Origin of the sequence: Streptomyces sp. SID12488 (genome assembly GCF_010548275.1) — a bacterium.
Taxonomy (GTDB): Bacteria; Actinomycetota; Actinomycetes; order Streptomycetales; family Streptomycetaceae; genus Streptomyces.
The window spans coordinates 115344-173014 of record NZ_JAAGLT010000011.1 but is presented as its reverse complement, the minus strand read 5'-3'; the positions used below and the strand labels follow the sequence as shown (position 1 = coordinate 173014).

The window sequence follows — 57671 nt, the reverse complement described above, 5'->3', positions numbered from 1 at the left end:
CCCGACTTCGGCCGGGCCGCCGTGTCGGAGGTGTTCCCGGCCGAGATGCCCCCGCATTTCCTGGTCCACTTCGCCGTCGAGGACATGGCGACGGCCCTCGGGACGGTGAACCGGCTCGGCGGTCGCGTCCAGGTGCCCCCCTTCGACACTTCGTACGGGAATGTGGCGGTCGTCACGGACAATCAGGGAGCGTCGTTCGCACTCCTCCGAAAATGAGCCGCCAGTAGCCGTCATCAGGCGTCTTCAGGCGTCATGAGCTGCCTCGGAACGGGTGCGAGCCGGTGCGGGAGCACCCGCCGGAAGGGCTTTTGTCCCGACTTGTGTGGAGACATCCCGTTTCGTATCCGAGTTCGCAACCTGTGCCGCGGCCAGGAAGAATCGGGGTGCGTGCCGCCAACGCGGTGGCGGTGGTGAGACGCTGCACGAGGTCGCGTACATATGTAGGTGACGCGGCTCGTACGGGGAGGTGGCAGGCAAGTGGTGGATCCGCTGACGCAGCACGATCCGCGGCGCATCGGGCCGTTCGAGGTGCTGGGGCGGCTGGGTGCCGGCGGCATGGGGCTGGTCTACCTCGCGCGCTCGGCCTCCGGGCGGCGCGTGGCGATCAAGACGGTGCGGACCGAGCTCGCCGAGGACCAGCTGTTCCGGGTCCGCTTCACCCGTGAGGTGGAGGCGGCGCGGGCCGTCTCCGGCTTCTACACGGCCGCCGTCGTCGACGCCGATCCGCGTGCCGCCGTACCGTGGCTGGCCACCGCGTATGTTCCCGCGCCCTCTCTCGAAGAAATAGTGAACGAGTGCGGGCCGATGCCGGCCCAGGCGGTGCGCTGGCTCGCGGCGGGGGTCGCGGAGGCGCTGCAGTCCATCCACGGCGCGGGGCTCGTCCACCGTGACCTCAAGCCGTCGAACGTGCTGGTGGTCGAGGACGGCCCCCGGGTCATCGACTTCGGTATCGCGTCGGGTGTATCGAACACACGTTTGACGATGACGAACGTCGCTGTCGGTACGCCCGCCTACATGTCCCCCGAGCAGGCGAAGGACTCGCGCAGCGTGACCGGCGCCAGCGACGTGTTCTCGCTCGGCTCGATGCTCGTCTTCGCGGCCACCGGCCACGCCCCCTTCCACGGCGCGAACCCCGTGGAGACGGTCTTCATGCTGCTGCGCGAGGGCCCGGACCTCGAAGGCCTGCCGGACGAACTCCGCCCTCTCATCGAGTCCTTGATGCAGATGGAGGCGACCGGCCGCCCCAACCCCGCCGACCTCCAGGCCCAGCTGGCCCCCCACCTCTACGGCTCCGGCTCCGACGACAGCGGTACGGCGTCCGCGTGGCTGCCCGAACACGCGGTGACCCTCATAGAGGCGCGGCGCGGCGGACGTCCGGCACCGAAGGCACCGGCGTCCGGCGGCAGGAGCCGCGGCAGGCTGGCGATCCCGCCCCCGCCGTCCCACGACCCGGCGCCGGCCTTCGGACGCGGCCCGGGACCAGGTCTCGTACCCGCCCCCATGCCGTCCGCCCTGCCGCCCGGAGCGCCCGACACCGGCCCCGTACGGCTGGCCGGCGCGCCCGTGCCCATCGGCCCCGGTCCGCGCGTCGCCGACGCCCGCGCCGCCGCCGTACAGGCGCCCCCTCCCGAGGCCGGGCTCGTGGCCTCCTGGTCGCGTCCGCGTCCCGGTGTCAACGGCGCCGACCCCAACCCCGTGCCCGTCGCGCCGCAGCTGCCCCCGGAGTCCCCGGCGGGCTGGCGCCCCTGGCGTTTCCGTATGTCGAACGACGTCTGGGGCAAACCGGCCGTCGCCGGAGACCTGGTCTACGTCACCTCCTTCGAGGTGCACGCCCTCGACGTGATGACGGGCCGCCGGCGCTTCAAGACGAGGGACGTCGCCTGGTCGATGGCGGTCGCGGACGGCCGTATCCACGCCTCCGACGGCCCGACCCTCTTCGCCCTCGACGCCCGCGAGGGCATGGACCTGTGGCGGCTGTCCACGGACGCCTGGGTGTACTCCCTGAAGGCCGACCGGGGCACGGTCGTCACCGGTACGCGCGGCGGCGGCGTCCAGGGCTGGGACGCGGCGACCGGCCAGAAGCTGTGGGAGCACGCCGGAGCCCAGACGGACTTCGAGTCCCCGGAGGCCGGCCCGCACGTCCACGAGGGCACGGTGTTCGTGTGGCAGGACGCGCGGCTGCGCGCCCTGGAGGCCCGTACGGGTGACGAGCGCTGGTCCTACCCGATCGGCGACGCCGCCTCCTGCGGCGGAGTCCCGGTACGGCTGACCCCGGGCCCCGACGGCCAGGTGTACGTCTCCGCGGGCACCCGCGTCCTGGCGATCGACGTCGCCGGCGGCCACGTCCGCTGGCACTTCGAGGCCCCGGCGGTCTTCCTCTCGCCGCCCACCTTCGCGCCCGGCCCGGCGGTCACGGGCGGCGGCATCTACCTGGCCGACTACCTCGGCACGGTCTACGCCCTCGACGCTGCCGACGGCCGGGACAGATGGCGGATCGCGACGGAGTCCCGTGCGTCGATCGAACCGGTGCTGGTGGCGGCGGGTCACGTACACGTCGGCAGCGGCAAGGGCCTCTACACGCTCGACGCGGTCACCGGCACCCCCAAGTGGCGCTTCCAGGCGGGCGGCGACATCGTCGGCGCCCCGGCGGTGGCCGAGGGCCGTATCCACTTCGGCTCGACGGACCACCTCCTCTACACCCTGAAGGCCGACGACGGCCGCCTCAGATGGAAGCTGGCGACCGGCGGCGAGATCACCGGCGCCCCCGTGGTCAAGGACGGCGTGGTGTACGCGTGCAGCAAGGACCGGTGCGTGTACGCGCTGGACGCGGAGAAGGGGACGGGGACGGCTCGGACCGGGTGAGCGGGGCGGCGATGTTGGCATCGCCGCCCCGCTCACCCGGTCCGCCGAGGGGCTTTCGGCGGGTTGTCTGGCTGCGGGTCCGTTGTGGCTGGTCGCGCAGTTCCCCGCGCCCCTATGGGGGCGCGCCCCATAGGGGCGCGGTCCCGTGCCCTCGGTTCCAGGGGGCTGAAACCGTGGTGAAACCGCGCTGAATGCGGCCTGCCGCAATCTCCTCGGCATGACCACAACGACATCGCACTCACTCGCCATCGCGGCCAAGGGGCTGCGGAAGGCCTACGGGGACAAGACGGTCCTCGACGGCATCGACCTGGCGGTGCCGGCCGGCACGGTCTTCGCCCTGCTCGGCCCGAACGGCGCGGGCAAGACCACCGCCGTCAAGATCCTCTCCACCCTCGTCACCGCCGACGCCGGTGAACTGAGCGTCGGCGGCCACGACCTGGCGACCGCCCCGCAGGCCGTGCGCGCCGCGATCGGCGTCACCGGGCAGTTCTCCGCCGTCGACGGTCTGATCACCGGCGAGGAGAACATGCTCCTCATGGCCGACCTGCACCACCTGTCCAGGCAGGAGGGACGGCGCGCCGCCGCCGAACTCCTCGAACGCTTCGACCTCACCGAGGCCGCGAAGAAGCCCGCCTCCACCTACTCCGGCGGTATGAAGCGCCGCCTCGACCTCGCCATGACGCTGGTCGGCGACCCGCGGATCATCTTCCTCGACGAGCCGACCACCGGCCTCGACCCCCGCAGCCGCCACAACATGTGGGGCATCATCCGCGGGCTCGTCGCCGACGGGGTGACCGTCTTCCTGACCACCCAGTATCTGGAGGAGGCCGACGAACTCGCCGACCGCATCGCCGTGTTGAACGACGGCAGGATCGCGGCCGAGGGAAGCGCCGAGGAGCTCAAGCGGCTCGTCCCCGGCGGCCACGTCCGGCTCCGCTTCACCGACCCGGTCGCCTACCAGTCGGCCGCCACCGCCCTGCGCGAGGTCGCCCGGGACGACGAGGCGCTCGCCCTCCAGATCCCCAGCGACGGCAGCCAGCGCGAGCTGCGCTCCATCCTCGACTGGCTGGACTCGGCCGGCGTCGAGGCGGACGAACTGACCGTCCACACCCCCGACCTCGACGACGTGTTCTTCGCCCTGACCGGCCCTGCCACCGGCCTCACCACGGGCACCTCCACCGTCCCCAGCCAGTCCAAGGAGTCTGTCCGATGAGCAGTGCCCTCTCCCTCGCCGTGCGCGACTCGTCCACGATGCTGCGCCGCAACCTGCTGCACGTGCGCCGCTACCCGTCCATGACGCTGAACCTGCTGCTCACGCCGATCATGCTGCTGCTGCTCTTCGTCTACGTCTTCGGCGACGTGATGAGCGCGGGCATCGGCGGCGGTGGCGCCGACCGCTCCGACTACATCGCCTACATCGTCCCGGGCCTGCTGATGATGACGGTCGGCAGCACCGTGATCGGGGCGGCGGTGTCCGTCTCCATGGACATGACCGAGGGCCTCATCGCCCGCTTCCGTACGCTGGCGATCTACCGTGGCTCGCTGCTGATCGGGCACGTCGTGGGCAGCGTGCTGCAGGTGCTCGCCAGCCTGGTCCTGGTCGGTGTCGTCGCCGTGGCGATCGGGTTCCGGTCCACGGACGCGACAGCCCTGGAGTGGCTGGCGGCGTTCGGTCTGCTCACGCTGTTCTCCCTGGCGCTCACCTGGATCGCGGTCGGGATGGGCATGGCCAGCCCGAGTCCCGAGGCGGCCAGCAATATGGCGACGCCGCTGATCCTTCTCCCGCTCATCTCCAGCGCCTTCATCCCGGCCGACACGATGCCGGGCTGGTTCCAGCCGATCGCCGAGTACCAGCCCTTCACCCCGGCCATCGAAACCCTGCGCGGACTGCTCCTCGGCACCGAGATCGGCAACAACGGTTGGATCGCGATCGCCTGGTGCGTCGGCCTGACCGTGCTCGGCTACCGCTGGTCGACGGCCGCGTTCAACCGCGACCCGAAGTAACCGCGATGACGACGCGGGCCGCGTCCCGCAACTCGTCCCGCCCCAGGGCGGCGTACTCCGACACCGCGTCGGCGTACGCCGCCCCGTCGGCTTTCTCGGCCGCCCGGCGGGCCCGGTCCGCCGACATCGTCGGCTGGTAGTCGCGCAGCACCCGCAGCCGCTCGGCCAGCGCCAGCATCCGTACGGCGGTCGAGGTGTCGTCGCCCGCGGCGAGCCCCGCCAGGCCGAGGGCGTGCAACACCGTCCCGAACACCGGGAGTTCCATGGGCGAGCGGGCCGGACCGGAGAGCAGGGTCCGCAGCGCCTGCCGCAGCCGGTGCACCGGCCCCGCGACCAGTTCGACGCGGCCGGCGTGTGCGTGCGCCGTCACCGCCGTCGACTGGAGCTGCAGCACCCACCGGTCGAGGAAGGGGTCGTCACCGTACGCCGAGCCCGCCTTGGTCACCCCCTCCACGGCGCCGCGCCACAGGCCGAGCCCGACCTCCGTCAGTCCGCGGGCGAGCGCGATCTCGGCGCGGGCGCCGAGGTCGGCGCTGTCGTGGTCGTCCTGCTGCGCGGCGTTGACTTCCTCCGCCTGCCGCAGCCAGTACTCGGCCTCGTCGGGCTCGCCACGCTGCAGACAGGCGAGGGCGAGGCCCCCGCGAACGCCGATGGAGTCGCGCTCGTCGCCCAGCCGCGGCAGCGCCTCCAGCGCCGCCCTGAGGTGCTCGTACGCGGCCTCGCCCTGCTCCATGTGCAGGCACAGCTCGCTCAGCCGGGCGTGGCCCAGGACCTGCAGGAACGGGTTGTCGACCGGAGCCAGTGCGGTGATGATCCGGCGGGCCGAGGTCAGCGCGCGGTCGATGTCGTGCTCCGCCTCCCAGACGTACGTGGCGACGCACTCGGCGACGCCGGCGAGCAGCGGCTCCTCGCTGTCGCAGAGCCCCCGCAGCACGTCGTGATCGGGAGGCAGCATTTCGGGGATCGCGCTCAGCACCACCGCGATGGCCCGCAGCAGTGTGTCCGGCGGGGCCTGGGGCAGCCGCCGGAGGGTGACGAGCTGGCGTACGGCGACCGGGCCGTAGCCCATGAACAGGGTCGCCGTGCACAACACCGCGGCGGCGCGGGCGACTTCGACGTACTCGGGCTCGGGGTGGTAGTGCGACAACGGCGGGCCGGTGTCCGCGGCGCGGGCGGCGAGGCGGGCGTAGTTGGAGCCGGTGGACCACAGGGCGGTGAGGACGGCGGTCAGGGCGGCGATGGTGGGGCCGTCCGCACGGGCCAGGGCGTGACGCAGGGCCAGCACGAGGTTGTCCTGCTCGGCCCTGATCCGTGCCCCGGCGGCCAACGGCGCCGAGCCGAAGTACCAGTCGTGGTTCGCGACCCCGAAGTCCCGTGCCCAGGAGAGGAATTGGGTGACGGCCTCCTCGTCCTCGCCCGCCTCCGCCCGCCGGGCCGCACTGAACTCCCGTACGGTCTCCAGCATCCGGAACCGCACACCGGCCGGGGTCTCGGCGACGGTGAGCAGTGACTGGTCGGCCAGCTGCTCCAGCAGGAACAGGGCGTCCTCGCCGAGGACGTGCTCCGCCGTCTCGCCGGCGAAGCCGCCGGGGAAGACGGACAGCAGGCGCAGCGCGGCCCTGGCTTCCTCGGCGAGCAGGTTCCAGCTCCAGTCGACGACCGCGTGCAGTGTGCGGTGGCGCTCCGGTGCGTCCCGGGCTCCGCCTCGCAGCAGCGCGAACCGGTTGCCGAGGCGGCGGGCGATCTCCGGCACCGACAGCACCCGTACGCGCGCCGCCGCCAGTTCCACGGCGAGCGGCAGCCCGTCGAGGTGGCGGCACAGCTCGGCCACCGCGTCCGGCGGCAGCTCCACACCGGGCCGGGCGGCCCTGGCCCGCTGGGTGAACAGCTCGACGGAGGTGGCGAGTTCGAGCTCCGGCAGCGCGTACACGGCCTCCGACGTGAGGCCCAGCGGCGCCCGGCTGGTGGCGAGCACCCGCAGGTCCTTCGAGGACGAGACCAGGGCCCGTACGAGGTCCGCGGTGCCCCGGACGACCTGCTCGCAGTTGTCCAGGACCAGCAGCGCGGGCCCGGCGCCGAGCACACCGAGGATGCCGGGCACCGGGTCGTGGCCGCTCGCGGCGCCGGGCCGCTTCTCGCCCGCGCCGAGCGCGGAGGCCACCTCGGCGGCGACATCCGCGTCCGCCGTGACACCGGCGAGCGGCACGAAATACACCACGCGCTGCTCGGCCCGGCGGCTCGCGGCGTGCGCGAGCCGGGTCTTGCCGAGGCCCCCGGGCCCGATGACGGTGACGGCACGGGAGGCACGCAACAGCCGTTCCACCGCAGCGATGTCATCGTCCCGCCCGAGCAGCGGATTCGGCTCGTGCGGCACACCGTGCCTGACCACAGGTGCCTCTCCGGACAGCAACTCCTGCTGTACGGCTTTCAGTTGCGCCCCGGGGTCGGTGCCGAGCCCGTCGCGCAGCTCCCTCCGGTACGCCTCGTACCGGGCCAGCGCGGCGGACGGGCCCGCCGACGCAGCCTCGGCGCGCAGCAGCTCGGCGAGCACCTCCTCGTCGCGCGGGTGCTCGGCGACTGCCACGGCCAGGGGCCCGGCGGCTTCCGCGTGGCGCCCGAGGCGGGCGAGCGCGAGGGCCCGCGCGCGGACGAGGGTGCGGTGGACGGGGGCCCGCTCGGCGCGGAGCGCGGCAACGGGGTCGTGGATGTCACCGGCACCGGCACCGATTCCGTTCCCGTTCCCGTCCGAGGTCCCCTCCCACAGGGCGAGCCCGGCCTCGGCGGCGGCCAGCGATCCCGCGTGGTCCCCGGCCCTGGCCCGGTCCGCACTCGCGGCGGCGCGCAGCAACAGGGCGGAGCTGTCCACCTGTTCCTCGGCGAGGGCGAGCCGGTATCCGGTGGGCGTGCTCGCGAGGACGTCGGCGCCGAGCTGGGCCCGCGCCCGGGACACGAGGACCTGGAGTGCCTTGCCGGGCCGCTCGGGCAGCTCCTCCGGCCACAGCCCCGCCACCAGCCGCTCGGTGCCGCACCCGGTGCGCAGGTCGCCCGCGAGCAGCGCGAGGAGGGCGCGCAGACGGGGCGCGGTGACTTCCTGCCCGCGATACGCGACACGCGGGAGGAGGGTCAGGTCGGTGGGCATGCGTGCAGCGTAGCCAAGGGGTCGGCCGCCAGGACTCCCGCCGTGGGCCGAACTCCCGCTGCGCGGACGGCTGTCGCGCTCACTGGTGTCCGTGGAACATGTCGACCAGACTGTGGGGCGCTTTGTCGCCGTAGAGCACCTCGTGGATCCGGGCGCCTTCGGCGGCGGCTGCGGCGCTACGGGGGAACAGGGCCCGCTCGTACTCGGTGAGCGCGGTCTCGGTGTCGCCGGGGTGGGCGGCGATGGCCCCGGCGAGTTCGGCGCCGTCGTACATGGCCAGGTTGGCGCCTTCACCGTTCGGGATGGTGACGTGGGCGGCGTCGCCGAGCAGGGTCACCCCCGGCACCCGGTCCCAACGGTGGCCGCTGGGCTGGGCGTTGATGGTGCGCACGACCGGTGTGGTCTCGCTGTCGGTGATCAGCGCGATGAGTTCCGGCGCCCAACCGTCGAACTCCTGCGAGATCCGTGCCTTGGCTGCGGCGGAGTCGGTGAGATCGATGCCCGCGAACCAGTCCTGGGGCTCGGTGAGCATCACGTAGGTGTGCAGGGTGCCGCCGCGCTCCCGGTGGGCCATGAGGCCCTTCCCCGGCGCAAGCGAGAACAGGGCCCCGCTGCCGACCGTTTTCGCGTGGGCCGGATGCCGGGTGTCGCTGTCGAAGAGGTAGGCCTCGACGAACGACATGCCGGTGTACGCGGGTACCGCGTCGGAGAGCAGGGGCCGGACGCGGGACCAGGCGCCGTCAGCGCCGACGAGCAGGCCTGTGGTGAGGGCGGTGCCGTCGGCGAAGGTCACCTCGTGGCGGCCGTCGGCGAGGGTACGGGTGGAGCTGACCTTGTGGCCCCATCGGACCGTGCCGGGCGGGAGCGAGCCGAGCAGCAGTTGCCGCAGCTCGCCGCGCGGTACCTCGGGGCGGCCACGCGTACCGTCGTCGGCCTCCTCGAACAGGACGGTGCCGTCCCGGTCGAGGACCCGCGTCGCCTCGCCGCCCTCCAGGACGAGGACGCGGAACTCGTCGAACAGGCCGGCCGCCTTGAGGGCGAGTTGGCCGTCGTGCTCGTGGATGTCGAGCAGCCCGCCCTGGGCGCGGGAGGTCGCCGAGGGCTCGGCCTCGTACACCGTCGCCGGGATGCCGTTGACGTGCAGGACGCGGGCGAGGGTCAGTCCGCCGAGTCCGGCGCCGATGATCGTGACGTTTTCGTGAGTGGTCATGGTGGCTCCCTGAGAACGTGTGAGTCGCAAGCTTCTGGAACGGTGTTCCAGTGCGTTCGGCATCAGCCTGGAACCTCGTTCCATAGATGTCAAGCTGGAACGACGTTCCAGGCGTGTGTCAGGATGGGTGCATGGCTACAACCAGGACGCGTCGTCCGGAGCGACGAGAGGAACCGCTCTCCCGGGAGCGCATCGTCGAGGCGGCGATCGGGCTTCTCGACGCGGAGGGCGAGGGCGGACTCACGTTCCGCGCGCTGGCCAGGCGTCTCGCCACGGGGCCGGGAGCGATCTACTGGCACGTTACGGGCAAGGACGAGCTGCTCGGCGCCGCCACGGAATCCGTGGTCGCCGACGCCATGCCCCCCGCCGCCACCGCCGGCGCGACACCTCAGGAAGCGGTCCGTGCCCTCGCGGTCGGCGTGTTCGACGCGATCGACGCCCACCCGTGGATCGGCACGCAACTCGCCCGCGCTCCGGCGCAGTCACCGCTGCTGCGGATCTTCGAGCACCTCGGGCGCCAGGTCCAGGCGCTCGGGGTGCCCCACGCCGCCCAGTTCACGGCCGCGTCCGCGCTGCTGAACTACATCCTCGGCGTGGGTGGCCAGAACGCGGCCAACGCCCGCGACCACCAGCCGGGCGCGACCCGGGCCGAGTTCCTGGGCGCGGTCTCGGACGCCTGGGCGAATCTCGACCCCGACGAGTACGCGTTCACCCGAAGCGTCGCGGACCAGCTACGGGATCACGACGACCGGGAGGAGTTCCTGGCGGGGATCGACCTCATCGTCGCCGGGATCACCGGGATCACTGTGCGGCGGTGAACTTCCGCCAGGCGGTGGGGGAGAGGCGAAGTATGGGGGCGTCGGGGGGTGTCTTGGAGTCGCGGACGGCGATGACTTCTGGGTTGTTGCGGGCGACCTCGACGCACTCGCCTCCGGCGTTGCTGTAGGTGGACTTGGCGAAGTCGAACTCGGGCATGGATTCAGATCTCCTGGCGGATGGTGTCGATCAGTTGGACCGAGTCGCGCGGAGCGAGGCTCAGCCGCGCTGTGCGTTCGAAGAACCCGCTGTACGCGGTGCTCTCGGTCTCGTTTTCCACCCACACAGTAGAGGCGATCGCGTCGGCGTGGACCACGTCCACCGCCTCGGTCTCTGCGAACGAGATGATGGTGAACGGGCCTGAAATGCAAGGGTGACCGCCCGCACGGAAAGGCAGTACCTGCACGCGTACGTTGGGCAGTTCGGCCACTTCCAGGAGACGTGCCAACTGAGCGCGCATGGTGCCGGGCCCGCCGATCAGCTGCCGCAGCGCCGCCTCCCAGATCACGGCGTACATCTGAAGTGGGCGTTCATCGTGCAGGCGTGCCTGACGGCGCATCCGGATGTCGACCAGGCGCTCGATCTCGTCCGGGTCCTCCCATACCCCCACACCTTCGGTGACGGTCACCGAGCGCGCGTACTCGGCGGTCTGGAACAGGCCGGGAATCAACGAGAGTTGCCAGGTCCGTACGCGGCTTGCGGCGTCCTCCAGCGCGATGTACTCGGAGAGCGCGCCCGGGTGGGGCGACTCCTGCCACCAGCCCTTGGCCTTGCGGCGCTCACGGTCCAGCCGAGCCAGGTTGAGGAGCCGAACCAGGGTTTTCGGGTCGCTCAATCCGTAGGACTCGCACAGCGCCCGGATGTCGGGGTCCCGCATCGGAACCCAGCCGCGCTCCATCTTCACGATCTTCGAATTGGTCGCGTTGATGACCTCGGCGGCCTGTTGCTGGGTCTTCCCTGAAGCATCGCGCAGGCGCAGTAGTTCGGCGCCGAGCTTGCGGCCCAGGACAGTTGAGGTGCGATTGCCCAGTTCTGAGGTACGAGTCACGGATCAAGTGTGGCGTGTGGAAGCCCCCTCGTCACTCGATGGAGACAATTTTCTCCGAGTAGCTTGCATCCGAGACTTCTTAATCCCTACCTTCGGTACTCAGCCGCATGCACAGCGGAGTCAATGGAGGTCCCCATGTCCGACCCGCAAATCCCCGGCACCCGTCTCCACGAAGACCACCTCGACTACACCCCCGTCCCCCGCAGCGTCCCCCTCGCCCGCACACGCACAGCCCGGCTGGTCGTCGAGTGGGGGCATCCGGGGCTGGCCGGTGATGTCGCCCTCGTCGTCAGCGAGTTGCTGACCAACGCCCTGCTGCACGGGAGCATCCGGGGGCGCCTCATCCGCGTACGGCTCACCGTCACGGCCACTGCGCTGCGCGTCGAGGTCAGTGACCCGCGTGCCGAACGCATGCCCTGTCCGCGTGAGGTGACCGACGACGACCAGTTCGGGCGGGGGCTGCTGCTGGTCGGGGCGCTGGCCGAGCAGTGGGGTGTGGGGCCGCGAGAGGGGGTGGGGAAAACGGTCTGGGCGGAGTGGGGGTTGGCTGCCGTCCCATGTGGTGCCGTTCCGCTCATCGGCGTTCAGAAGTGACGAGACCGCGTACCGGTTATGGGAGGCTCAGGTCCTGGCCTGTGTAGCGTTCGAGAGTGACTGGACTTCTGTGTGAACAGTGATCACCGCATTCCCACCAGGGCTGGACGGCCCTTCCGTCTGATGGTTACGGGCGGTGGAACCGGAGGGCACACGTATCCGGCGCTGACCGCGGTACGTGCTCTCCAAGCCCGGCTTGCGGGGCAGGGTGGCGGGCTGGATGTGCTCTGGGTGGGCAAAGCCGACAGCCTGGAGTCCAGAGTCGCGGCTGCTGAGGGGATCGCGTTCACGGCGGTGGCGACGGGCAAGATCCGACGGTCGAGCAACCCTCTCAAGTTGGTCTCGCCTTCGAATGTGGCGGACATGGGTCGTGTTCCGCTCGGGGTGCTCCAGGCCCGGAAGGCGATCAACGGCTTCCGCCCCGACGTGGTGTTGGCGACCGGCGGGTACGTGGCGGTGCCGGTCGGTGTGGCGGCGACCAGGCTGTGCCGCGTTCCTCTGGTCGTGCACGAGCAGACCGTGAGGCTGGGCCTGGCCAACCGCACGCTCGCCGGAGCGGCGACGCGCGTCGCGGTGTCGTCGGAGTCGACGCTGCCGTTGCTGCCGGAGAGCGTGCGTGCCTCGGCGGTTGTCACCGGTAATCCGGTGCGGCCCGAGGTGTTCACCGGGCAGGCCGACAAGGCGATCGAGGCGTTGGGCCTGCGTGGCTTCGACCGACGTCTGCCGACTGTCTATGTGACCGGTGGTGCGCAGGGCTCGCAGCAGATCAACCACCTGGTCCGCGACGTGCTGCCGTGGCTGGCGGAGAACGCCAACGTGATCCATCAGTGCGGTCCCGACAACGTTACGGAGCTACGGCGGGACACCGCGCGCCTGTCGGCGTCGAGCGCGGCGCGGTACCACCTCACCGGGTATGTGGGGGCCGAACTGCCCGATGTGCTCGCGCTGGCCGACCTGGTGGTCTCCCGCAGCGGTGCCGGGACGATCGCCGAGCTGACCGCCCTGGGCAAGCCGGGGGTGTTCGTCCCGCTCGCCACGTCGGCCGGCAACGAGCAGGTGCACAACGCCCGGCACCTGGCGGACAACGGGGCCGCGCTCGCACTGGTCGACGACGTTTCCCCCGAGGGGCTGCGAGATGTGGTGGCGCCGCTGCTGACCGACCCCGGGCTGCGCTCGGCGATGGCGGAGCGGGCCCGTGCGTACGGCCGCCCCGACGCCGCCGAGCGACTGGTCGACGTCGTGCTCTCCGCGGCCGGAGCATAAAGGAGAGGGCCCGGCCGCGCAGCGGGGTCAGGGAAGGTGCTGGGGGTGCGGCCTCCTCTATGATTCGATTTTACCGACCACAGAGGCTCGGACACCTGCTCTGAACTGCGACGATTCACCGACTGCATGTCGGTGACGGCGAATTGAGATCGTTGCGTTAGCTCGTCTAGGTGGTCTCGTGGGACGGCCCGTGGGGTCTTGGCCTCGGGGAGGTCGGAACAGCCGCTGGCACTGGCTGGAGGGGGTCAGGATGTCGAGGTTGATGGCGGCATCGAGGCCGTCGGCGCGGTCGGCGACCCGGTAGTGGTCGCGGTGCTCTTCGAGGGCGTCGAGGCGGGCGAGGTTGAAGCTTTCCTCGACGCCCCTCGACCAGCGGGGAAAGGAGGATGCCTGGTGGGGGCAAGAAGCCCCAGGTGGCCTCCTCACAGTCGATCCGGCGATCGGGCCGGCCTTCGACATGGCGTGGACCTGCGAACCGATCCGGTTGGCGAAGTCCTCACGAACCGCCGACACCGCGGCCGTCGAGTGGTGCCAAGCGGGGCCGGTCACGTCAAGGATGGACAGCCGCGATCTCGGCGGCCTTCTCCTCCGTCGGGCCGATACCCCTGTCGCTGCTCATGACTCGTATCAGCCGTCCTCCGGAATCCGTGTTCACGCCGCTCACGATCATGTCGACGACCTGCTCGCCCTGCTGCCCGCCGACCTGCTCGACTCCGTTGAGGCGTATCTCGGTTCTGCCCGACCGGGTGTCGGCCACCGTGACGTCATACGCCAGCGATGTCGAGTCGTATCCCATGATGAGGCGGGGGCAGGCTTCTGCGGCGTTCTTCAGGTGCGACGAGAGATTGCCCGGGTCCAGGACATCGGGTTGGTCGATGGCCAAGAGGTAGGAGCCGCTTGCGGAATTACGGAATCCGAATGCGCGTGCATCGGCGCCGTTGGCCCCATCCAGCAGCTGGAACAGGTCCTGGCATGCGGCCGGGCGGATATCCCGGGTCTGGGATTCCATACCTGCGAGCACTGGTTCTTCGACCCACCCCGTTGCCGTCAATTCCTGAGCCATTGACCGCTCGACGGATCCGGCCGGTTCGACGGAGCAGCCCGAAACCGAAACTGCGCAGAGCGACAGGACGAGGCAGGTCAGTAACCCTTTATTGCCCGCCATACAGGCCCCAGATACTCGGAGAGTTCGGATTCTTCGCGCCGAGCCAGTTCGACCAAGTCAGAATTCCGAAGGTCACCCTCCCCGGACATCATGATCTCCTGCACTTCGTCGGCCATAGGCAGCATCTCCGGTGAGAGCGACACAGCCGCCGAGCCCTCCACTTCCTCCGCCGAGCGGAGGAAGTGGAGGATCAGCGCGGCCAACGCGACATCTCTGACTTCGAGTTGCTCTGCATCCCGAAGCCGGGCGACCTCCTGAGCCGTGACCATGAGGTCGCGCGCATCAGCCGTCATGTGTCTCATTTGCGCCCCTAGTGCACTCGTGTCAGCGTGCGTACCGGCGAATAGTAGGTCGGCAGCGACCATACGTTGCCATGCTGTCCGAAGTGGGTGCCCTGGGTGCGATACTTCCAGGTGCCCGGCCGCTTCAGTGTGTCGTCATTCACGTGGATGAGCGGGCCGGTGTTGTGGCTGACGATCGGGTCGCCACGATCCTGCCACGAGCCGTCGTAAATCTGAATGTGCGCCTGCGTGTTGGCCTCGTCCAGCTTGTCCGTGCAGTCGACCTGGACGAAACCCTTCACCGTCACGCTGTTCGGTGCGAACGGTGTTCCGACGTTCTTCACCCACGAGCAGGTGATCACATGTAGCGGCCCGACCTCGTCAGCCGTCGCCACCGGTACTGGTCCGATAAGGACGGCACCGAGAGTGAGCGGCGAAAGAAAAGCGGCAGCTCTGGTCCATGTACGCATGAATAGGTTCCCCGTTTCCCCGTTTTGATACGAGGGGAGTAGTCCCGAGTAGTCCCCCTGGCCGGGCTGCCCCTCGTAGATACTCGGGAGGTTATGACCAATTCCCAACGGTCACAAGTGATTACTGAGGTCTTCTCGGCAACGTGAGGGTTGCGGCGCGTGATGATTCCGGGTGCCGGGATGATGACTCGGCGTCAGACATGAGTGAAGCCCCTGGTAGGAACGGGTCTGCGAAGAAACGTTCCGTACGACCAGAGGCTCCACGTGGGCGTCCGGTATCACCTACACCGCCGTGCTCGATGTCCGTAGGACAACCGCCGAGCATCTCGCGAAGCTGCTGCGCGGGCACCGCGAGCAGCTCAGGACCCGCAAGGGCACTCGCGCGCTCGGCGTCTTCAAACAGGCGGTGCTCGTGCTGCGCTGGTTCGTCGACGGCACCAGGCTGGTCCAACTCGCCCGGGACAACGGCATCTCGGTACCGACATTCGTTCAGGCGGCTCACCGTGAAGTCGCCGGTGGCTGACTGGCACTGGGAGCTGTTCCAGGACGACCTCCCGGAGGCAGGGAACGGCCAGGCGCAAATTGCCACCGCGAGCCGATCAGTTCTTGCCCTCCTGGGCAGCGGCAGCGGCAGCACCTTCCGCGCCGTGCCGTGTCGGGTCAGCTGTCGGGGGATCGAGTTCGTCGCCAGTACGGGCCCTCCGGGTGGGAGAAAACGCCAGCACGAGTGCCTGGGCGACTGCTCCGGACAGTCCGATCCACAGGGCGAAGCGATAGCTGACCTGGTCGGCGAGTACTCCGCCCAGTGGTGCACCCACCGCTACCATCCCCCAGTTCATCGAGCGGATCGTCGCGTTCATCCGCCCGCGCAGCCGATCGGGCGTCACCGCCTGGCGGTAGCTCATCTCCACCGGGCTTTCGACGCCGATGGCCAGGGACACGAGGAAGAAGCCGAGCGACACGGAGGCAAGCGCCCACGGTCCACGCTCGGCCAGGACCAAAGGCAGCCAGCCGACGGCGGCGAGCAGGCGGAAAGCGATCAGGGTGGCACCGACGTCCAGTCTTGCGGCCACGCGCCCGGAGAGCGCACCGCCGAGTATCACGCCGACACTCGCGCAGGCGTAGGTGACCCCCAGACCGAACTCTCCGATCTTGAGACTGTGCAGGGCGAAGACCACGAAGACCGTGGTCACCATGCTGTTGAAGAGGAGCATCGCGTGCGAGGTCAGGGCGATGGACGCCAGCGTGCGATGCTGGTAGACCCATGCCACGCCCTCGCGCAGCTCGCTGCCCAGGCTGCGCCGTGCGCTTCGATCGGGGACGGGGTCGGGTGCCTTCACCGAGGCGAGGAGCAGGCCGGATATCAGATAGGTGAGGGCGTCCACGAGCACGGCAAGAGGCGCTCCCATGATTTTGATCAGTGCCCCGGCGATCAGAGGGCCGGTCGAGCCGGCCACCGCGTCGGCCTGTTGCACACGGGCGTACCCGGCGTTGAGCAGCTCTTTTGGTACCAGCTGTGGCACATACGACTGGTTGGCCGCCTCGAACAGCAACGACAGCACCCCGAACACGAAGACGAACGCGCACAGTGTGGGGATGCTGAGCCGATCCAGCGCATACAGTACGGGTATCGCACCGAGCAGGACTGCCCTTCCGAGGTCCGTGGCGACCATCATCGGTTTGCGCCGCCAGCGGTCCACCATGACGCCGGCCATGAGTCCGAAGAGTAGATACGGAACCCAGCGGGCGGCATTGACGATGCCGACCTCCGTGGCGGATGCGCCCAGCACCACGGCGGTAAGAACCTGCAACGCCAGCCCCGTGACCTGAGAACCGAACGCAGACACGGCCGAGGCGGTCAGGAAACGTATATACCCGGGGACTTCCACCAGGCGCGGCATGATCGGACCGTATCAGCGGAGATCACCGACGGACGACGTCGGAACAGGTCACCTGATGACGGCAGCCCTACGCCAGTGTGGCCAGCTCTCCCTTGTGCTCCGGCCCGTGGTCAGCATCGGGCGACACAGAATAGGCCTATCTATAGTAACTGCACCTATACAACGCCAGGGGATGCGTGGGCGTGCGGGTCTCAGCCGGGTTCGATGGCTCGATCCCTGCCGGAGTCGGTTCTGTCGTAGCCGCGGGCTATGAGGGGCGCCACCTGCCCGCCATGCTGTCGACCTGGGAGCAGCCCGGAGCTCGCGCCGGCGACCGTCGTCCCCCTGTCGGTCACCGGCGCGAGCGGCTTCATGGTGCGGGCGCTGTCATGGTGCGGGGAGCGTCACGGTGCAGGAGGGTTGTCCCTGCAGTCGGGTACGCCCTCCAGCCAGGCCGGGCCCTGGATGTAGATGTTGGTGACCCAGGCCCTGTAGTCGGGCAGGTAGGACCAGACGTCGTTCTCGTAGCCCTCCGCGGAGACCATCTCCGCGTGCTTCTGGCAGTGGACGCGGATGGTGGTGGAGTACGGGAAGGCGTAGACCCGGTCGGCCGCGATGCGGGGCTCGGCCTTGGTCCAGACGTCCTCGCCCCACGTCTGGTGGATGTTGCCGGTGACCTGGCCGGTGTTGACGCGGACCGCGCCGAAGTAGGTGTTGCCGAGGCGGACGTCGCTCACCATGAGCTTGGTGCCGGACTGCCGAGCCTCGACCATCTTGCCCGCGCCGAGATAGATGGCGATGTGCTCGAGGTCCTGCTTGCTGCCGTAGGCCAGGAGATCGCCCGGCAGGAGCGGCGCGAGGCCCTGGGCGGCGGTGAAGCGGGCGGCGGCGCGGTGCGTGTAGTACTGCTGGCTGGCTACACCGTCGAGGATGTCCGAGCCGGCGGCCTGGGCGTACGCGTACCGGACCAGGCCGGAGCAGTCGAAGCCGCGCCGTTCGGGGTCGTGTTGACTGGCGTCGTCGGTGGGGTCCACCTGCCCGTACGTGGGGCCGGGCTGAGCCCCGTGGCCGCCGCCCCAGGTGTACCAGGTGTCGGCCGCGACCTGGGCGCAGGCGGCGGCGATGGCCCGCTCGGCAGCCGCGGAGGCGCCGGGCGCGAGGGCGCGGCAGTCGGCGGCGGCAGCAGCGGCCGGTGCCGCCTGCGCGGTGGCCGTCATTGACACCGGCGCCCAGAAGAGGACGGTCAGGAGTGTGATCAGTGTGCGGATTAAAGCGGTCCGGCTCACCATGCCGGGACCCCCGTTTCCTGTTCGGGTATGGATCAGGCGTGAGTGTGTCGTTCGGTGGCGTGGTCGCGCCGTGGTGTGTGGTTGCGCAGCAGCCTGCTGGCGGTACTGCCCGCTCGTCGAGGTCTGCGTGTCGCCCCACCCGATCGGGCAACGGGGAAACACCTGGGAAACCCCCTCCGAGCAGGGCAGTCGGCCATCGGCTGAGCAGCGCCCTCAGGTGCGACCGCAGGCCGGTTCCGCCGACACCGGGACCCCCGGCAGGAGCCTGGCGCGTTCGGCGGGGTCCATTCCGGCGCTGAGCCGGCAGATCTCCGCCAGCCTGGCCCCGGGGTCGAGGTCCCACAGCCGTACCGTGCCGTCGGTGCTGCTGCTGGCCACCGTCCGGCCGTCCGGGGCGAAGTCCAGGCCCCACACGGCGTTGGTGTGGCCGGTCAGGGTCGCCCACGGCCGCCGGGTGGCGACGTCCCACAGCCGGACCGTACGGTCGTTGCCGCTGCTGGCGAGCATCCGGCCGTCCGGGGAGAAGGCGATGCCCCGGGCGGAGCCGGTGTGTCCGGTCAGGGCGGCCTCGAAACGGCGCTCGCGGACGTCCCACAGGCGTACGGTGCCGTCGTTGCCGCTGCTGGCGAGGGTGCGGCCGTCGGGGCTGAAGGCGACAGCCCGTACCGCCCCCGTGTGGCCGGTCAGTTCGGCCAGTTCACGGTGCGAGCGGACGTCCCACAGCCGTACGGTCAGGTCGTCGCCGGCACTCGCCAGGGTGCGGCCGTCGGGGCTGAACGCGACGGCGTTGGCGTAGTCCTCGTGTCCCTCCAAGGTGGCGATGCCGTCCCGTGAGGCCACGTCCCACAGCCGGACCGTACGGTCGGCGCCGGCCGAGGCGAGGGTCTTGCCGTCGGGCGCGAAGGCCACCGAGAAGACCTCCCCGGTGTGGCCGGTGAGGGTCGCCAGGTGCTTGCGCGCGGCCACGTCCCACAGCCGGATCGTGCCGTCGGAACCCGCCGAGGCGAGGGTCTTGCCGTCGGGTGCGAAGGCCACCGAGAAGACCGTCTCGGTGTGGCCCGTGAGCCGCTTGAGGAGCCGGTGGCTGCGGGCGTCCCAGAGCCGTACGGTGTGGTCGGTGTCGGCGGTGGCCAGCAGTGACCCGTCGGGGCTGTACACCGCCTGCCAGACCTCTGTGAACGGACGCGCCGTCAGCACCGGTCCGCCCAGCTCCCAGAGGACGACGGACTGGTCGAAGCCGGCCGTGGCGAGCATGGCGCCGTCGGAGGTGACGGCGACCCCCATGACGTAGTCGGTGTGTCCGGCGAGCACCGCGGTCTGCCGGCCGCTGCGCACGTCCCACAGTCGGGTGGTGCCGTCGCCGACCGCGCCGACCACCGCCGTGCCGTCGGGGGTGTAGGCGACGGCGTTGATGTCGTCGCTGCTCCCGGTGAACGTCTCGGTCGGACGGCCGTCCCGCGGGTCCCGCACGTCCCAGAGCCGCACGGTCCGGTCGATGCCGCCTGAGACCACCTGCCGCCCGTCCGGGGAGAACGCCGCGCCCAGCACCTCGTCGGTGTGGCCCCTGAGCACGTCGAGCCGCCGGGCGCGGTCGGTGTCCCACAGACGTACGGTCCGGTCGGCGCCGGCGGAGACGAGGGTCTTGCCGTCGGGGGCGTACGACAGCGCGTGGAGCGTGCCTACGTGGCCGGTGAGCGAGGCGGTGCGCCGGGGTGTGCGCCGGGTGTCCCAGAGCTCGGCCGTTCCGTCGACGGTCGCGACGGCGAGCGCTCCGCCGCGCGGGTCGAAGGCCACCGCGCGGGCGCCCTTCGTGCTCGCGGAGAGAAAGACCGTGCGGCGGCGGCCGGCGATGTCCCAGAGGGTCACGGGCCCGTCCGTCGACGTGGCCGCGAGGACGCGGCCGTCGGGGCTGAACGCGACCGAGCGGACACGCCCGGCGACGGTGAAGGTGGCGAGTTTCCGATGGTCGCCGCCCGCGTCGCGGAGGGTGACGGTGCCGTCGGAGCTGCCCGTCGCCAGTGTGCGGTCGTCCGGCGCGAAGGCCACCGCGTTGACCGGTCCGCGGTGTCCGCGGAGCCGGGCGGAGAAGGGCTGGGCCTGGGTGCTGAGCAGGGCGCCGCGTGCCTCGGCGGTGGTGTCGGCCCGGTAGGCCTCCTCCGCGAGCAGCATCGACGCCTCCGGCTGGCCCCCGGCGAGGGACGCGGAGCGCACGGCGAGGGCCTGCGAGCGGGCGGCCCGCTCCTGGTCGAGGGCGGCCTCCCGCTGCTGGTAGGCGAGTCCGCCGGCGGCTAAGGCGAGCCCCAGCAGGACGACGAGCGTGGCGACCATGAACTGCCGCAGCCTGACCTGCCGTCCGGCCTGTCTGCGGCGGCCGTCCTCCTCGGCCTGGCTCGCCCTCAGGAAGGCCTCCTCGCCGGGCCCCAGCCGGCTCCAGCCGTCCGACTCGTCGGCCCAGGACCGTACGGTGTCCAGCCGCGAGCCCCGGTAGAGGGCGGACGGGTCGCGCTCCTCGCGCCCCCATTCGGAGGCCGCGTGGGCCAGTTGCTGGTGGAGGAGGAGTCCGGCCCGGTCGGCGTCGATCCAGTCGCGCAGCCGGGGCCAGGCGTGCAGCAGGGCCTCGTGGGTGATCTGGACCGTGTCGCTGTCCAGGGTGATGAGCCGGGCTCGTACGAAGGCATCGAGTGCGGCGGCCGTGCCGTCCGCTTCGCCGAGCTGTTCCATCAGGGCGGCCCTGCTCATCCGGCGGCGGGTCGCTCCGGCCCCGTCCGCGACGAGCACCAGCCGGGACAGGATGCGGCGGATCGTCTTCTGCTCGGCCGGGTAGAGCCGGGCGAACACGTTCTCGGCGGTGCGGGCGATGGCGCCCTGGATACCGCCGGCCCGTTCGTACCCGTCGACGGTCAGCGCGGAGTCCGTGCGGCGCTGCCAGGTGGCGAGCAGCGCGTGGGAGACCAGTGGGAGGGCGCCGGACGGCGTCTCGTGGGTGCCGATCCCGGTGACCCGCACGGTGCCGTGGAGCGCTGTCCCCGGTTCGTCGCGCAGCCCGGCGTCGCGCAGGAGGAGGGGGACGAGGCCGGGTTCGAGGGTGACACCGGCGAGTTCGGCGGGGCGCGTGATCGACTCCCGCAGCTCGGTCACGGACATCGGCGCCAGGACGAACAGCCCGTCGGTGAGAACCGGGGTCAGCTCGGGCAGGCCCAGGCAACTGCCGGTGAAGTCGGCGCGCAGGCCGAGCACCACCACGGCCGGAATGTGCGCGTCGGGTGCCGGCCCGGCGGTCGCCAGGGCGCGGAGCGCCCGGACGAAGGCACGCCGTTCCTCGTCGTCGGAGCAGAGGGTGAACAGTTCCTCGAACTGGTCGACGATCAGGACGGGTCGAGGGGGCGGGGGCCTGCGGTTCCCCGGGGCCGTCGCCGGTTCGCCCGTCGCCGGTTCGTCCGACATCGTGCGTAGGACGTCGCGTAAGGCGTCGAGCAGGGCGGCGGGGTTCTCCCGCACCGCCTCCGCGGTGATGCCGAGGTCTCCGCCGAGCGCTTTGGCGGTGCGTTCCAGCAGTTCGTCCAGCGGGCGTGAGGTGGGGGTGAGCAGCACCACCGGCCAGCGGTCGGCGCCCGGCATCGGGAGATCGCCGCGCCGAAGGGCGGGTACGAGACCGGCGTTGAGCAGGGACGACTTGCCCGCGCCCGAAGGAGCGACCAGCATCAGTGGTCCACTGCCGACCTGTTCGAAGATCCGTTCCACCAGGGCGGCCGTCGCGCGTTCCCGGCCGAAGAACCATTCCGCGTCCTGTGGGGTGAACGCCGCCAGGCCGCGGTAGGGACACGCCTCACCGGACCTCTGCCCGCCCGTGTCGGGGCCGTAGCCGGCGCCGGCGTCGCGAGGCGGCGCCTGCTGGACCAGCCGTAACAACTCGCCCTCTGCCCGCAGGACTTGGTCACAAAGGCGGGCGACGTCGACAGTCGCCCGCTTGGCACCGGTCTCGATCTTGCTGAGGTAGCCCTTGCTGTAGTGGGTCTGGCGTGCCAGATCGGTGAGCGACAGCCCGCGTTCCTGTCGCAGTCGTCGCAGTTGTATCGGGAAGGAGTGCGTGGTCGGCGCGGTCCGGTCCCGGTCGTTCCGGCAGTCGGGTACATCTCCGAGCTGCGGGTCCCCCAAGGTGGCCCCCAAGGCAGTGACGGCCATGTGCCGACGGATGCCCAGGTTACTGTCGGGGCGCTTGTGACCGCCAAGTCTTTCACCCGGAATGGCGAAAACGCCGACGTCCGGAACCGCGGTCGATGCGGTTCCGGACATTCGCGCGAGGCGGTCGGGCGATCGGGGCTACTCCCCCACGACGACCGAGTTGATCGGCGTCATGTCCCTGGTGATGTAGGTGCCGGGGTACAGGTAGCCCTCACAGCCCACGCCGTTGTACCCGGTGCAGGTGCGGAAGTACGCGTTGCCGGTCTGGTTGTTGAAGATGCGGTACGTGCCGGTCACGTTGTTCAGGTTGTAGGTGTCGTACCGGAAGTAGGTGAGGGTCGGGCGGTCGTTGTTCCAGCCGGCACCCGGGTACAGACAGACGTATCCCGAGTCACAGCCGTGGACGGTGGCCTGCGCTGCCGCCTGTGCCTGGCTCGCGCCGACCGCCGTCATCGTGCCGACGGCCAGTGCCAGTGCCGCCGCTGTCCGCATCGCCTTGAGCTTGCGCATCGTTCCCCCTGGGTTGTGGGTCCTGCTGCCTGATGTCGAATCCAGACTTGCCCCCCTGCTCACCGGGGTCGACGGGTTTCCCGTTGCCCTCCTGCGGGTCATCCGGGAAACCGGCCGTGACCTGCGAAAACACCAGGCCGGAGGCAACGAAGATGAGGTGGGCAGCGGGTAGACGGAACCCTCCCTCGCGCAATCCCGCGCGATCCATTGATCTGCCGCCCCTGCCGGCGAAGGGTGTCGCCGAGCCCGGTCGGCGCGGCGATCGTGGCATGCTGCGGTGTCGACGCTCGCACGGGCGTTCGGCGCTCGGGTCGCACCGACCCTGGGCGGGGTGGGGAAGGCGGTCGGATGGGGCGCTCTGCCGAGGACGGCCTCCCGCGTGTGCTGCCCAGTCTCGGCGCTCCCCGTTTCGTCGGACGGGCGGCCGAACTGCACCGGCTGACAGACGCGTTGGCCCGGCCGCCGGCCACCGTTCTTGTCGAGGGTGAGGCCGGAATCGGCAAGAGCCGGCTCGTTCAGGAGGCGCTGGACGAGCCCGATGTCGCCGCCCGACGGCCGCTGGCCGCCATGTGCCCACCGTTCAGGGAGGCCCTCACCCTGAGCCCGGTCGTCGATGCCGCCCGCGATGCCGGGCCCGATGTGGCCGAGTTGGCTCTCACGCCTCTCGCCGGGGTGCTGCGCCCGCTGTTCCCGGAGTGGGGGCAGCACCTGCCGCCGGCCCCCGAGGCACTGTCGGACGCGGGCGCCGCCCGGCACCGGCTCTTCCGCGCACTGGCCGAACTGCTGGACGCCATGGGCGTAGGCGTGCTGGTTCTGGAGGACGTCCACTGGGCCGACGAAGCCACCCTGGACTTCCTGTTGTTCCTCGCCTCCCGTCGGTCCCGCCGGATGAGCCTGGTGCTGACCTACCGTCCCGAGGACGTGGCACCGGAGTCCACGCTGATGCGGCTGACCTCCCGGCCACCGGCCGGCACCGGGTACGTACGGATCGGTCTCGGTGCGCTGGACGTGCCGCAGACCGCCGAGTTGATGTCGTCGATGCTGGACGGGGAGCATGTCTCCGAGACTTTCGCGTCGTTCCTCCAGGAACGGACCGACGGTGTGCCGCTGGCGATCGAGGAGTCCGTGCGGCTGCTGCGCGATCGGGCCGATCTGGTCCGGCGCGACGGCGAGTGGGTGCGCAGGACGCTGGCCGACATCGCGGTGCCGCCCACCATCAGGGACGCCGTCGCCGAGCGCGCCTCGCGCCTCACCCCGGACGCGCAACGCGTGCTGCGGGCCGCCTCCGTGCTGGCCGAACCGGTCGGCCCGGCCGTCCTCGCGACGGTGAGCGGGCTCCCGGACAACGTTGCCGGGAGCGCCGTGGACGCCGCCGTACGCAGTGGACTGCTCGGCGAGGACCGGGCCCGCCGGGTCAGTTTCCGGCACGCGCTGGCGGCCCGTGCGGTCTACGACATGACGCCCGCGCCCGACCGCCGGGACCTGCACCGGGGGGCGGGCCGCGCACTGCGGGCCATGACGCCGCAGCCGGTGGCCCGGCTCGCCCACCACTACCGGGAGGCGGGGGACACCGGGCAGTGGCGCACGTACGCGGAACGGACCGCCGACCTCGCCCTGGCCTCCGGGGACCATCGCACCGCCGTAGGACTGCTGCACGAGTTGCTCACCGGGAGCGATCCGCCCGCCGCCTCGGTGGTGGCCCGGTGGGCGCAGAAGATGCCGGTCCTGGCCTACGCCGGGCTCGTCGCCCGCGGCGACCTGATCCGCGCGCTGCGCGGGGTGCTGGACGGGGAGGCGCTCGCCCCGCACGACCGCGCGGCCGTCCGGACCCAACTGGGGAGGATGCTGCTGCAGGTGGCCGAGTACGCCGCCGCCGCAGCGGAGTTGGAGAAGGCGCTGCCGGATCTGGTCGGCGATCCGTTCCAGGCCGCCTGGGCGATGAACACGCTCGGCAGCCCGCCGAGCACCATGATGTCCGCCGAGGAGCACCGTCGTTGGCTGGACCGGGCGGCCGACGCGGCCCGGCTGCCGATGACGGCGGACCAGCGGCTGGCTCTGGTGGGAGACCGGGCAACTTCCTTACTGGAAATGGGAGATGAGGTCGGCTGGGCCGTGGCCGCGGAGCTGCCCGACACCGCGACGACCCCGGAAGGAATGATGCAGCTGGCCCGCGGCGGACTCAACATCGGCAACTCGGCGCTGCGTTGGGGCCGCTACGACGAGGCCAGAGCGCTGCTGACGACCGGGCTGGCCAGGGCCGAAGAACACCGGTACCAGCGGCTCCAGGACATGATCCGGGTGACGCTGGTGCACCTGGACTGGTTCACCGGCGCCTGGGACGGACTGGCCGAGCGAGCCGCCGCCCTGGCAGGGGTGGAAGAGGAACCCGTCGTCCAGCTGGACGCCCTGCTGATCACGGCCCTGCTGGACGGGGCGACCGGTGGCGGGGGAGCGGATCCCGGCCCCGTGGCGGTGGCCGACGGCGGGCTCGGGACCGTCGAGGAGCGGTTGCGGCAGGTGCTCGACGCCGGGCTGCGGCGAGGCATCGTGGATCTGCCGCTGGAACCCGCAGCCGCCCTGGCGCGGATCCGGCTGGCCGAAGGGTCGGCCGCCGAGGCGCTGGAGTTGACGGACGGACCGGCCGACGTCGTGGCCCGCAAGGACATCTGGTTGTGGGCCACCGAGTTCGCACCCGTGCGCACCGGAGCCCTTCTCGCGCTCGAACGGCCGGACCAGGCAAGGCAGTTCGTCGCAGACCTGGCCGAAGGGCTCAGCGGCAGAAACCTGCCGGCAGCGGACGCGGCCCTGGAGACGTGTCGCGGAATCCTGGCGGAAGGAGAGGGCCGCAGCGTCGAGGCAGCCGCCGCGTTCGGTCGGGCCGTCACCGCCTGGAGGCGCCTGCCCCGGCCGTACGAGGCACTGCGCGCGGCCGAACGCCGGGCCGGCTGCCTGCTGGCAGCGGGGGACAGGGACACGGCACTGGCCGAACTCGCCCGTGCACAGGCCGGGTTCATGGCTCTGGGGGCCCGGACGGACGCCGCCCGGGTGCACGGCGCGCGACATGCGGCCGGGGCGCCGGTACGCGAGGTGTGGCGCGGCGGGCGGCGCGGCTACGGCGACCAACTGTCCCCGCGCGAGCTGGAAGTGGTCCGGCTGATGCTCACCGGTCTGACCAACCCGGCCATCGCACGGGCCCTTTCACGCTCCCCGAAGACCATCGCCGCGCAACTGAACTCCGCGATGCGCAAATACGGGGTTACCTCGCGTACCGCACTCGCGGTCAGCCTCACCCAGGCCGGAATCACCCCGTCGGAGGGCCACGCCACCGGCACGGAGTCCCCTCGGTCCGATCTTTAGGTCATCCGCCCCATCGCGAGGACACGCGGCGGCCGTCGATACTCAGTGCGCGCAGGGTCCGCGAGCCCGCCTTCCCCTGGACCTGACCGGAGAGGCATCCATCCGCCGGATGAGCAGCACACCTCCTGAACCGAAGTCCGACGTGCCGTCCGCCGGAGAGCGACACCGCGAACCAACGCCCGCCGCACCGGGCGTACTTGCCGACGACACCACCGCAGGCCCCGCCTGCGGGGACGACCCGTACAGCGACTACGAACCCCTCTGATCCCGGCTCGACCGGGTCCTGAACGCGACGAAAAGGGTGCTCCTTGCTGTCCCCCTTGCTGTCCTCCTTGCTGTCTTCAAGACGTGCGCGCGTACGCGCACCCCTCTCTCTTCTCATAGCCGGCTGTCTCGGCGCCGGAGCTCTCGCCGCGATACCACCGGCCACCGCCGCCGCGGCCACCCCCACTTCCTCGGCCTCCTCCGACGCCGACTCCTCCAAGGCCTCCGACCTGCTCAACGCCGTGCCGCAGGACAACGTCCCGCAGAACTACGTCCCGGCCGGCTGCAACAACCCGAGCGTCAAGGACGGCGTGGCCCAGTGCTTCGCCGACGTACGCACCGCCTCCGACCACATCGTCCGGCCGCAGGCGACCGCGCCCCCGTCCACGGCGTTGAGCCCGGCCGACATCCAGGCGGCCTACAGCCTTCCCGCCGGCGGCGAGGGCAGGACGGTCGCGATCGTCGACGCGTACGGCAACTCCAACGCCGAGGCCGACCTGGCCGAGTACCGCGAGCACTACGGGCTGCCCGAGTGCACCACCGCCAACGGCTGCTTCCGCAAGGTCGATCAGAACGGCGGCACGGACTACCCCGCCGACGACGCGGGCTGGGCACTGGAGACCGCGCTCGACCTCGACGCCGTCTCCGCCGCCTGCCCGGCGTGCGACATCCTTCTCGTGCAGGGTGATTCGGCGAGCCTGGACGACCTGGGCGCCGCGGTCGACACCGCCGTACGCCTGGGCGCCAAGTACGTCTCCAACTCCTACGGACTGCCCGGCGAGGGCGCCTTCCAGACCGCGTACGACCACCACTACGACCATCCCGGTGTGGCCGTGGTCGCGTCCACCGGCGACACCGGCCATGTCCAGAACTGGCCCGCCACCAACCCCAACGTGGTGGCCGCCGGCGGCACCCGGCTGACCCGCGCCGAGGGCACCGAGCGCGGCTGGACGGAGTCCGCCTGGGCCTCCGGCGGATCGGGCTGCTCGCTGTACGAGGCCCAGCCCGCCTACCAGAGGGGGCTCGGCACCGGCTGCGACACCCGGGCGACGGCTGACGTCTCCGCGGTCGCCGATCCGGCGACCGGCCTGGCCGTGTACAGCACGGTGGGCCAGGACGGCTGGCTCCAGGTCGGCGGCACCAGCCTCTCCGCGCCGCTCATCGCGGCGATGTACGCGCTGGCGGGCACCCCCGTCGAGGACACCTACCCGGTGACCTACCCGTACATCAACGCCTCCGGGCTGGCCGATGTCACGACAGGTTCCAACGACGACTGCTCCACGGTGACCTGCACCGCCGGCGTCGGCTGGGACGGCCCGACCGGTCTCGGCACCCCGGTCGGCGTGTCCGCGCTGGCCTTCGGCGTCCACGGAACGCTGTCCGGACGAGTCACCGACAGCGAGTCCGGCGCCCCGCTCGCCGGTGCTGGGCTGGCCATCTCCGAAGAGGGGACGGACGGCCGGGAGTACCGCGTCACCACTGACGCCGACGGCACGTACAGCCTCCCCGTCGCGGTGGGCGACTACCGGATCACCGCCACCGACTTCGGCTACCGGGAGAACACCCGCTCGGGGGTGAGTGTCGCCGAGAACCAGAGCACCACCGCCGACCTGGCCCTGGTGAAGCTGCCCACCCGCACGGTGTCCGGCACGGTGAAGGACGGCAGCGGGCACGGCTGGCCCCTGTATTCGAAGATCACCATCGACGGCTATCCGAACGGCGCCCTCCACACCGACCCTTACACCGGCAAGTACAGCGTGGAGCTTCCGGAGAAGGCCACCTACAAAATCCATGTGGCACCGGTCTACCCCGGCTACCGCAGCACGGACCTGAGTGTCCCCGTGGGCACAGCCGACGTACGTACCGACGTCGCGTCGGACGTGGACCTGGCGGCCTGTGTCGCGCCCGGTCACGACTACCCGGCCGAGACCGGTTTCGAGGGCTGGACCGGCACCACGCCGGAGCACGGCTGGACCGTCGTCAATCACGGGACGGACGGCGCCGCCTGGGACTTCGCCGATAAATCGGTGTGGAACTTCACGGGCGGAACCGGGAACTGGGCCTCCGCCAACCCCTACGGCCGGGGCGGTGTCCCGGAAGACACCGAACTCGTCTCACCCGTTTTCAGCCTGGTGGGCCAGAACTCACCCGTCCTCGGCTTCGATGCCGCCTACGCCGCCGGCAAGGACTCGGTGGCCGACGTCGACCTCAGCCTCGACTCGGGCGCGACGTGGACCACGGTGTGGCACCGGGACACGGCCGAGTACCTGGGCCACGCCGAGGTTCCCCTGCCCCAGGCGGCAGGCGCGAAGCACGTGAAGGTGCGCTTCCACTACTCCGGCAGCGGCCTGTCGCTCTGGCAGCTCGACACCGTCACCGTCGGCTCCTGCGCCGCCGTGAGCGGAGGCATCGTCGCCGGACAGGTCGTCGACGGCAACACGGGCGACGCCATCACGCCCGCCACCGTCACCGACACCGCCGACCGCTACGCGACGGCGACCACCGTCGCGACCCCCGACGACCTGGCGTTGGCCGACGGCTACTACTGGCTGTTCAGCGAGCCCACCGGACGTCACACCTACCGGACGGCCGCCGCCCGCTACTCCACCTCGACCGGCACCCTCACCACCCGGCCGGACAAGGTCAACCGGTTCGACCGCACGCTCAAGGCGGGCCGTCTGAAGGTGAGTTCGGACGCCCTCTCCGTCAGCGAGACGCTCGGCGGATCAGGCAGCAGGAAGGTCACCTTCACCAACAAGGGACAGGCGCCGCTGCACGTCAACCTCGGTGAGCAGAGCACCGGTTACACCTCACCGACCGGCACCCCCACCACCACGTCGGACTCCTCGGCGGGCGCCCCGACACTGCGCGTCAAGGGCAACTACGCACCCGGACCGATGAGTTCCACCTCCTCGGCCCCGAAGAGCACGTCGAGCGACCAGCCGGCCACAGCCACAGCCGCAGCCACAGCCGCAGCCACGGCATCCGCATCGGCATCGACCGGGCCCTGGACCGGCATCGCCGACTACCCCGAGCCCGTCATGGACAACGCGGTGGGTACCTACCAGGGCAAGGTCTACTCCGTCGGCGGAGTCTCCGCTCTCTTCGGCGGGGAGTACCTCAGCCGCGGCTATGTGCACGACCCGTCCACCGACGCCTGGACACCCATCGCGGACCTCCCCGAGGCCCTGGAGTCACCCGGCGGGGCGTTCGTCAACGGGACCATGTACGTCGTCGGCGGCTGGACCGCGGGCGGAGCCCGCGCCACGCTCTACGCGTACCACCCCACCACCGACACCTGGACCCGCCTCGCCGATCTGCCCCAGGCGGTCGGCATGCCGAACGTGACCGTCCTCGACGGCAGCCTGTACGTCATCGGCGGCTGTACCGGATCCGGCTGCACGGACATGGTCAGCACCGTCTTCCGGTACACCCCGGCCACCGACACCTGGACCCGCCTCGCGGACTACCCGTTCGACATGGAACGCGCGGCCTGTGCCGGCATCACCGGTGAACTGGTCTGCGCCGGGGGTATCTCGGGCAGCGACTCCAAGGGAGAGACGTACCGCTACAGCCCCTCCGCCGACACCTGGACCCGTGCGGCCGACATGCCCGACCCACGCTGGGGCGCCATCGCCAGTGGGAACGACGGCAGGCTCCAGGCCGTCGGCGGCATCGCCGCACAGGACGCGGTCAACACCGTCGTCGAATACGACCCGGTGTCCAACACCTGGTCCGACCTGCCCAACACCGCCTCCACGCTCTTCCGGGCCGGCGGCGGCTGCGGGATCTACCGCGTCGGCGGCATGATCTCGCTCTCCGAAACCGCCTCCTCGGCCGAGGTCCTGCCCGGGCACGACCAGTGCGACGGCGACGACGTCACCTGGCTGTCGACGGACCGGACCTCGTTCGACCTGGCCCCCGGCCGCTCCACCACGGTCACCGTCCGCACGGACGCCTCCGCCGTCGCCACGGCCGGCACCTACACCGCGCGGCTCACCTACAGCACCGACGCCCCCTACGCCGGAGCATCGGTCAAGGTCAGCCTCAAGGTCACGATCCCGCGGACCTGGGGCCATCTCTCCGGAACGATCACCGACAAGCGCACGGGAGCGCCGCTCGCCGGGGCCACCGTCCAGATCTGCCCGGCAGCACACGCCGGAGCGACCGGCTGCGACCGCCGCGTCCACACCGTACGCACCGACTCCGACGGCCACTACGACCTCTGGCTGGACGCCCGCCCGAGCCCGCTGCGGATCACGGCCTCGGCCGCCGGTCACCGCCCGGCATCCAAGGAGGTGAACCTGCTGCCGGGCCGCGCCACGACCGCCGACCTGTCGCTGACCGTGACCTGACCGGGACCTGATCCCAACGTCACCCGCTCACACCGCGCCCACCCGGACTCTCCGTCCGGGTGGGCGCGGTGCCGAGGAGGATCAAGAGTGGGTCTCAGCAGGGTTCGATGGCTCGCAGGACGCGCTGCCCGATGTGGGCGAGCTGCTTGACCTGCGCCTTCGTCAGCGGGTCGAACGCCAGTCGGCGTACCTCCGCGACATGGCCGGAAGCACCGCCGTCGCCGTCCCGGCCTTCCAGCGGCTCCTCCCCCTCCCCGCCACCCGGGACCGACCCCGGCCGGCTTCTACGGCGCCACAGTGCTGTCCGGTGCCGCCGCGGTCCCGGCCACGCTCGCCGACGGCTCGATCCCTGCCGTGGTCGGTTCTGTCGAAGGCGTGGACGTTGGCACCCACGACACCTCGGTCGAGGGGTCGGACGTTTCGCTGGGGGCCCGGCTGGGGGCGTTGAGTCCCTCGGAGGGTCCTTCGCTCGGGGAACTGGGGTCGAGGCTGCCGGGTACGGACGGCTGCGGTGTGGCAGGCGTGGGCACAGATGACGGCGAGCGGTCGGCGGGGGGTGCCGACGGGCTCGTCGGGACGGGCGGGGCCTGGGGGACCGTGGGAGAACGGGGGCTCTCGGCCGTCGTCAGGTTGAGGGGGAGGGCGATGAGGGCGGCGACGGCGCAGACCATGCCCACTCCGGCCGCCGTGCGGGTCCGTCGGCGGCGGGTCGCGGTGCGCCGGATCTCCTCGTAGCGGCCGGTGGGCGCGCCCAGGTAGGCGGGGGCGGGGCCGAGGAGGACCAGGAGGGGGTCGTCGGGGTCGTGGTCCGGGGCGGTGGGGTCGATCGGTCCGAATTCCGGGTCTTCGTCGTCGTCAAAGCGTGTGGTCAAGACTTTTCCTCAGATGGGCGCGGAGTGCTTCACGGGCCGCGTGGAGGTCGGCCTTGATGGTTCCTTCCTTACGTCCGGTCAGTGCGGACACTTCCCGGATGGGCATGTCAGCGTAGTAGTGGAGGAGGATCGGCACACGCAGTCGTTCCGGCAGCGACTGCACCAGCAGGCGGACGGACGGGTCCGACGCCTCGGTGTGGGTGCGCAGCGCCGCCTCCGTGGTCACGTGCCGCATGGCCCTGCGCTCGCGTTCCATTTTGCGCCAGTGGTCCCGGACGATGTTGGCCGCCGTCACATAGAGGAAGCCGCGCGGCTCCTCCACCGACGTCCAGCGGGCCCACAGCCGGGTGAACGCCTCCGAGGCGATCTCGTGGGCCGTCTCGTCGTCGTCGACAAGACGGCGGCACCAGCCGGCCAGGCGCGGGTAGAGGGCGGCGAACAGCTCGGACGCTGCCTTGTCGCGGGACCGTTTCAACGCTCTCCATGGTGCTGCTGCCACCGGTGTGGCACTCGTGGGGGAGGACGGCGGGCCGCCAGCGTACGTTCCGGCGGCCCGCCGTCCTTTGTGTTCCAGTGTGCTCACGGGGCGTTCACGGGGTCGTGGACGACGTCAGCGCGGCGAAGGCGATCACGTTGTCGAGGTAGCCGGTCTCGTCCTTGGGGCCGCCGCAGGTGATGAGCCGAAGCTCCGGACGGTCCACGTTCCCGTAGACGTCCTCCGTCGGGAAATCGGCCTTGGCCACCGTCCGCAGCGAGGTCACCGTGAACTCCGTCTCCGTGCCGTTCTCCAGGCGCGCGACGATCTTCTCGCCCCGGCGCAGCCGCGAGAGGCCGTGGAAGACGCCGTCCCCGTACGCGCCGACCGTGACATGCCCGAGGATCACCGACGGGCCGGTCTGACCCGGCGTCGGCGAGTGTTCGTACCAGCCGGCCTGGTCGTGATCGGTGATCGGAGGGACCTGCACCGTGCCGTCGGACGCCAGTCCCAGCCGCATGACCGGGGTGTCGACCCCGAGGGCCGGGATGCGGAGTCGGACGGGGGCCGAACGGCCCACCGCCCGCGCGGACTTGGCGGAGGTGTGCTTGCCGGCGGTCGACCGCGGTGGCGAGGAGGAGGCGTCGGGGCTCGGGGTCCCTGTCGTCCGTACGCCCTCGCCGCCGGAGGAACAGCCCACGAGCAGCGAGGCGGCGGCAGCCGTGGCTCCCGTACCGAACGCGCGCCTGGAGAGCACGGTCACGCCCCGGTCGCCCGCCGACGGCGTACGACGAACAGCGCGGCGCCGCCCACGGCGAACGCGGCGGCGGCGCCTCCGCCGATCAGCGCCCCCGGCGTGCCGGAGTCCGTGGAGGTCTGCGTCACCCCGGTGTTGGGCGCGCCGCCCGGAACCTGGGCGACCTGGGACGGGCTGGTCCAGGTGGTGGGGGCCTCGCTGGCCACGGGGTCGGCCCCCTCGGACGGTGCCAGGGTCGGTTCGGCGCTCGTCGCCGGGGTGGTCTCGGTCGGCGCGACGGAGGCGGTCGGGGTGGGGGTCGTCCCGTCGGCGAACGCGGGGGCGGTGCCCGCCAGTACGGCGGTGGCCGCGAGTGCCACGGCGCTGAGGACGGTACGGCGCACGGTACGGCGCATGGAATGGCTCTCTTTCGTCGTCCGCCCCGAACCGCACCCGGAAGAGGGCGGGTTGGGCTGGGCGGGCTGAGTGACGGATCGAGCAGAGAGACGACTCGGCGACCGGACGGGTTGTAAAGAGATGGCAAAGTCGCGAGGGGGTGCGGCGCGGGTCGGTCCTTCGCGCGGGCCGTGTGCGTAACCCGCGGGTTTACGCGTAGGTACGCCGCAGGTTTACCCGCACTCGTACTCCCCATGGAATCGCAACGAATTCATTCGCAGTGCATCGACCTTCGGGCCGGTGGTGAAGCGAATCTGATGGTGGCGACGCGGATTCAGGTCCAGCGGAGCCGGACAGCGCAGTTCCTCGCCTGGGGTGCGGAGCGTCGCGCGGGCTGGTCCCGGCGGAGCCGGGCGGTGCTCACACCGGCCGGTTCTGCTGTTCGATGTACTGCCTGACCACGGTGAGCGGGGCGCCGCCGACGGTTCCGGCGAAGTAGGAGCCGGACCACAGCTTGTTGGCCCGCCAGTAATGGCGTACCAGGTCGGGGAACTCCTGGCGCAGGCGGCGGGAGGAGACTCCCTTGAGGGAGTTGACCAGCTTGGTCACGGCGACCTTGGGCGGGAAGTTCACCAGCAGGTGGACGTGGTTGTCCTCGCCGTTGAACTCCACCAGCTCGCATTCGAAGTCCGTACACACCGCCCGCATGATCTCCTCCATCCGCTTCAGATGAACATCGGTGAACACCTTGTGCCGGAACTTGGTCACGAAGACCAAGTGGACATGCATCACGAAAGCACAGTGCCTACCAGTTCTGATCTTCTGCATATCGCCCATAACCCAAGTATGTAGCGTGGCCGTCATGCAGCTCCGGTACAGCTTTCGCCTGTACCCGGACACCGGCCAGCAGAGGGCGTTGGCAAGGGCGTTCGGGTGCGCCCGTGTCGTATTCAACGACGCGGTCCGCGCCCGTGAGGAGGCCAGAGCGGCCAGGCGGCCGTTCCCCAAAGCCGCAGAGCTGTCGAAGAGGCTGATTACCGAGGCGAAGCAGACGGTGGAGCGATCCTGGCTGGGCGAGGTCTCCGCGGTGGTGCTCCAGCAGTCCCTGCGGGACGTCGAGACCGCCTACCGCAACTTCTTCGCCTCCCTCAAGGGCGATCGCAAGGGGCCCAGGATGGGTGCTCCCCGTTTCAAGTCCCGCAAGGACAAGCGGCAGTCGATCCGGTTCACCGCCAACGCCCGCTGGTCCATCACCGACAAGGGGCGCCTGAACCTGCCGAAGATCGGTGCGGTGAAGGTGACGTGGTCCCGCACGCTGCCCACCACGCCCTCCTCCGTCACCGTCATCAAGGACGCGGCCGGCAGGTTTTTCGCCTCCTTCGTCATCGACACCGACCCCGCCGCCGACGCGACCCGGATGCCCGACACCGGCCGAACCATCGGCATCGACCTCGGCCTGACGCACTTCGCGGTCCTGTCCGACGGTACGAAAATCGACTCTCCGCGCTTCCTTCGGCGTGCGGAGAAGAAGCTGAAGAAGGCCCAGCGGGAGCTGTCCCGCAAGCAGAAGGGAAGCAGGAACCGCGAGAAGGCCCGCTTGAAGGTCGCCCGCGCCCACGCCAAGGTCACCGACGCCCGTCATGAGTTCCACCACCAGCTCTCCACCAGGCTGATCTCCGAGAACCAAGGGGTCGCCGTGGAAGACCTGTCGGTGGCGGGACTGGCCCGCACCCGCTTGGCCAAGTCCGTGCACGACGCCGGATGGGCCTCGTTCGTCAACATGCTCCAGTACAAAGCGGCCCGGTACGGCCGCACCCTGGTCACGATCGGCCGGTTCGAGCCGACCTCCCAGACCTGCTCCACCTGCGGCGTCAAGGACGGACCCAAACCCCTCAACGTCCGTGAATGGACCTGTACCGCCTGCGGCAGCGTCCACGACCGGGACCACAATGCCGCGATCAACGTGAAGACGGCCGCCGGACTGGCGGTATCAGCCTGCGCAGCGCCGGTAAGACCAGGAGCAATCCCGGCACAGCGCGAAGAAACAGGAAGCCACGGATTCCCGACCCCAGCCCGTGCCGCGTAGCGGCACAACAACGGAACGGAAGGCCAGAATCCTCGGGCATCAGCCCGAGGAGCAAGTCAATTCGGCAGCGACAACATCGCCTTCGACATGACCACCGACGAGCCTCAGTCACCGGTGAAGCCCCGCCACTTCAACAGCTTCAGCGCGGCGGCCACCGAGGACGCCTACAGCAGGGTCTGGCTCGGAGTCCACTTCCCGTGGGACGCGGAGGACGGCCTCACCCTGGGTGACAAGGTCGCAGCCCAGGTCTTCACCACGAAGTTGCGCAAGCTCTAGGCCCAGGCCAGCCTGGGCCCAGGCCCGATGCGGGTGACGGAACGCACTCAGTTCGTGGCGTCCCTCAGCTCCGTGAGGAACGGGATCAGCGCCACGTTGACCTCGTCGGGCCGCTCCTGCTGCGTCCAGTGGCCGCAGCCCTCCAGCAGCACCGGGGGACGCCGCAGGTTGGGCATCAACTCCGGGAGCCGCTCGATGAGTTGGGGCGTACCCGGAAACGCCGGGACCAGGTCCCTGTCGCCGTACACGTACAGCGCGGGCGGGCTGACCACGGCTCCGTGCCAGGCCGCCGTCAGTTCCCAGTTGCGGTCGATGTTGCGATACCAGTTGAGGGCGCCGGTGAAGCTGCCCGCGAAGCTGTCGGTGAGGGAGTCGAGGTCCGCCTCCGTGAGCCAGGCCGGGAGCTTCTCGGGGTCGCGCATCGTGTCCAGCCAGCCCTGGCCGGGCTCGACCAGCGGCTGCTTGCCGGTGCCTGAGTCCGGGTCGTCGCCGGAGGCGCCGTACAGGGCCTTGCGGAGGGTGGTGCGCGGGTCGCGGGCCAGTTCCTCGTCGGCGACGCCGGGGAGGTTGAAGTAGTTCCAGTAGAAACGGCCGCCGAACATCGCCTCCATCACGCCCAGGGGCCGGTGCTCGCCCCGGAACGGCGGCGGCACGCTCAGGCCCGCCACCCCGCGTACGACGTCCGGCCGCAGCAGCGCGGTGTGCCAGGCCACCGGCGCACCCCAGTCGTGGCCGACGACGTACGCCGTCTCCTCGCCGAGCGCGTGGATCAGCCCGACCACGTCGCCGACCAGGTGCAGGATGCTGTACGCGGACACGTCCTCGGGGCGCTCACTCCCGCCGTATCCGCGCTGGTCGGGGGCGACGACCCGGAAACCGGCGGCAGCCAGCGGCCCGAACTGGTGACGCCAGGAGTGCCAGGACTCGGGGAACCCGTGCAGCAGCACGACGAGCGGACCCTCGCCCGCCTCCGCGATGTGCAGCCGGATGCCGTTCACGTCCACCGTGCGGTGCTCGACCCGGTGGTTCTCAACCCTGTCGTGCTCGACCACTGTGCGGTTCTCAGCCATGACGCAAAGGGTAGGCGTTGCTATCGCAACCGGAAACCCGGGGTCCTTGCCGAGAACAGCTCCGCCTGCCGGTCGCCCGGGAGGTTGCCGAGGCGGACCAGGTGCGGTGCGTACGCGAGGGCGTGCGCGCGGGCCGCCTCCTTCGCCGCCCACACCGCACGTACCGTGCCCTGCACCCCCTCCGGCGGATACGACGCGATGACGCGGGCGCGCTCGATGGAGGCTGCCAACGACCCACCGGGTGCGGTGACTTCACTCACCAGCCCGATCTCGTACGCCCGCGCGGCCGAGATCCGCTCCGCCGTCCCCATCAGCGCCATCCGCGCGATCTCCCCGTACGGCATCCGCTGCGCCATGCCCATCGACTCGTACGCGCTGACCATGCCGTACGTGGTGTGCGGATCGAAGAAGGTCGCGCTCGGGTCGGCGACGAGGAACTCCGACTCCGCCAGGAGGTAGAAGGCGCCGCCGCACGCCATACCGTTCACCGCGGCGATCACCGGTTTCCAGAGGTCGTTCGCCTTCGGGCCGATCATGTCGAGCGGATCGTCGATCGTGTAGGGCGAGTTGGGCTGGGGGACGGTCGCACCGCGGTCGAGGCCCGTGCAGAAGGCGCGCGTCCCGGCTCCCGTCAGGACGATGGCCCGCACGGTGTCATCGAAGCGCAACTCCCGCCAGGTCGAGGCCAGTTCGGCGGCGGTGGCGAGGTCGATGGCGTTGAGTTTCGCCGGCCGGTCGAGGGTGACGACGGCGACCCCGGTCTCCTTGTCGGTCGACAGGCTCAGGCTCACGGACGCTCCAGGATCCACTGCGGAAGCCCGGTGGACGAGAAAACGACCTGCACGCGTGCGCCGATGCGAATCCGGTCGGGCGGAAAGGAGTTGAGAGGAGCGTCGGGGCCGGTGACCAGGTTGCCGACCAGCCGGATGCGCGGTGCGTCCGCCAGCTCGACGACGATCACGTTGTACGGGGCCAGCTCGGCGTAGTCCGGGAGGAGCGGCGGATGCGGGACGACGTACGACCAGACGCGTCCGCGTCCGCTGACCGCGCGCCACTCGCTCGCGAAGGACTGGCAGTGGGGGCAGCAGGGGCGGGGCGGGAAGCGGGGTTCGGCGCAGTCCGCGCAGGTCTGGACGCGGAGTTCACCCCGACCGGCGTACTCCCAGAAGGGGGCGCCGTCTTCGTCCACGACAGGGGTCAGCATCACTCAACTCCTCGACTTCGCAACTTCTCAGGTTCTCAGGTTCGCAACAACAGGGCCGAAGTCGGTACGCCCTCACCTGCGGTGACCAGGCAGGTGGAGGCGTCCGGGACCTGGGCGGTACTGGTGCCGCGCAGTTGCCGTACGCCCTCGGTGATGAGGTTGAAGCCATGGACGTACGCCTCGCTGAGGCCGCCCCCGCCGGTGTTGATCGGCAGCCGGCCGCCGCTCTCCAGGGCGCCCCCCTCGGTGAAGGAGCCGCCCTCGCCGCGTCCGCAGAAGCCGTAGCCCTCCAGGGAGAGGGGGATGAGGGCGGTGAACGCGTCGTAGAGCTGGGCGACATGGACGTCGTCCGGGGTGAAGTCGGCGTGCTTCCACAGGTGTCGGGCGGCTGTCCAGGCCGGGCCGGTCAGCGGGTCGTCGTTCCAGTAGTTGACCATGCCGTGGTGCTGGGCGGGCAGGCCCTGGGCGGCGGAGTGGATGTAGACGGGGGTGCGGCGGCAGTCCCGCGCCCGCTCGGCGGAGACGACCACACAGGCCAACGCCCCGTCCGTCTCCAGGCAGTTGTCGAACAGGCAGAGAGGTTCGCTGATCCAGCGGGAGGTCATGTACATCTCGCGGGTGAGCGGACGGTCGTACATGATCGCATCCGGGTTCTGGTTCGCGCGGTTGCGGCAGGCGAGGGCGACGTTGAAGAGGTGGTCGCGGGTCGTGCCGTACTCGTGCATGTGCCGGCGCGTGAGCATGGCGATCTCGTCGGAGGGGCGCAGCAGCCCGAAGGGGCGCGTCCACTGGGCCGGGGTGGGGAGTTGGGCGCTGGTGTTCCGCCAGGGGCGGGGTCCGGAACCCCTCTTCCTCGACCGCCAGGCGACGCCGACCGTGGCCTGTCCGGTGGCTATCGCGGCGGCGAGATGAGCGACGGTGGCACAGGAACCGCCGCCGCCGTAGCCGACCTTGGAGAAGAAGGTGAGGTCACCGAGGCCGAGTGCCTTGGCGACCTCGACCTCGTCGGTCTCCTCCATCGTGTAGGAGGCGAGGGCGTCGACCTCGGCGGGCGCGATGCCCGCGTCGTCGAGCGCGGCGAGGATCGCCCGACACGCCAATGTCCGTTCGTTCTCGGGGAGTTGTCGGGCGAAGGGGGTCTGCCCGATCCCGGCGATGGCGGTGGCGTCCTTGATGCCGGTGACGCCCCTGATCCCGGCCGTAACTGGTGCGACTGTCATGACTGCACACACCTCCGCACGCGTGTCCGGCTGCTGACAGGGCGTCAGGTTACAGCTAATCTGACGGTCAGTCAGCTCTTGTGCGGTGAGGTGTTGTGGGGAGGCTCGCGGTGCGCGGTGACGTGGAGTGGGGCAGCATTCCGGGGCTGGTCCGGGCGGCGGTGGAGCGGTACGGCGACACCGAGGCGGTCGTGGACGGACGTACCCGTGTCTCGTACGCGGAGTTGGGCGCGCGAGTGGAGCGGGCGGCGGCGGCCTGCGTCGCGAGCGGGGTGGCGGCCGGTGACCGGGTGGCGATCTGGGCGCCCAACTCCCTCGACTGGATGGTGTCCGCGCTGGGCGCGGTGTCGGCGGGCGCGGTACTCGTACCGCTGAACACCCGCTTCAAGGGCGCGGAGGCCGCGTACGTACTGGCGCGCAGCCGGGCGAGGTTGCTGTTCGTGACGGGCACGTTCCTGGGTACGTCGTACGTGGCCTCGCTGCGGAGGGCGGCGGGGGGCGGCGACGGTCGCGGCCCCTTGGCGGGGCTCCCGGAGCTGACGGACGTGGTGGTGCTGGGGGAGGACGCGCCGGCCGAGTTCCGTACCTGGAAGGACTTCCTGGCGGGCGGCGACGGCGTGGACGCGCGGGTCGTCCGGGCGCGGGCGGAGGCGGTGGAGGGTTCCGACCCCTCGGACATCGTCTTCACGTCGGGCACGACGGGCCGGCCGAAGGGCGCCGTGATCACGCACGCGCAGTCGCTCCGGGCGTACGAGATCTGGAGCGAGCTGGCGGGGCTGCGGGAAGGGGACCGCTATCTCGTCGTGAACCCGTTCTTCCACACCTTCGGCTACAAGGCAGGGGTGTTGGCGTGCCTGATGCGGGGCGCGACCTTGATCCCGCAGCCGGTGTTCAACGTCGACACGGTGCTGGCGAACGTGGCGGCGGAGCGGGTGTCGGTCCTCCCCGGCCCGCCCACCCTGCTTCAGTCGCTCCTGGACCACCCCTCCCGGGGCGCGTACGACCTGTCGAGTCTGCGGCTGGTGGTGACGGGGGCGGCGGTGGTGCCGTTGCGGCTGGTGGAACGGTTGCGTACGGAGCTGGGCGTGGGCACGGTCCTGACGGCGTACGGCCTGTCCGAGGCGAGCGGCATCGTCACGATGTGCCGCCGGGGGGATCCGGCACCGGTGATCGCGTCGACGTCGGGGCGGGCGGTTCCCGGGGTCGAGGTGAGGGTCGAGGCGCCCGTGGGTGAGCCCGGGGAGGTGCTGGTGCGGGGCTTCAACGTCATGCGCGGGTACTTCGAGGACGCGGAGAGCACGGCCGAAGCAGTCACGGGGGAGGGCTGGTTGAGGACGGGAGACGTCGGCGTACTGGACGCCGACGGCAACCTCCGGATCACCGACCGCCTGAAGGACATGTTCATTGTGGGCGGCTTCAACGCGTACCCGGCGGAGATCGAGCAGCAACTCGGCCTGCATCCGGACGTGGCGGACGTGGCGGTGATCGGCGTACCGGACGCCCGGCTGGGGGAGGTCGGGAAGGCGTACGTGGTGCGGCGGCCGGGGGTATCCCTCACGGGGGACGACCTGATCGCCTGGGCCCGGCGGGAGATGGCCAACTACAAGGTGCCCAGGGCGGTGGAGTTCGTGGGCGGACTGCCTCGGAACGCGAGCGGGAAGGTGGTCAAGGGGGAGTTGCGGGCGGGGGGTTGAGGGGAATCCACCTGCCCGCTGGGCGACAGCGGCTATCGGACGTCGACGTAGTCGGTGACCCGGGCGCTTCGCAGGTAGTGGTCTCCCGTCTGGCGGTCGAGGGAGACGGCCCAGGTGCCGTCCTGCTCTGCGGTCGCCATGCCATTGAGGTGACCGTGCCCGTCCTCGGAGACGGAGTCGCTGACGAGGTGGTAGGTGGTGGAGCCGTGGGGCCGGAAGTAGAGGCCGGGGGATTCGCTGCTGAGCGGCTTCCAGGTGGCGCCGTCCTTGTACTGGAAGCTGCCGTGGAAATGGATCGGCTGCCCCTTGCGGACCGGGTCGGGGGAGGCGTGGAAGCCGGTGACGCGGGTGGCGTAACGGTAGAGACGCACGGGCTTGGTGGTGCTGGTCCCCAGGTCGGGGTTGCCGTTGAAGAGGGCGCGCCAGTAGGCGTTGTTGTTCGGCGTGGTGGTGAAGGTGTGGGCGAATGTCTCTTCGAACTGGGGCTTGTTGTAGCGGACCTTGATGGGGAGGGTGGCGGCGTTCTTCCAGCCGCTCTTGCCGTCCTTCGAGTACTGCAGGGTCACGGTCGGCTTGGCGGGCCAGTGCGCGCGTGTGTCTTCGAAGTAGACATAGCCGTCGACCTTGAACGACGCGTCGTCGTTGAGGAACGCGCTCATGCCGATCCAGGTGGTGTAGGCGACGTGGAGGCTGAAGGGCTCGGTGGCGGGCTGCTGGAAGGGCGAGTTGCCTTCGCCCCTGACCACGAGTTCGGCGGCCGGTGCGGGGTTTTCCGATGGGACGTGGAGGGTGTAGGAACCCTGGCTGTCGGTGGTGGTCCCGGCGATCCCGAAGCCGGAATGACCGCCCGAGCCGAGTCCCGAGACCTCGACCGTGGTGTGTGGCAGCGGTTGCCAGCCGGCGGTGGTCTGGATCTCGGCGTGGCCGGTGACCGTGCCCGTGGCGCCCTGCTTCAGGTTCAGGGCGTGGGTGCTCGCCGAGAAACGGACCGGTGCCCGGACGGTGTGCAGGTTCTGCTCGGGCGTCACCACGCCGATCGCGCCCGGGTAGGCGCTGGAGGCTTTGGGGGCGGCGGACAGATCGATGAAGGTCTGGGTGGGGACGAAGGCGGCGCTGAAGCGGCCGTCGGCCGAGGTGGTCGCGGTCAGCCGGCTGACGGGTCCGGTGAAGATGGTGACGGGAGGGCCGTCGGCCGGAGTGGGGGCTTCGGGGTGACGGGGATCCACGGCGAGCACGGTGCCGCTGACGGAGACCTTCTGATGGAGGTAGTCCGGCACGGTGGGGGTGGCGGTCAGGTCCGGGATCGTGAGGACGGTCCGGTACCGCAGTGAGTACGGGGCCAGGGCACCGGTGACGGTGGCGCCGGAGGCGTCCTGCAGGTCGACGGTCACCCGGTAGTCGCCGAGATCCGCCAAGTGGACCGGTGCTTGCCAGGTGCCGGACCGCGCGTCCTGCCCGGAGTCCAGGGTGAAGTCCTCGGTCGACCCGGCTTCCGGTTCCCCTGCCGGTGCGTCGAGCGGATAGAAGTGGGCCGTGATGCGGGTGAGGGGACTGTCGGAACGCGCGCTGACGAAGAACATCCCCGGCTCGAAAGGCGAGCCGAACGCGTTGGACAGCACGGGACCGCCGTCGGTGTTGTCCGCCTGGGCCGGAGAGAGGCCCGTGAACAGGGAGGCGGACAGCGTGGTCGCTGTGGCTGCGGCCAAGAAGGTGCTGCGTCTCATGATGGTCCCTCGGGAAATCGGCCCGACACGGCTGCGATCCGAACGTTCGGGGCGGAACACCGCGATCGGATCCATGCCCGGGGTGTATCCGGCGATCCGGCGATGCGTGCGCGCCCGATGCCCGGATTGTCGGCGGCGATGATGTTCACGCCGGTACAAAAACTACACAAGCAATACCAAGGCGAATCAGGCGTTTGTCATGGAAACGGCAAAGATCGGCAATGCCGCCGCGATGAGCGGGCCGGACGACTCCCGCTGAGGGTTGGCCAAAGGTGTCCGGCCGGGGTACGGCAGCCGGAAGGTGTGCGATGCGGCGGGTACTACGTGTGATACGCGATCAGATGACTGGGTGACACCTCTTTATATCCACCGAAACCCACCTCGCTTGCGTGCAACGAATGTAAGCGGACATCTCGTCCCCCTCTGTAACGGAACCAACACAGGGGGCACATATGGAACTCACTCCCCTGAACCCGGCCCCTGCTCCTCGGCGTCGCCGCTTCGGTTTGTCTCGATGGCAGGTCGTGATCGCGGCCGTGATCACGGCCGTCATCTCCGCAGTCGTCTCGTTCGTCCTGGCCGCCCGGGGCGGCGGCACGGGGCCCGAGGGGGCAGGCTCAAGCTCGCAGCCTCCGAGCACATCACCTCCGAGCGCGTCACCTCCGAGCGCGTCACCCTCGTGCTCCTTCCCGGCAGTGTGGCTCAGTGCGCCGGACAAGGCCGGCAGCACCTTCCAGACGACGGCCAAGTTGAACTGCCCGCCGCCCAACGGGACGAAGTACTACCTGGTCGCCCAGCTGGACAACTTCGGCGACCCGGGCACCGAGCACACCGTCTACTGTCCGCGGGACCCCATTGCCTCGGGGCAGGAGAAGAGGGTCTACACCACGACGCGCGACATCCACGAGTCTGAACTCCACTCCAAGCGTGCTCTCTACTACCTGAAGGTCACCACCGATCAGGAGCAGGAACTGGTGGCCAATCTGCAGGACGACTGCGCGTTCGAACTCCCGGCCGGCGTTGAGACGGTCTCCAATTCGGTCACCGTCCAGCGCGCCTGGAAGTAGGTGGCCGTCGCGGTTGCCCACGCGTACCTCGTCGCCTCCGGTGTTGCGGCCAAGCTCGACCAGTAGCGGGTCTCCGTTCTCGCGAACGAGTCGCAGGGGGAGAGCTGTACGGTCCGTAGCGTGGCCGAGTTGCTCAAGTCCTGGGCTGTGTGACGGACTTCGCGGGCGGGTGCCGGGGGTTGCGGCGCCTGTTGTCCTCCCCTGGCGCAGTCCGTGGTTCGTTACTTGTGAAGGTCGAGTCGGCGGATTTTCTCCAGCGGGTACTGGGCGCTTCTACTCCGGTGCTGGAGTTCGTCGATGAAGTCCCACATCACCAGGGCGAGGGGCGCGTGCCGGGCGATGATGGCTGCCGCCTCCTTCGGGATGACCCCGGGAATCCCAGCGGGGTGTTCGCCTTCCGCGCAGGCGCGCACCAGCGCGTAGCGGTCGTCCCGGTCGTATCCGTACAGAGCGGTGACCAGCCAGTGCACCAGGTAGGACGCGGTGTAGCAGCGGTCGTATGTCTGATGGCGGTCGAAGAAGTCGGCCTCGTCCGGGGACAGTTCGAAGCGGGACGAGAGAGCGAGGCCGTAGTCGGCGAAGTAGAGGCGCCGGCCGTCGGTCAGGATGTTCTCGAAGTGGGCGTCGAAGTGCAGGAGCCCTCGGCTGTTCATGAACGAGGAGCCCGCTGCCAGATTTCGCTCCACCATGACGCAGGCCCTGTCTGCGGCCTCGTCGCCGCCGGCCAGTTGTTCGCCGAGCCATTGGTTCAGGTTCTGCGGGATGTACTCCAGAAACAGCGCCACGCTCGCCGAGGACTGCTGGAGAGCCTCGATGCGGTGGCGTACTTGCGATCCACCTCCCCAGTAATTGACGGACCGTTCCACGTCGGCCAGTTCGTCGGGGAGCGGTGTGGAGTCCGGCAGTACCCGCCAGTGGTACATCAGGGGGAAGCCCTCGTGATCCCCCGTGAGCACCCAGTTCGTCGTCATGGTGTGCACGGCGAGTTCCCGCCAGGCGCCGAAACCGGGGCCGCCGATGCCGTACTGGCAGAACATGGGGAGGCCGAAGATGTTCGCCGTGGACCGTACGTTCTCCGGCGCCCTCTCCGGGTCGGTGAGCGGCACCCGCTTGACGAAGACCGGGGTTCCGTCGATCTCCAGCAGCGCCGACTTCCCGCCGATGCCGGAGCCCAACAGCACCGCCGCGTCGACGAGTTCGGACAGTGCGCGGTCGCTGTGCAGGGCCAGGGCGGTGGAGGCGGCGCCGTGGGCGATCAGGCGTGCGGTGCGCGACCTGTCCCGGTGGTTGCCGACGAGGCCGAGGTCCGGTTCTAGCTCGGCCATGGAGTGACTCCGAGGATCGACTCACGGGACGGGCGGTGTACAGGTGCCGGATTTCCTTCATGGCGTCATGTTGGCGTGTTCGTCACGATTGTCCTGACCGGCGCCTTCATCCCACGATGCGGGAATGCATCAGGCCTGCCCAAGACCCAGATAATTGCGATGCCTCCAGGCGAGCTGGAGGCATGCTCTCGCAGAGCTACGAGTATTTCGATTATTGACATACAGTTCGACTGTCTCCGCATCGAACCTCAAACCTTTTCCGTTCAGACCAGAAAGAATCACTCCTTCCCTTGTCCTCCTCGCCATATGGGCGAATATGCGGTCAAATGTATCTCCTTCAATGATGCATGCGGTGAGGATTTCAGGCTTCCATGTCAAAGGGTCTAGTCCGATTCCGAGTATGTGTAGGTTGAGGCTTCCAGAATTCTTGGCGGCATTCAGCATGTTGAATGGGTGGTCGTTTTCGTAATCCAAAGGTCGACCTCCACGTCCGTAACTCTCCGGTAGGTCGAGAAACTCTTCTGCATATTCACGCATGATGGTACGCCAAAGATCGAAGTCGTTTTTCATTGATTCGAGGCTGACGTCTGCAGGGGTGAACTCCCCTGCAGGGACGACGTGGATGGTCTCGGGTCCAACAACTACATGATCGCCATCTCTCTGATGCATGTAAAATCCACTGAAACCGTTGTCACGTCGAATCGTTAGCGTGATCACTCCTAGGCTCATTCCTCGGAGTTTGAGGTCGAACGGATTGCCCAGCCAGCTGCGATAGGAACCGCTCAGTGCGGCAGTCCTGGACTTGCCGTGTCGTGCAGCCATCTCGTATACGAGTACCTCACTGGTGTCTAGGTGATCGAAATATCTTCCTTCCGTGCACTCAATCCGAAATCCATCCCGGTTAACTTTGATGCCAATTGGTCGATAAATTTTGCCATTGAATAGATGTGCCATGCCGGCCAGTTTTGTAAGCGCATCACTATAGCTTAGATAGTGCCCGCCGAGTTGATTTCTAGGCATCATGCGCATTGCTCGATACCGTGCAGACGGTAGCCCGTCCCCGCTTCTCATTTCTCCCTTCCAATCCAGTTGGACGTCTTCCAGAGGGAGTGGAGGGATCCAGCCTGGCAGCGTCAGCATGGGTATCGGATCGGAGCGCCAACCTGGAGGGGTGGATTTCATGGCGAGCTGTGTCATTTCGGCCTGCTCGCGGCGAGCGCGTTCTCTGACTTCAACAAAAGACTCTACCGTGTGCTTTCTGGCGGCTCCGCGCCACGCCATTAACGCAGCAGGGACTCCGATGGCGCCCACTAAAAATCCAGCAACCGTCAGGGCGTCTGTGATATTCAAATTTGCCTCCGAACTCGCCGATTCCACGTGGACGACTGGGTGTGAGGCTTACTCCGATGCCCTACCCACTGCGCAGCGCGCCGCGGTCGATGAGGCCCTGGATGTAGGCGGGCCAGTCCGCGCCGGCTATCGGTCGGCTGCCGTAGGGATAGGCGCGTGAAGTCTGAAGGCGCAGCCCACCGGCTGAAGCAGGAAGGCTCGTCCCCGGTCATAGGCGCATCCTCGGCTAAATCAGCGCAACGCGCAGCTGTTTCAGCGTCGCCGTCGAGTTTGCTCCCGGTCGCGTCACTTGAAGGTCGTGACTCGTGAGATTCCTGTCATCCGATGGACACTGCCGTGACCTTGTTCCAAGGCGGTGACAGCCGGCTGCGTGATGCTGGTGTCGGTAGCGCAAGTTGATGATGCTGTTTGGGTGGCCTGCTCCAGCGGGTGACCAGGCGCACGGTGGGCTGGCCGCGATGACTGTCGCCGACCGGACTAGTGCAGGCAGTTCCGGTTCCGGTCAGGGTGGCGAGGCTGGGGCTGCAGTCATCTGAGCGGCTGCAGGGTGAGTACGCTCGCGGCACTCGGGACTTTGTTGCGCGAAGGGGGCGGGCGATGGACGACGGGGAGGGCACCGTGCCTGCTGACGCGGCCGGTGTACCGGAGGAAGGTACCCAGTCTGCCGGGGAGGATAGTTCCTCGATGGCGCTGGCTCCGATCGGGCACGGGGTGGTCGGTTGTCGCGAGCGCCGGGTGGCTATCGCGATGTGCTCCGCCGGTATGTGGTGCTCATCGACGACACCGAGGTTGGCCGGGTCGGCCGGGGGCAGACGTTGCACCTCGACGTGCCGTCAGGAGCGCATCAGGTCCAGCTGAAGGTTGACTGGTGTTCCAGTGAGCCCCTCGTCGCCGTGGTTGAGCCAGGCGAGACGGTGTTCTTCGCCTGTTGCCCAGGCGGTGCAGCGTCTGATGGGCTCCGCGCTGTCATCGACAACAAGGACGACTACATCACCCTGCGGCAGACGCCGGAGCCGATCGTCATGGCCAAGAGTCCACTGGACCGGCGGACGCGATTTCTCCTGGGCGCGGCCTTCGGCTTCTTCGGGGGAGGCCTGACCCTCATCGGAGCGTGGATCTGGCGTTACACCGGTGTGGCGTCAGGAGCCGCCGATGTGGTTGCCGGCGTAAGCCTGGCCGTCGTTCTCGCCTCCATGATTGTTCTCTGGCTGTGTCGACGCCGGGTGACTTGAGAAGGCCGCTGGGACCTACCTGCTCAACTGACCGGCCGCGCCCTCACGTCGGTGAGGAAGGCTGCCCAGGTGCCGGCCTGGAAGAGGAGTACGGGGCCGTTGTGGGGGGCGGTTTTGGAGTCGCGTACGGGGACGACTCCGAGGGCGGAGGACACCTCGACGCAGTCCCCACCGGTGCCGTTGCTGTGGCTGCTCTTGCGCCAGAGCGCAGAACTCAAGTCAAGCTCGGTGCTTGCCATTTCGGTAGTCCCCTGCCGCCGTCTCGATCATGGCCAGGGACGCTTCAGGCGGCAAAGCGGTGGCCCTGAGCAGATCGTACGACTCCCGGTACTGCTTCACGAGCGCCGGGTAGTCGATGAGTTGCCCGCTGTGCAGGCTCTCGGTGTAGACGACGGGTGGGGCGTCCGAGAAGGCCATCATCTTGGTCATGCCCATCATGAACGGGTGGGCGGCGGTGGTTTCCGGAACGATCTGCACAATGGAATGCGTCGTCCTGATCACCTCCGCGATGTGCTCCAGTAGTTCGGCCATCCCCTCGTCGGGGAGGATCCGACGGCGCAGCAGCGACTCGTCGAGGATGGCCCAGAACGCCGGAGGCTGCTCGGAGTCGAAGATCGCTGCCCGCTCCATCCGGGCCCAGACCTTCTCCTCGACTTCCGCGTCGGAGGCCCGTGGCATCGCCGCGCGCGTGAGTGCGCGGGCGTAAGCGGGCGTCTGGAGCAGGCCGGGCACCAGCATCGGCGCCCACTCCTCGATCGACTCCGCTTGCTGCTCCATCTCCAGCACATCCGCGAAGTACTCCGCATGCCCCGACCGCTTCGCCTTGCTCACGTCTTCACAACGGCGCATGAAAAAGCCATCCGTGCCGAGTTTCGTGTCGACGTGGCGGGCCAGATCCTCCGGCATCCTGCGTTCACCGCGCTCGATCTGGCTCAGGAGGGAGATGCCGCGCCAGCTTCCCTCGGCCAGTTGCTCCAGCGTCAGGCCCGCCTGCTCCCTGAGATAGCGCAACTCGGCGCCGTAGAAGGAAGGGACGTTCGCGGACGCGTCGGGGTCCTTACGGGAGGGCACAACTCACCACCGCCTCTTTCCAGTTGCGCTGCGCAACCTGAATCCCTTCCACCGTACGCACAGTCACGTCACTCTGTGACGGAATCATCACAGAGTGCACTGAAGTGTGCGCTGAACAGGGAGGTCCTCCAGTGGAGCCGACGGAGCCCAACTCAACCGTCTACGACATCACCCTTTGCGTCGAGGAACTGCGTGCCGCTCTCGGCGAGCACGGCATTACCTTGCCGTCCCTGCGGATCGATCTGCCGAGTTTCGCGGGGAGTTACCGCCCGCCGATGGGGCTGGTCGAGCTGGGCGGCTGCAACGCGGCCACCGCCCGGAAGCTGGCCGCCGTGCTGAGGAACGCGGGCGAGCGGTGAACGCCACGACGACTACGGCTGCGGACTTCGGTGCCGAGATGCTCGCCGTTGCCAAAGCCGTGCCGGAGCTGCGGCGGGCCGTTCGGGAGTGGTTCGGGGAGGACGCGTACGGGCGAGTGGGTGCGGACGTCGAGCTGTGCGTCACCGAGCTGGTCGGCAACGTCATCCGGCATGTGGGGGAGGGGACGCCCGTTTTTGTGCGGGTGGGCTGCGTGGACGGTGCCCGTATCCGGGTGGAGGTGAGTGATCCCGACCCGCGAGCCCTTCCGGTGCTGCTCGGCGCCACGGGGGCTGATGAGTCGGGGCGCGGGTTGGCCCTGCTCGGCGCCCTCGCTGTGCGGTGGGGCGTGGAGGTCGAGGCCGTGGGCAAGACGGTGTGGTGCGAGTTGGCAGGCGCCGGTGTCCCGCGGGCCATGGAACGCCGGTGGGAGCAGGAGCGGCTGGGGGAGCTGGTGGCGTGGATGGAGGAGAAGGGCGGGCCGGTCACCGAGGCGGAGTTGGCGGCGGCGGAGGCCGAACGGCGGGAAGCCGGCCGTATCTTCGCCGACCGCGACCGCGACCGCGACCGCGACCGCGAGTGTGAGCGTGGTTCCGCCACCCCGATGGATGCCTGACCGGCCCCGGACCGGACACACCACGACCGCGGCGGCTCCCCCTCCGCGCCGCCGCGGTCGTTCCCCGTGCAGGTGTACGTCTGTTGGAGTGTTGGAGCCGGTGGCTCAGACGGTCTCGTCCGTCGCGTGGATGTCGTTCGGCTTGGCGGTGACGGGTTCCGTCGTGGCGTGGATGTCGCCCAGGACGGTCGCCGTGGCCTTGGTCTGCTTGGCCGGTTCGGTCGTCGCGTGGATGTCGCCCAGGGTGGTGGCGGTGACCGGCTCGCTCGTCGCGTGGATGTCGTTCGTCTTGGTCTCGTCGCTCATCTTGCTGTCTCCCCTGTGATGGTGGCCGGCCTGTGATGGTGACCGGTGTACTGAGGGCCCGCCCCGCGACTCCCCCGTGGACTGCGGGGCGGGCCCTGGGCCGGTTCACCTTAAGAGGTCCGGCCCCCTGTCGTTCCGCCTGCCCCCCGACGCGACGGCTCGACAGGGACGAGCCTGCCCGACGGCGATAAACGAACGATGAACGTCGTTCGTCCTCGGCTCCGGCCCGGGCAACCTTCAGCAGTTCGTACGCGTTGCCCGCCCCAGCAGCTCTCGTACCGCGTCCGCCTCCGGTGCCTCCAGTGACTCGAAGATGCCGAGCGCGTCCTGCCAGCACACCTGGGCGCGGTCCAGTTGGCCGATGCCGTGCAGGGCGCGGCCGAGGACCGTGAGGACGTTGCCCCGCCGCCACTCGCCGCCGATGCCGCGCAGCACCGTCAGCGCCTGCTCGGCGTTGGTCGCCGCCCGTGCCGAACGGGCCGCCGCGAGATCGACCTCGGCGAGGCGGAACAGGGTCATGCCCTCCCACAGGCGCTGCCGGCTGTCCCGGAACACCCGCAGGGCCTCGTCGAGATGGCTGGCGGCCTCCGTCAGCCGGCCGCTCTGGGTGAGCGCCAGGCCGAGCGCGTACCGGCCGTTCGCTCCTCGCAGGGCGTGGCCCATCGCGTCGTACATCGCCGTGCCCTGTTCGGCCAGGGCGACCGCGCTGTCGGTGCGGCCCGTGGCGAGGTGGATGCGGGAGAGGTTGCACAGCGCGCTGGCCTCGCCCGGGCGGTCCGCGCAGGCGCGGAAGCTCTCGATCGCCCGGGTGAGGTGGGCCTCGCCCGAGTCGTGCCGGTTCTGGTAGAGGGCCACGACACCGCTGATGTTGGACGACCAGCAGGCGGTGAGGCGGTCGTCGGCCGCGAGCGCCAACTCCGATGCCCGTTCCGACTCCTGGATGGCGACATCGAAACGGCTGCTGGAGAAGCAGTGCACGAAGGCCAGCGCGGTCAGGACGCGGGCTTCCGTACGGGGGTCACCTGCGGCCCGCGCTGCGTCCCGCACGATCGCCGCGACCGCCTCGTACTCCTTGGAGTTGGTGCCGGACTCGGCCAACTCGACCGCCGCCCACAGCACGTCGGCGGCGCGGCGCAGCGTGTCCGGCCGGGTCGCGGACTGGCGGACGCAGGCGAGTACGCACACCGCCTCCGCGTGCACCCAGTCCTGCGCGGCGTGGCTGTCGGCGAACGTCAGCCCGGGATACTCCACCTGCTCCAGGTGGTCGACGAGCCTGTCCTCGGGGCGCTGGATGCGGTAGGTCGCGGCGACCGTCGCGAGGTAGAAGTCGAGCAGGCGGGACATGGCCGACGCCCGTTCGCCGGGCGGGTGTTCGTCCCGTTCGGCGCAGGAACGCGCGTAGAGTCGTACGAGGTCGTGGTAGCGGTAGCGGCCCGGCGCCGCCGATTCCAGCAGTGAGGTGTCGACCAGGGACTCCAGGACCTCCTCCGCGTCGTCAACCGGCAGGTCCAGTACGGCCGCCGCAGCCGCGAGCGAGATGTCGGGGCCGTCCGCCAGGCCCAACAGGCGGAACGCGCGGGCCTGTTGGCGGTCCAGGGCGCCGTAGCCGAGTTCGAAGGTCGCCTTCACGGCGAGGTCGCCGGCCTGGAGTTCGTCCAGGCGGCGGCGTTCGTCGCCCAGTTTCTCCGCCAGGACGGACACCGTCCACGTTCTGCGCGCCGACAGCCGGGACGCCGCGATCCTGATCGCCAGCGGCAGGAAACCGCAGGCCGCCACCACGTCCAGGGCGGCCTTGCGCTCCGCGGCGACCCGCTCCTCGCCCACGATCTTCGTGAACAGCTGGAGGGCCTCCTCGGGGGACATGACGTCCAGGTCGACGAGGTGGGCGCCCGCCAGGTCCACCATCCGTACCCGGGAGGTGACCAGGGCCGCGCAGCCCTCCGTGCCCGGCAGCAGCGGACGTACCTGGGCGGCGTCGCGGGCGTTGTCCAGCAGGACCAGGACCCGGCGTCCGTCCAGCACCGAGCGGTACAGGGCCGCGCGCTCCTCCAGCGAGTCCGGGATCGCCGAAGAGGCCGTGCCGAGGGCGCGCAGGAACGCGCCGAGGACGGTCTCCGGCTCGGCCGCCTGGGTGCCGGCGCCCTGGAGGTCGATGTACAACTGCCCGTCGGGGAAGGCGGAACGGGCCTGGTGGGCCACATGTACGGCGAGGGTCGTCTTGCCCACCCCGCCGATACCGGCCAGCGCCGACACGGCCATCACCCGGCCCTGCTCCGACGACGCCGACGAGGCGGACTCCAGGACCTTGCTCAGCTCGGAGACGAAGGCGGCACGGCCCGTGAAGTCCGAGACCGTGGCCGGGAGTTGGGCAGGGCGGACGGGGGCCGGGGCGGGTTCCGGGGCGAGCGGGGCGGAGGGCTCGGCGAGCCCCGGGTCCGCCTGCAGGATGCGCTGCTGCAACTCCCTGAGGCCGGGCCGGGGATCGACGCCGAGCTCGTCGGCCAGGAGGCGGCGCGTGTCCGCGTACACCGCCAGGGCCTCGGCCTGCCGGCCGCTGCGGTACAGCGCGAGCATCAGCAGCTCCCGCAGGCGCTCGCGGAGGGGGTGTTCGGCCGTGAGGGCGGTCAACTCGCTGACCGACTCGGCGTGACAGCCCTGTTCGAGGTCCATGTCGAGCCGGGATTCGAGGAGTTGGAGCAGCCACTCCTCCAACCGGGCACGCTGCGCCTCCGCGTACGGTCCCGGGAGGCTTGCCAGTGGCCTTCCCTCCCACAGGTCCAGCGCCTGGTTGAGGATCTCCCGGGCATGGCGCAGATCCCCGGTGCTCCTGGACTTCTCGGCCTCCGTGGCCAGTTCCTGCGCCACCGTCAGATCCAGCGCGCCCTCCGCGAGGGAACGGATCGCGTACCCGCCCGACTCGCTCACCAGCACCCAGGCGCCCAGCACCTTCCGCAGCCGGGACGCGTACGTCCGTACCGCCGCCAGCGCCTGCGAAGGCGGCTCGTCGCCCCACAGCGCGTCGATCAGCTCGGCGGCCGTCGCCGTCCGGCCCTCGCGCAGCAACAGCGCGGCCAGCAGCGCCCGTTGCTGCGGGGAACCGGTGGGCAGCAGCTCGTCGTCGCGCCAGGCCCGTACCGGCCCGAGCACGCTGAAGCGCAGCGCCGCCGGGGAATCAGCCGAGGCCTCCGCCGGGGACCTCACCGGCGTATCCCTGGGATCCCGCTGTGCCGGCACCCGCGGTACAGCCGGTATGTCACCCATCACCGCTCCCTGCCGAACTTCATGACTAGAACAGCAGTTTGCCTTGTCCATGGCGTGTGCGTCAGCTCCGGAGACGGCGATCGCAGGCCGGGAGCGAGGTATTGCACGGTTCTCACACGGTCTCCGCACAGGGTTCCGCGAAAAGGGGCGTGCGTGGTCGCGTAGCTGACGGTTCGTCAGATCAGCGCTACCGTGCCACTTATGGAGACGACTGTGGAGAGCGCAGTGGAGGGTACGGGGACGACCGACACCTTCCCGAAGATCATCTCGGTGGACGACCACACGGTGGAGCCGCCCAATGTCTGGCAGGACCGGCTGCCGAAGAAGTACCTGGACGTCGGCCCGCGCATAGTCCGGGCGCCGCTGAAGTCGATGTCCTTCCTCGGCGGCCGGTTCAAGCCCGTCATGGGCGAACCCGGCGACGACGGCCCGATCGGCGACTGGTGGATCTACGAGAACCTGCACCGCCCCCTCACCCGCCTCGACACCGCCGTCGGCTACGACCGGGACGAGATCAAGCTCGAAGTCATCACCTACGAGCAGATGCGCCCCGGTTCGTACGACGTCCCGCAGCGACTGGCCGACATGGACATCAACCACGTCCAGTCCGCTGTCTGCTTCCCGACCTTCCCGCGCTTCTGCGGGCAGACCTTCACCGAGGCCGAGGACCACGAACTCGGACTGCTCGGCGTACGCGCCTACAACGACTGGATGGTGGACGAGTGGTGCGGCCCGGCCGCGCAGGGCCGTCTCATCCCGCTCACCCTCATCCCGCTCTGGGACGCCGAGTTGGCCGCGGCCGAGGTCCGGCGCAACGCGGCCCGGGGCGTCCGCGCGGTCGCCTTCTCGGAGATCCCCCCGCACCTCGGCCTGCCCTCGATCCACGGCGACGACTGGGACCCGTTCCTCGCCGCCTGCGCCGAGACGGGCACCGTCATCGCGATGCACATCGGCTCCAGCAGTCGGATGCCGTCCACCTCCGCCGACGCCCCGCCCGCCGTCGGCTCCACCATCACCTTCGCCAACTGCTGCTTCTCGATGGTCGACTGGCTGATGAGCGGCAAGTTCGAGCGCTTCCCGCAGCTGAAGATCATGTACGCGGAGGGCCAGATCGGCTGGATCCCGTACATTCTGGAGCGCGCGGACATCGTCTGGGAGGAGAACCGGGGCTGGGGCGGGGTCGCCGACAAGGTCCACCGGCCGCCCTCCGAACTGTTCGCCGAGCACGTCTACGGCTGCTTCTTCGACGACGCCTTCGGGCTGCGCAACCTCGACTCGATCGGCGTCGGCAACGTCCTCTACGAGACCGACTACCCCCACTCCGACTCCACCTGGCCCGGCTCGCGCGAGGTGGGCGAGGCACAGATGGGGCATCTGGACCCGGAGGTCGTGCAGCGGATCGTACGGGGCAACGCGATCGACCTGCTGGGGCTGACGCCGGACGGGCTGTGGAATCCGGGGAGTTGAACAGTGCGCGGGCCGTACAGGGCACGTATAGGTGGATTCCCCCGTAGCCCCACGTAGAGCGGTTGGTCATCCGGTACCGTGAAGTCCCTTGGGGGGCCAAGTGGTCGGATGGTGAAGACGCACTGCCCAACGCGACTGTTCCCCGGCGACCGCACAGCTGCCGCACAGTGACTGTGCAAGGAAAAACGGGGGACGTCCGTTGCCGTACACCGCAGAGATCAGCCGGACCAACCCAGGATGTTTCATCTTCCTCGTGGACCAGTCGGCGTCCATGGGCGATCCCATGGAGAGCGGTGAGACGACACAGCCGCGGGCCGAGGTCGTGTCCAACGCCATCAACCGGCTGCTGACGGAACTGTCGGTCAAGTGCGCCAAGGAAGAAGGCGTACGCGACTACTTCCACGTCGCGGTGATCGGCTACGGCCACAACCGCGTCGGCTCCGCCTACCAGGGCGCCCTCGCCGGCCGCGACCTCGTTCCGCTGAGCGAGGTCGCCAACAACCCGGCGCGGGTGGAGAGTCGCACCAAGAAAGTGCCGGACGGCGCCGGCGGTCTCGTCGAGACGTCCGTCCAGTTCCCCGTGTGGATGGACCCGGTCACCAACGGCGGTACGCCCATGACCCGCGCCCTCGGCTACGCGAACACCCTGGTGGGGCACTGGGTCGACACGCACCCCGGCGGTTTCCCGCCCATCGTCCTCAACCTGACCGACGGCGAGTCCACCGACGGCGACCCGACCAGCGCCGCCATCAACCTGGCCTCGCACGCCACCGCCGACGGCCCGGTCCTCCTCTTCAACCTGCACGTCTCCGGCAGTGGCGGCGCCCCCATCACGTTCCCGGACGCCGAGGAAGCACTGCCGGACGCATACGCGAAGCTGCTGTTCCAGATGTCCAGCGTCCTGCCCAGCCACATGCGTTCGTACGCCGCCTCGCAGGGCCACCGCGTCAGCGGGACGACCCGGGGCTTCGTCTACAACGCCGACATCGTCTCCATCGTGGAGTTCCTCGACATCGGCACCCGTGCGACGGAGCTGCGCTGACCATGGGGGACATCCCGGCGCTGCCGCAGGCGCAGTGGTTGTGGACGCAGAAGTCGGGCAGCAGTGAGCGGGAGTGCGAGGACGCCGCGTACTGCTGGCAGTCCGGAGAGGCGGGCGTCGACAGCGCCGGACGAGCCGTCGCGTCGCTGTACGCCGCCGTGTCCGACGGAGCCTCGGAGAGCCTGCTTGCCCGCGACTGGGCCACGCTCCTCGTCGCCGACGCCGTCGAGTCCATGCGGCTCGCCGGTGACTGGTGGGAGGAACTCGGCACGTTCGTACGGGACTTGATGGACCGTTCGGCACTGCACTGGGACGCCTTCCTCACCCGCTACCAGGCCGAGCGCGCCGCCCAGGGCAGGCCCATCACCTGGTACGAGCAACCCGGCCTGGAAAAAGGGGCGTTCGCCACGCTGCTCGGGGCCGAGATCCGGGCCACGGCCCTGGAGAACGGCACGACCCGCTGGGCCTGGTACTCCTTCGCCCTCGGCGACAGCTGCCTGTTCCAGCTGCGCGACGGGCGCCTCCTCGACTCCTTTCCGCTGCGCACGGTCGAGGAGTTCGGGATCACGCCCCAGCTGCTGGGCAGCCGCAACCATGACGCACGGCTCGTCGCGGAACGGATGCGGGTGGCCCACGGAGAGCTGCTGCCGGGCGACGAACTCCTCCTGGCCACAGATGCGTTGGCCGCCTGGGTGCTGTCCCGGGAGACAGGGGAGGCGAAGGAGGCTGGGGGCGAGGCCGCGGGCTTCCCGGCTTTCGCCGCGTTCGACCGGCAGGACTTCGCCGAGTGGGTGGACGACCAGCGGGCGCGCGCCCGGATGCGCAACGACGATGTGACCCTCGTCCGAGCGAAAGTGTGACGTTCATCCGTATACCTGTGTAGGCGTATCACGGTGAGGCGTTCGTCCGGACAGTGGCGAGAGCGAGAGGGGTGGCACGAATGGCGGTGTCCCGCGGCGGTCGCCCCGGTCACGGTCCCGGTCAAGGACCCGCACAGGGGCCGGCTCAAGGTCCCGGCACCGGATCGGCCAGGAAGTTCCCGACGGGAGCGAACTACGCGGAGGCGTTGCAGCACCCCGAACTGTGCTTCAGCGACCCGGACTTGAAGCACGGCACAGTCCAGCAGAGCCCGGTACTGGGCCCGAAGGCGATCTCCGGGAACTTCGCCAGCGTCTTCTCCGTCACGGCGACGAGCGGGCAGCGGTACGCACTGAAGTGCTTCACCCGGGACAGCACGACGCTCGGCAAGCGCTACTCCGCCATCAGTACGGCACTCGGCGGTCTCGGAGGCAGTGGTGGTTCCGGCGCGGGTGGGCTGTCCCAGCCGTGGCCGGTGGGGTTCGACTTCCTGGAGCAGGGCGTTCTGGTCGGCCGGGAGTGGTACCCGGCGGTCAAGATGACCTGGGTCCAGGGCACCGGTCTCATCAACTGGATCGAACGCAACCTCCATGACCCGGCCGCCCTGCACACCCTCGCCGACAGGTTCCTGGCGATGACCGCCGACCTGGAGAGGAACGGCATCGCCCACGGCGACCTCCAGCACGGCAACCTCCTCGTGGCCGACGACGCGACCTTCCGCCTTGTCGACTACGACGGCATGTACGTCCCCGCCCTGCGCGGCGAGCAGGCGACCGAGAACGGCCACCGTAACTACCAGTCGCCCTCCCGTACGGCCGCCGACTTCGGCCCCGCAATGGATCGCTTCTCCGCCTGGACCATCGAACTGGCGTTGCTCGCCGTCGCCACCGACCCCGGCCTGTGGACCCAACTCCACGACAGACACGGCGAGTTCCTCATCCTCTCCGAGGCGGACTTCAAGGAACCGGCGACCTCACTGGCCTGGCCGCTCCTGCTCGGCCACCCGGACCGGCGGGTACGGGACGTCGCCGGCCGGGTCAAGGGCTTCCTCGGTAAACCGGCGTCCGCCCTGCCGCCCCTGACCGCCCGCGCCGTGAAACTCCCGGCACAACGGACGGCGTCGGCGTCGGCATCGACCTCGGGCGTGGGTACGGGTACGGGTACGGGAGGTTACGGGGCCGGGGGCGCCCTGGGTGGCGGCCGGCCCACAGTCACGTCCTGGACGCCGGCCGCTTCCGGGGCCTCCGCCTCCGGGGTGCCGGCCTGGATGGCGGGAC

Annotated in this window: 48 protein-coding genes and 1 pseudogene (2 of these 49 cut by a window edge); 22 read left to right on the top strand and 27 right to left on the bottom strand. The window is 69.8% G+C overall.

Annotated elements, in window-relative coordinates:
- The 4 genes from G3I56_RS19360 to G3I56_RS19345 all read left to right on the top strand — a co-directional run.
- Positions 1–216 carry the 3' portion of a VOC family protein gene (locus tag G3I56_RS19360; protein WP_164410524.1) on the top strand. It extends 504 nt beyond the left edge of the window, so only the last 216 of its 720 coding nucleotides appear in the window; its start codon lies beyond the left edge, outside the window; its stop codon occupies positions 214–216.
- A 261-nt stretch (positions 217–477) separates the two neighbouring features.
- Positions 478–2862, top strand: coding sequence for a serine/threonine-protein kinase (locus tag G3I56_RS19355; protein WP_164410523.1), 2385 nt, complete (start codon positions 478–480; stop codon positions 2860–2862).
- Between the two features lie 217 nt (positions 2863–3079).
- The gene (locus G3I56_RS19350) at positions 3080–4075 is read left to right on the top strand and encodes an ATP-binding cassette domain-containing protein (RefSeq protein WP_164410522.1); all 996 of its coding nucleotides are present in this window, start codon (positions 3080–3082) and stop codon (positions 4073–4075) included.
- Positions 4072–4866, top strand: a complete 795-nt coding sequence (locus G3I56_RS19345) for an ABC transporter permease (protein ID WP_164410521.1) — start codon at positions 4072–4074, stop codon at positions 4864–4866. The genes G3I56_RS19350 and G3I56_RS19345 overlap by 4 nt, the downstream gene beginning before the upstream one ends.
- Here the strand turns inward: G3I56_RS19345 and G3I56_RS19340 are convergent.
- The gene (locus G3I56_RS19340) at positions 4847–8005 is read right to left on the bottom strand and encodes a BTAD domain-containing putative transcriptional regulator (protein WP_164410519.1); all 3159 of its coding nucleotides are present in this window, start codon (positions 8003–8005) and stop codon (positions 4847–4849) included. The genes G3I56_RS19345 and G3I56_RS19340 overlap by 20 nt on opposite strands.
- Before the next feature lie 79 nt (positions 8006–8084).
- Entirely contained in the window at positions 8085–9215 is a 1131-nt protein-coding gene (locus G3I56_RS19335) for an NAD(P)/FAD-dependent oxidoreductase (protein ID WP_164410517.1), read from the bottom strand.
- Positions 9216–9346: 131 nt separating this feature from the next.
- Here G3I56_RS19335 and G3I56_RS19330 point away from each other — a divergent pair, with 131 nt between their 5' ends.
- Positions 9347–10033 (top strand): TetR family transcriptional regulator, encoded by a 687-nt coding sequence (locus G3I56_RS19330; protein WP_164410515.1) that lies wholly within the window; start codon positions 9347–9349, stop codon positions 10031–10033.
- On the opposite strand, the gene G3I56_RS19325 is transcribed toward G3I56_RS19330, so the two are convergent.
- Positions 10017–10190 carry a DUF397 domain-containing protein gene (locus tag G3I56_RS19325; RefSeq protein WP_164410513.1) on the bottom strand — a complete coding sequence of 58 codons (174 nt, stop codon included), beginning with the start codon at positions 10188–10190 and terminating at the stop codon, positions 10017–10019. The genes G3I56_RS19330 and G3I56_RS19325 overlap by 17 nt on opposite strands.
- 4 nt (positions 10191–10194) lie before the next feature.
- On the bottom strand, positions 10195–11079 hold the full coding sequence (locus tag G3I56_RS19320) for a helix-turn-helix transcriptional regulator (protein WP_343240001.1): 885 nt from the start codon (positions 11077–11079) through the stop codon (positions 10195–10197).
- A 135-nt stretch (positions 11080–11214) separates the two neighbouring features.
- Between G3I56_RS19320 and G3I56_RS19315 the strand changes: the two genes are divergently transcribed.
- Entirely contained in the window at positions 11215–11673 is a 459-nt protein-coding gene (locus G3I56_RS19315; RefSeq protein ID WP_164410511.1) for an ATP-binding protein, read from the top strand.
- Between the two features lie 123 nt (positions 11674–11796).
- The gene (locus G3I56_RS19310; protein ID WP_164410509.1) at positions 11797–12936 is read left to right on the top strand and encodes a UDP-N-acetylglucosamine--N-acetylmuramyl-(pentapeptide) pyrophosphoryl-undecaprenol N-acetylglucosamine transferase; all 1140 of its coding nucleotides are present in this window, start codon (positions 11797–11799) and stop codon (positions 12934–12936) included.
- Between the two features lie 550 nt (positions 12937–13486).
- Here G3I56_RS19310 and G3I56_RS19305 read toward each other — a convergent pair.
- The 3 genes from G3I56_RS19305 to G3I56_RS19295 all read right to left on the bottom strand — a co-directional run bounded on the left by G3I56_RS19305 (position 13487) and on the right by G3I56_RS19295 (position 14852).
- Positions 13487–13945, bottom strand: coding sequence for a hypothetical protein (locus G3I56_RS19305; RefSeq protein WP_164410507.1), 459 nt, complete (start codon positions 13943–13945; stop codon positions 13487–13489).
- 131 nt (positions 13946–14076) lie between these two features.
- On the bottom strand, positions 14077–14394 hold the full coding sequence (locus tag G3I56_RS19300) for a hypothetical protein (RefSeq protein ID WP_164410505.1): 318 nt from the start codon (positions 14392–14394) through the stop codon (positions 14077–14079).
- A 17-nt stretch (positions 14395–14411) separates the two neighbouring features.
- On the bottom strand, positions 14412–14852 hold the full coding sequence (locus tag G3I56_RS19295) for a hypothetical protein (RefSeq protein WP_164410503.1): 441 nt from the start codon (positions 14850–14852) through the stop codon (positions 14412–14414).
- A gap of 277 nt (positions 14853–15129) precedes the next feature.
- Between G3I56_RS19295 and G3I56_RS19290 the strand changes: the two are divergent.
- Positions 15130–15336 (top strand): annotated as a pseudogene (locus G3I56_RS19290) (IS5/IS1182 family transposase); the annotation flags it as partial.
- Positions 15337–15451: 115 nt separating this feature from the next.
- On the opposite strand, the gene G3I56_RS19285 reads toward G3I56_RS19290, so the two are convergent.
- From G3I56_RS19285 to G3I56_RS19270, 4 genes are all read right to left on the bottom strand, one after another.
- A complete protein-coding gene (locus tag G3I56_RS19285; RefSeq protein ID WP_164410501.1) occupies positions 15452–16753 on the bottom strand; it encodes an MFS transporter in 1302 nt (433 codons plus the stop codon).
- Positions 16754–17136: 383 nt separating this feature from the next.
- Complete coding sequence (locus G3I56_RS19280) at positions 17137–18021, bottom strand: NlpC/P60 family protein (RefSeq protein ID WP_164410499.1); 885 nt, start codon at positions 18019–18021, stop codon at positions 17137–17139.
- 213 nt (positions 18022–18234) lie between these two features.
- The gene (locus tag G3I56_RS19275) at positions 18235–22203 is read right to left on the bottom strand and encodes a helix-turn-helix domain-containing protein (protein ID WP_239134978.1); all 3969 of its coding nucleotides are present in this window, start codon (positions 22201–22203) and stop codon (positions 18235–18237) included.
- A 138-nt stretch (positions 22204–22341) separates the two neighbouring features.
- Positions 22342–22713, bottom strand: coding sequence for a hypothetical protein (locus G3I56_RS19270; RefSeq protein ID WP_164410497.1), 372 nt, complete (start codon positions 22711–22713; stop codon positions 22342–22344).
- A gap of 348 nt (positions 22714–23061) precedes the next feature.
- Between G3I56_RS19270 and G3I56_RS19265 the strand changes: the two genes are divergently transcribed.
- From G3I56_RS19265 to G3I56_RS19255, 3 genes are all read left to right on the top strand, one after another.
- On the top strand, positions 23062–26070 hold the full coding sequence (locus G3I56_RS19265) for an AAA family ATPase (RefSeq protein ID WP_164410495.1): 3009 nt from the start codon (positions 23062–23064) through the stop codon (positions 26068–26070).
- A gap of 109 nt (positions 26071–26179) precedes the next feature.
- A complete protein-coding gene (locus G3I56_RS19260; protein ID WP_164410493.1) occupies positions 26180–26335 on the top strand; it encodes a hypothetical protein in 156 nt (51 codons plus the stop codon).
- Positions 26336–26402: 67 nt separating this feature from the next.
- Positions 26403–30689, top strand: a complete 4287-nt coding sequence (locus G3I56_RS19255) for a carboxypeptidase regulatory-like domain-containing protein (RefSeq protein ID WP_164410491.1) — start codon at positions 26403–26405, stop codon at positions 30687–30689.
- A gap of 284 nt (positions 30690–30973) precedes the next feature.
- On the opposite strand, the gene G3I56_RS19250 is transcribed toward G3I56_RS19255, so the two are convergent.
- The 5 genes from G3I56_RS19250 to tnpA all read right to left on the bottom strand — a co-directional run bounded on the left by G3I56_RS19250 (position 30974) and on the right by tnpA (position 34005).
- Positions 30974–31561: a hypothetical protein gene (locus G3I56_RS19250; RefSeq protein ID WP_239134977.1), complete on the bottom strand. Its 588-nt coding sequence runs from the start codon at positions 31559–31561 to the stop codon at positions 30974–30976.
- Positions 31545–32036 (bottom strand): RNA polymerase sigma factor, encoded by a 492-nt coding sequence (locus G3I56_RS19245; RefSeq protein ID WP_164410490.1) that lies wholly within the window; start codon positions 32034–32036, stop codon positions 31545–31547. The genes G3I56_RS19250 and G3I56_RS19245 overlap by 17 nt, the downstream gene beginning before the upstream one ends.
- Positions 32037–32151: 115 nt before the next feature.
- Entirely contained in the window at positions 32152–32799 is a 648-nt protein-coding gene (locus tag G3I56_RS19240; RefSeq protein ID WP_343239999.1) for a class F sortase, read from the bottom strand.
- On the bottom strand, positions 32796–33176 hold the full coding sequence (locus G3I56_RS19235; protein ID WP_343240006.1) for a sortase-dependent protein: 381 nt from the start codon (positions 33174–33176) through the stop codon (positions 32796–32798). Before G3I56_RS19235 ends, G3I56_RS19240 begins: the two co-directional genes overlap by 4 nt.
- A 412-nt stretch (positions 33177–33588) precedes the next feature.
- Positions 33589–34005 carry an IS200/IS605 family transposase gene (gene tnpA / locus G3I56_RS19230; protein ID WP_164410488.1) on the bottom strand — a complete coding sequence of 139 codons (417 nt, stop codon included), beginning with the start codon at positions 34003–34005 and terminating at the stop codon, positions 33589–33591.
- 25 nt (positions 34006–34030) lie between these two features.
- Here tnpA and G3I56_RS19225 point away from each other — a divergent pair, with 25 nt between their 5' ends.
- A complete protein-coding gene (locus tag G3I56_RS19225; RefSeq protein ID WP_164410487.1) occupies positions 34031–35254 on the top strand; it encodes an RNA-guided endonuclease TnpB family protein in 1224 nt (407 codons plus the stop codon).
- A gap of 87 nt (positions 35255–35341) precedes the next feature.
- On the top strand, positions 35342–35530 hold the full coding sequence (locus G3I56_RS19220; RefSeq protein ID WP_239134976.1) for a hypothetical protein: 189 nt from the start codon (positions 35342–35344) through the stop codon (positions 35528–35530).
- 47 nt (positions 35531–35577) lie between these two features.
- Here the strand turns inward: G3I56_RS19220 and G3I56_RS19215 are convergent, their stop codons facing one another.
- The 4 genes from G3I56_RS19215 to G3I56_RS19200 are packed head-to-tail and all read right to left on the bottom strand — an operon-like array spanning position 35578 to position 39024.
- Positions 35578–36600 (bottom strand): alpha/beta hydrolase, encoded by a 1023-nt coding sequence (locus G3I56_RS19215; RefSeq protein WP_164410486.1) that lies wholly within the window; start codon positions 36598–36600, stop codon positions 35578–35580.
- A 20-nt stretch (positions 36601–36620) separates the two neighbouring features.
- Positions 36621–37391, bottom strand: a complete 771-nt coding sequence (locus G3I56_RS19210) for an enoyl-CoA hydratase/isomerase family protein (RefSeq protein ID WP_164410485.1) — start codon at positions 37389–37391, stop codon at positions 36621–36623.
- The gene (locus G3I56_RS19205; RefSeq protein WP_164410484.1) at positions 37388–37804 is read right to left on the bottom strand and encodes an OB-fold domain-containing protein; all 417 of its coding nucleotides are present in this window, start codon (positions 37802–37804) and stop codon (positions 37388–37390) included. Before G3I56_RS19205 ends, G3I56_RS19210 begins: the two co-directional genes overlap by 4 nt.
- Before the next feature lie 35 nt (positions 37805–37839).
- The gene (locus G3I56_RS19200; RefSeq protein ID WP_164410483.1) at positions 37840–39024 is read right to left on the bottom strand and encodes a lipid-transfer protein; all 1185 of its coding nucleotides are present in this window, start codon (positions 39022–39024) and stop codon (positions 37840–37842) included.
- Between the two features lie 110 nt (positions 39025–39134).
- Here G3I56_RS19200 and G3I56_RS19195 point away from each other — a divergent pair, with 110 nt between their 5' ends.
- Positions 39135–40718 (top strand): FadD3 family acyl-CoA ligase, encoded by a 1584-nt coding sequence (locus tag G3I56_RS19195; protein WP_164410481.1) that lies wholly within the window; start codon positions 39135–39137, stop codon positions 40716–40718.
- 32 nt (positions 40719–40750) lie between these two features.
- Here G3I56_RS19195 and G3I56_RS19190 read toward each other — a convergent pair whose 3' ends face one another.
- Positions 40751–42442: a hypothetical protein gene (locus G3I56_RS19190; protein WP_164410479.1), complete on the bottom strand. Its 1692-nt coding sequence runs from the start codon at positions 42440–42442 to the stop codon at positions 40751–40753.
- Between the two features lie 695 nt (positions 42443–43137).
- On the opposite strand from G3I56_RS19190, the gene G3I56_RS19185 reads away from it, so the two are divergent.
- Positions 43138–43509: a hypothetical protein gene (locus tag G3I56_RS19185; protein WP_164410477.1), complete on the top strand. Its 372-nt coding sequence runs from the start codon at positions 43138–43140 to the stop codon at positions 43507–43509.
- Positions 43510–43730: 221 nt separating this feature from the next.
- On the opposite strand, the gene G3I56_RS19180 is transcribed toward G3I56_RS19185, so the two are convergent.
- Both G3I56_RS19180 and G3I56_RS19175 read right to left on the bottom strand, forming a co-directional pair.
- Positions 43731–44834: a protein kinase family protein gene (locus G3I56_RS19180; protein WP_164410475.1), complete on the bottom strand. Its 1104-nt coding sequence runs from the start codon at positions 44832–44834 to the stop codon at positions 43731–43733.
- 129 nt (positions 44835–44963) lie between these two features.
- Positions 44964–46211 (bottom strand): hypothetical protein, encoded by a 1248-nt coding sequence (locus G3I56_RS19175; RefSeq protein ID WP_164410473.1) that lies wholly within the window; start codon positions 46209–46211, stop codon positions 44964–44966.
- Between the two features lie 737 nt (positions 46212–46948).
- Here G3I56_RS19175 and G3I56_RS19170 point away from each other — a divergent pair.
- Positions 46949–47416, top strand: a complete 468-nt coding sequence (locus G3I56_RS19170; RefSeq protein ID WP_164410471.1) for a hypothetical protein — start codon at positions 46949–46951, stop codon at positions 47414–47416.
- A 23-nt stretch (positions 47417–47439) separates the two neighbouring features.
- Here the strand turns inward: G3I56_RS19170 and G3I56_RS19165 are convergent, their stop codons facing one another.
- Both G3I56_RS19165 and G3I56_RS19160 read right to left on the bottom strand, forming a co-directional pair.
- Positions 47440–47655 carry a DUF397 domain-containing protein gene (locus G3I56_RS19165; RefSeq protein ID WP_164410469.1) on the bottom strand — a complete coding sequence of 72 codons (216 nt, stop codon included), beginning with the start codon at positions 47653–47655 and terminating at the stop codon, positions 47440–47442.
- Positions 47636–48487, bottom strand: coding sequence for a helix-turn-helix transcriptional regulator (locus G3I56_RS19160; protein WP_164410467.1), 852 nt, complete (start codon positions 48485–48487; stop codon positions 47636–47638). Before G3I56_RS19160 ends, G3I56_RS19165 begins: the two co-directional genes overlap by 20 nt.
- A gap of 131 nt (positions 48488–48618) precedes the next feature.
- Between G3I56_RS19160 and G3I56_RS19155 the strand changes: the two genes are divergently transcribed.
- The gene (locus tag G3I56_RS19155) at positions 48619–48846 is read left to right on the top strand and encodes a hypothetical protein (RefSeq protein ID WP_164410465.1); all 228 of its coding nucleotides are present in this window, start codon (positions 48619–48621) and stop codon (positions 48844–48846) included.
- Positions 48843–49460, top strand: coding sequence for an ATP-binding protein (locus tag G3I56_RS45085; protein ID WP_343239998.1), 618 nt, complete (start codon positions 48843–48845; stop codon positions 49458–49460). The genes G3I56_RS19155 and G3I56_RS45085 overlap by 4 nt, the downstream gene beginning before the upstream one ends.
- Before the next feature lie 105 nt (positions 49461–49565).
- Here G3I56_RS45085 and G3I56_RS19145 read toward each other — a convergent pair whose 3' ends face one another.
- A complete protein-coding gene (locus tag G3I56_RS19145) occupies positions 49566–49766 on the bottom strand; it encodes a hypothetical protein (RefSeq protein WP_164410463.1) in 201 nt (66 codons plus the stop codon).
- Between the two features lie 237 nt (positions 49767–50003).
- Positions 50004–53027 (bottom strand): BTAD domain-containing putative transcriptional regulator, encoded by a 3024-nt coding sequence (locus G3I56_RS19140; protein ID WP_164410461.1) that lies wholly within the window; start codon positions 53025–53027, stop codon positions 50004–50006.
- Positions 53028–53228: 201 nt separating this feature from the next.
- On the opposite strand from G3I56_RS19140, the gene G3I56_RS19135 reads away from it, so the two are divergent.
- The 4 genes from G3I56_RS19135 to G3I56_RS19120 all read left to right on the top strand — a co-directional run.
- Entirely contained in the window at positions 53229–54494 is a 1266-nt protein-coding gene (locus tag G3I56_RS19135) for an amidohydrolase family protein (RefSeq protein WP_164410459.1), read from the top strand.
- Positions 54495–54747: 253 nt separating this feature from the next.
- Positions 54748–55536: a vWA domain-containing protein gene (locus G3I56_RS19130; protein ID WP_343239997.1), complete on the top strand. Its 789-nt coding sequence runs from the start codon at positions 54748–54750 to the stop codon at positions 55534–55536.
- 2 nt (positions 55537–55538) lie between these two features.
- Complete coding sequence (locus G3I56_RS19125) at positions 55539–56396, top strand: hypothetical protein (RefSeq protein WP_164410455.1); 858 nt, start codon at positions 55539–55541, stop codon at positions 56394–56396.
- Positions 56397–56602: 206 nt separating this feature from the next.
- Positions 56603–57671, top strand: the 5' end (the start) of a protein-coding gene (locus G3I56_RS19120) for a hypothetical protein (protein ID WP_164410453.1). The gene runs 1178 nt beyond the window's last position; 1069 of the gene's 2247 nt are visible here — the first part of the coding sequence; it begins with the start codon at positions 56603–56605; its stop codon lies beyond the right edge, outside the window.

Excerpts from the sequence above, each read along its gene's own strand:
- G3I56_RS19350 (WP_164410522.1), top strand. The coding sequence starts at position 3,080 with ATGACCACAACGACATCGCACTCACTCGCCATCGCGGCCAAGGGGCTG.
- G3I56_RS19345 (WP_164410521.1), top strand. The coding sequence starts at position 4,072 with ATGAGCAGTGCCCTCTCCCTCGCCGTGCGCGACTCGTCCACGATGCTG.
- G3I56_RS19340 (WP_164410519.1), bottom strand. The coding sequence starts at position 8,005 with ATGCCCACCGACCTGACCCTCCTCCCGCGTGTCGCGTATCGCGGGCAG.
- G3I56_RS19335 (WP_164410517.1), bottom strand. The coding sequence starts at position 9,215 with ATGACCACTCACGAAAACGTCACGATCATCGGCGCCGGACTCGGCGGA.
- G3I56_RS19330 (WP_164410515.1), top strand. The coding sequence starts at position 9,347 with ATGGCTACAACCAGGACGCGTCGTCCGGAGCGACGAGAGGAACCGCTC.
- G3I56_RS19325 (WP_164410513.1), bottom strand. The coding sequence starts at position 10,190 with ATGCCCGAGTTCGACTTCGCCAAGTCCACCTACAGCAACGCCGGAGGC.
- G3I56_RS19315 (WP_164410511.1), top strand. The coding sequence starts at position 11,215 with ATGTCCGACCCGCAAATCCCCGGCACCCGTCTCCACGAAGACCACCTC.
- G3I56_RS19310 (WP_164410509.1), top strand. The coding sequence starts at position 11,797 with ATGGTTACGGGCGGTGGAACCGGAGGGCACACGTATCCGGCGCTGACC.
- G3I56_RS19305 (WP_164410507.1), bottom strand. The coding sequence starts at position 13,945 with ATGGAATCCCAGACCCGGGATATCCGCCCGGCCGCATGCCAGGACCTG.
- G3I56_RS19300 (WP_164410505.1), bottom strand. The coding sequence starts at position 14,394 with ATGACGGCTGATGCGCGCGACCTCATGGTCACGGCTCAGGAGGTCGCC.
- G3I56_RS19295 (WP_164410503.1), bottom strand. The coding sequence starts at position 14,852 with ATGCGTACATGGACCAGAGCTGCCGCTTTTCTTTCGCCGCTCACTCTC.
- G3I56_RS19285 (WP_164410501.1), bottom strand. The coding sequence starts at position 16,753 with ATGCCGCGCCTGGTGGAAGTCCCCGGGTATATACGTTTCCTGACCGCC.
- G3I56_RS19280 (WP_164410499.1), bottom strand. The coding sequence starts at position 18,021 with ATGGTGAGCCGGACCGCTTTAATCCGCACACTGATCACACTCCTGACC.
- G3I56_RS19275 (WP_239134978.1), bottom strand. The coding sequence starts at position 22,203 with ATGGCCGTCACTGCCTTGGGGGCCACCTTGGGGGACCCGCAGCTCGGA.
- G3I56_RS19270 (WP_164410497.1), bottom strand. The coding sequence starts at position 22,713 with ATGCGCAAGCTCAAGGCGATGCGGACAGCGGCGGCACTGGCACTGGCC.
- G3I56_RS19265 (WP_164410495.1), top strand. The coding sequence starts at position 23,062 with ATGGGGCGCTCTGCCGAGGACGGCCTCCCGCGTGTGCTGCCCAGTCTC.
- G3I56_RS19260 (WP_164410493.1), top strand. The coding sequence starts at position 26,180 with ATGAGCAGCACACCTCCTGAACCGAAGTCCGACGTGCCGTCCGCCGGA.
- tnpA (WP_164410488.1), bottom strand. The coding sequence starts at position 34,005 with ATGGGCGATATGCAGAAGATCAGAACTGGTAGGCACTGTGCTTTCGTG.
- G3I56_RS19225 (WP_164410487.1), top strand. The coding sequence starts at position 34,031 with ATGCAGCTCCGGTACAGCTTTCGCCTGTACCCGGACACCGGCCAGCAG.
- G3I56_RS19220 (WP_239134976.1), top strand. The coding sequence starts at position 35,342 with ATGACCACCGACGAGCCTCAGTCACCGGTGAAGCCCCGCCACTTCAAC.
- G3I56_RS19215 (WP_164410486.1), bottom strand. The coding sequence starts at position 36,600 with ATGGCTGAGAACCGCACAGTGGTCGAGCACGACAGGGTTGAGAACCAC.
- G3I56_RS19205 (WP_164410484.1), bottom strand. The coding sequence starts at position 37,804 with ATGCTGACCCCTGTCGTGGACGAAGACGGCGCCCCCTTCTGGGAGTAC.
- G3I56_RS19200 (WP_164410483.1), bottom strand. The coding sequence starts at position 39,024 with ATGACAGTCGCACCAGTTACGGCCGGGATCAGGGGCGTCACCGGCATC.
- G3I56_RS19190 (WP_164410479.1), bottom strand. The coding sequence starts at position 42,442 with ATGAGACGCAGCACCTTCTTGGCCGCAGCCACAGCGACCACGCTGTCC.
- G3I56_RS19180 (WP_164410475.1), bottom strand. The coding sequence starts at position 44,834 with ATGGCCGAGCTAGAACCGGACCTCGGCCTCGTCGGCAACCACCGGGAC.
- G3I56_RS19165 (WP_164410469.1), bottom strand. The coding sequence starts at position 47,655 with ATGGCAAGCACCGAGCTTGACTTGAGTTCTGCGCTCTGGCGCAAGAGC.
- G3I56_RS19145 (WP_164410463.1), bottom strand. The coding sequence starts at position 49,766 with ATGAGCGACGAGACCAAGACGAACGACATCCACGCGACGAGCGAGCCG.
- G3I56_RS19140 (WP_164410461.1), bottom strand. The coding sequence starts at position 53,027 with ATGGGTGACATACCGGCTGTACCGCGGGTGCCGGCACAGCGGGATCCC.
- G3I56_RS19135 (WP_164410459.1), top strand. The coding sequence starts at position 53,229 with ATGGAGACGACTGTGGAGAGCGCAGTGGAGGGTACGGGGACGACCGAC.
- G3I56_RS19125 (WP_164410455.1), top strand. The coding sequence starts at position 55,539 with ATGGGGGACATCCCGGCGCTGCCGCAGGCGCAGTGGTTGTGGACGCAG.